Annotated in this window: 64 protein-coding genes and 1 other RNA gene (2 of these 65 running past the window's edge); 48 read left to right on the forward strand and 17 right to left on the reverse strand. The window is 63.6% G+C overall.

What is annotated here, in order from left to right; translation table 11 throughout:
- From pheA to gyrA, 4 genes are all read right to left on the reverse strand, one after another.
- Positions 1–555, reverse strand: partial view of a prephenate dehydratase gene (gene pheA, locus F7Q96_RS03570; RefSeq protein ID WP_053821307.1) — the 5' portion only. Its footprint begins 597 nt before the window's first position; the window shows 555 of its 1152 coding nt (coding positions 1–555); its start codon is at positions 553–555; its stop codon lies beyond the left edge, outside the window.
- An 82-nt stretch (positions 556–637) separates the two neighbouring features.
- A complete protein-coding gene (gene serC / locus F7Q96_RS03575; protein WP_053823020.1) occupies positions 638–1792 on the reverse strand; it encodes a 3-phosphoserine/phosphohydroxythreonine transaminase in 1155 nt (384 codons plus the stop codon).
- A 114-nt stretch (positions 1793–1906) separates the two neighbouring features.
- A complete protein-coding gene (locus tag F7Q96_RS03580; protein WP_053821306.1) occupies positions 1907–2470 on the reverse strand; it encodes a DUF2059 domain-containing protein in 564 nt (187 codons plus the stop codon).
- A gap of 81 nt (positions 2471–2551) precedes the next feature.
- Complete coding sequence (gyrA, locus tag F7Q96_RS03585) at positions 2552–5275, reverse strand: DNA gyrase subunit A (protein WP_053821305.1); 2724 nt, start codon at positions 5273–5275, stop codon at positions 2552–2554.
- Positions 5276–5711: 436 nt separating this feature from the next.
- Here gyrA and ompA point away from each other — a divergent pair, with 436 nt between their 5' ends.
- The 6 genes from ompA to F7Q96_RS03615 all read left to right on the forward strand — a co-directional run bounded on the left by ompA (position 5712) and on the right by F7Q96_RS03615 (position 9636).
- Complete coding sequence (ompA, locus tag F7Q96_RS03590) at positions 5712–6374, forward strand: outer membrane protein OmpA (RefSeq protein ID WP_023265125.1); 663 nt, start codon at positions 5712–5714, stop codon at positions 6372–6374.
- A gap of 203 nt (positions 6375–6577) precedes the next feature.
- Positions 6578–7327 carry a bifunctional 2-polyprenyl-6-hydroxyphenol methylase/3-demethylubiquinol 3-O-methyltransferase UbiG gene (ubiG, locus tag F7Q96_RS03595; protein WP_053821304.1) on the forward strand — a complete coding sequence of 250 codons (750 nt, stop codon included), beginning with the start codon at positions 6578–6580 and terminating at the stop codon, positions 7325–7327.
- A gap of 2 nt (positions 7328–7329) precedes the next feature.
- Positions 7330–8004, forward strand: a complete 675-nt coding sequence (gene gph, locus F7Q96_RS03600) for a phosphoglycolate phosphatase (RefSeq protein WP_053821303.1) — start codon at positions 7330–7332, stop codon at positions 8002–8004.
- Positions 8005–8058: 54 nt separating this feature from the next.
- Positions 8059–8417: a transfer-messenger RNA gene (ssrA, locus tag F7Q96_RS03605) on the forward strand.
- A 440-nt stretch (positions 8418–8857) separates the two neighbouring features.
- Positions 8858–9136: a type II toxin-antitoxin system TacA family antitoxin gene (locus F7Q96_RS03610; RefSeq protein ID WP_029577227.1), complete on the forward strand. Its 279-nt coding sequence runs from the start codon at positions 8858–8860 to the stop codon at positions 9134–9136.
- A complete protein-coding gene (locus F7Q96_RS03615; RefSeq protein ID WP_053821302.1) occupies positions 9133–9636 on the forward strand; it encodes a GNAT family N-acetyltransferase in 504 nt (167 codons plus the stop codon). Before F7Q96_RS03610 ends, F7Q96_RS03615 begins: the two co-directional genes overlap by 4 nt.
- A 15-nt stretch (positions 9637–9651) precedes the next feature.
- Here F7Q96_RS03615 and F7Q96_RS03620 read toward each other — a convergent pair whose 3' ends face one another.
- The 7 genes from F7Q96_RS03620 to F7Q96_RS03650 form a co-directional block, all read right to left on the reverse strand.
- Positions 9652–10083, reverse strand: a complete 432-nt coding sequence (locus tag F7Q96_RS03620) for a hypothetical protein (protein WP_053821301.1) — start codon at positions 10081–10083, stop codon at positions 9652–9654.
- The gene (locus F7Q96_RS03625) at positions 10080–11435 is read right to left on the reverse strand and encodes a recombinase family protein (RefSeq protein ID WP_151022071.1); all 1356 of its coding nucleotides are present in this window, start codon (positions 11433–11435) and stop codon (positions 10080–10082) included. Before F7Q96_RS03625 ends, F7Q96_RS03620 begins: the two co-directional genes overlap by 4 nt.
- Positions 11432–11938 (reverse strand): DUF2924 domain-containing protein, encoded by a 507-nt coding sequence (locus tag F7Q96_RS03630; protein WP_151022073.1) that lies wholly within the window; start codon positions 11936–11938, stop codon positions 11432–11434. Before F7Q96_RS03630 ends, F7Q96_RS03625 begins: the two co-directional genes overlap by 4 nt.
- A complete protein-coding gene (locus tag F7Q96_RS03635) occupies positions 11935–12153 on the reverse strand; it encodes a hypothetical protein (RefSeq protein ID WP_151022075.1) in 219 nt (72 codons plus the stop codon). Before F7Q96_RS03635 ends, F7Q96_RS03630 begins: the two co-directional genes overlap by 4 nt.
- A gap of 125 nt (positions 12154–12278) precedes the next feature.
- The gene (locus tag F7Q96_RS03640; RefSeq protein WP_151022076.1) at positions 12279–13493 is read right to left on the reverse strand and encodes a hypothetical protein; all 1215 of its coding nucleotides are present in this window, start codon (positions 13491–13493) and stop codon (positions 12279–12281) included.
- A 17-nt stretch (positions 13494–13510) separates the two neighbouring features.
- The gene (locus tag F7Q96_RS03645) at positions 13511–14401 is read right to left on the reverse strand and encodes an ImmA/IrrE family metallo-endopeptidase (RefSeq protein WP_249041645.1); all 891 of its coding nucleotides are present in this window, start codon (positions 14399–14401) and stop codon (positions 13511–13513) included.
- A 17-nt stretch (positions 14402–14418) separates the two neighbouring features.
- Positions 14419–14739 carry a helix-turn-helix domain-containing protein gene (locus tag F7Q96_RS03650; protein WP_151022080.1) on the reverse strand — a complete coding sequence of 107 codons (321 nt, stop codon included), beginning with the start codon at positions 14737–14739 and terminating at the stop codon, positions 14419–14421.
- Between the two features lie 204 nt (positions 14740–14943).
- On the opposite strand from F7Q96_RS03650, the gene F7Q96_RS03655 reads away from it, so the two are divergent.
- The 16 genes from F7Q96_RS03655 to F7Q96_RS03730 all read left to right on the forward strand — a co-directional run bounded on the left by F7Q96_RS03655 (position 14944) and on the right by F7Q96_RS03730 (position 29298).
- Positions 14944–16173 (forward strand): DUF1104 domain-containing protein, encoded by a 1230-nt coding sequence (locus tag F7Q96_RS03655; RefSeq protein ID WP_151022082.1) that lies wholly within the window; start codon positions 14944–14946, stop codon positions 16171–16173.
- Complete coding sequence (locus tag F7Q96_RS03660; RefSeq protein WP_151022084.1) at positions 16136–17140, forward strand: hypothetical protein; 1005 nt, start codon at positions 16136–16138, stop codon at positions 17138–17140. Before F7Q96_RS03655 ends, F7Q96_RS03660 begins: the two co-directional genes overlap by 38 nt.
- 182 nt (positions 17141–17322) lie before the next feature.
- Positions 17323–17535: a helix-turn-helix transcriptional regulator gene (locus F7Q96_RS03665; protein ID WP_151022085.1), complete on the forward strand. Its 213-nt coding sequence runs from the start codon at positions 17323–17325 to the stop codon at positions 17533–17535.
- Positions 17532–18002, forward strand: a complete 471-nt coding sequence (locus F7Q96_RS03670) for a hypothetical protein (RefSeq protein ID WP_151022087.1) — start codon at positions 17532–17534, stop codon at positions 18000–18002. Before F7Q96_RS03665 ends, F7Q96_RS03670 begins: the two co-directional genes overlap by 4 nt.
- A 5-nt stretch (positions 18003–18007) precedes the next feature.
- Positions 18008–18322 carry a hypothetical protein gene (locus tag F7Q96_RS03675; protein ID WP_151022089.1) on the forward strand — a complete coding sequence of 105 codons (315 nt, stop codon included), beginning with the start codon at positions 18008–18010 and terminating at the stop codon, positions 18320–18322.
- On the forward strand, positions 18319–19206 hold the full coding sequence (locus tag F7Q96_RS03680) for an ATP-binding protein (RefSeq protein ID WP_151022091.1): 888 nt from the start codon (positions 18319–18321) through the stop codon (positions 19204–19206). The genes F7Q96_RS03675 and F7Q96_RS03680 overlap by 4 nt, the downstream gene beginning before the upstream one ends.
- A 2-nt stretch (positions 19207–19208) precedes the next feature.
- The gene (locus tag F7Q96_RS03685) at positions 19209–19811 is read left to right on the forward strand and encodes a hypothetical protein (protein WP_151022093.1); all 603 of its coding nucleotides are present in this window, start codon (positions 19209–19211) and stop codon (positions 19809–19811) included.
- A gap of 13 nt (positions 19812–19824) precedes the next feature.
- Positions 19825–21501: a DEAD/DEAH box helicase gene (locus F7Q96_RS03690; RefSeq protein WP_151022095.1), complete on the forward strand. Its 1677-nt coding sequence runs from the start codon at positions 19825–19827 to the stop codon at positions 21499–21501.
- Positions 21498–21920, forward strand: a complete 423-nt coding sequence (locus F7Q96_RS03695; protein WP_151022097.1) for a DUF6511 domain-containing protein — start codon at positions 21498–21500, stop codon at positions 21918–21920. Before F7Q96_RS03690 ends, F7Q96_RS03695 begins: the two co-directional genes overlap by 4 nt.
- Complete coding sequence (locus tag F7Q96_RS03700; protein WP_151022100.1) at positions 21920–22675, forward strand: PD-(D/E)XK nuclease family protein; 756 nt, start codon at positions 21920–21922, stop codon at positions 22673–22675. The genes F7Q96_RS03695 and F7Q96_RS03700 overlap by 1 nt, the downstream gene beginning before the upstream one ends.
- A complete protein-coding gene (locus F7Q96_RS03705) occupies positions 22672–24861 on the forward strand; it encodes an AAA family ATPase (protein WP_211923498.1) in 2190 nt (729 codons plus the stop codon). The genes F7Q96_RS03700 and F7Q96_RS03705 overlap by 4 nt, the downstream gene beginning before the upstream one ends.
- Positions 24862–25175: 314 nt before the next feature.
- Positions 25176–25637 carry a crossover junction endodeoxyribonuclease RuvC gene (locus F7Q96_RS03710; protein WP_151022102.1) on the forward strand — a complete coding sequence of 154 codons (462 nt, stop codon included), beginning with the start codon at positions 25176–25178 and terminating at the stop codon, positions 25635–25637.
- 1 nt (position 25638) lies between these two features.
- Entirely contained in the window at positions 25639–25851 is a 213-nt protein-coding gene (locus F7Q96_RS03715; protein WP_151022104.1) for a hypothetical protein, read from the forward strand.
- The gene (locus tag F7Q96_RS03720) at positions 25844–26248 is read left to right on the forward strand and encodes a DUF6362 family protein (RefSeq protein ID WP_151022106.1); all 405 of its coding nucleotides are present in this window, start codon (positions 25844–25846) and stop codon (positions 26246–26248) included. Before F7Q96_RS03715 ends, F7Q96_RS03720 begins: the two co-directional genes overlap by 8 nt.
- A gap of 378 nt (positions 26249–26626) precedes the next feature.
- Positions 26627–28060, forward strand: coding sequence for a site-specific DNA-methyltransferase (locus tag F7Q96_RS03725; RefSeq protein WP_151022109.1), 1434 nt, complete (start codon positions 26627–26629; stop codon positions 28058–28060).
- Complete coding sequence (locus tag F7Q96_RS03730; RefSeq protein ID WP_151022111.1) at positions 28057–29298, forward strand: site-specific DNA-methyltransferase; 1242 nt, start codon at positions 28057–28059, stop codon at positions 29296–29298. Before F7Q96_RS03725 ends, F7Q96_RS03730 begins: the two co-directional genes overlap by 4 nt.
- Here F7Q96_RS03730 and F7Q96_RS03735 read toward each other — a convergent pair.
- From F7Q96_RS03735 to F7Q96_RS03755, 5 genes are all read right to left on the reverse strand, one after another.
- Positions 29243–29482 (reverse strand): hypothetical protein, encoded by a 240-nt coding sequence (locus tag F7Q96_RS03735; RefSeq protein WP_151022113.1) that lies wholly within the window; start codon positions 29480–29482, stop codon positions 29243–29245. The genes F7Q96_RS03730 and F7Q96_RS03735 overlap by 56 nt on opposite strands.
- Positions 29482–29844, reverse strand: coding sequence for a hypothetical protein (locus F7Q96_RS03740; RefSeq protein WP_151022115.1), 363 nt, complete (start codon positions 29842–29844; stop codon positions 29482–29484). Before F7Q96_RS03740 ends, F7Q96_RS03735 begins: the two co-directional genes overlap by 1 nt.
- A gap of 96 nt (positions 29845–29940) precedes the next feature.
- Positions 29941–30300, reverse strand: coding sequence for a hypothetical protein (locus F7Q96_RS03745; protein WP_151022117.1), 360 nt, complete (start codon positions 30298–30300; stop codon positions 29941–29943).
- 129 nt (positions 30301–30429) lie between these two features.
- Positions 30430–30993 (reverse strand): DUF3489 domain-containing protein, encoded by a 564-nt coding sequence (locus tag F7Q96_RS03750; protein WP_151022119.1) that lies wholly within the window; start codon positions 30991–30993, stop codon positions 30430–30432.
- A 94-nt stretch (positions 30994–31087) separates the two neighbouring features.
- A complete protein-coding gene (locus F7Q96_RS03755; RefSeq protein WP_151022121.1) occupies positions 31088–31285 on the reverse strand; it encodes a DUF6900 domain-containing protein in 198 nt (65 codons plus the stop codon).
- A 117-nt stretch (positions 31286–31402) separates the two neighbouring features.
- Between F7Q96_RS03755 and F7Q96_RS03760 the strand changes: the two genes are divergently transcribed.
- The 26 genes from F7Q96_RS03760 to F7Q96_RS03880 all read left to right on the forward strand — a co-directional run bounded on the left by F7Q96_RS03760 (position 31403) and on the right by F7Q96_RS03880 (position 53415).
- A complete protein-coding gene (locus F7Q96_RS03760; protein WP_151022123.1) occupies positions 31403–31951 on the forward strand; it encodes an elements of external origin in 549 nt (182 codons plus the stop codon).
- Complete coding sequence (locus F7Q96_RS03765; protein WP_151022125.1) at positions 31951–33912, forward strand: phage terminase large subunit family protein; 1962 nt, start codon at positions 31951–31953, stop codon at positions 33910–33912. The genes F7Q96_RS03760 and F7Q96_RS03765 overlap by 1 nt, the downstream gene beginning before the upstream one ends.
- 22 nt (positions 33913–33934) lie before the next feature.
- Positions 33935–34141 carry a phage head-tail joining protein gene (locus F7Q96_RS03770; protein ID WP_062739402.1) on the forward strand — a complete coding sequence of 69 codons (207 nt, stop codon included), beginning with the start codon at positions 33935–33937 and terminating at the stop codon, positions 34139–34141.
- The gene (locus tag F7Q96_RS03775; RefSeq protein ID WP_062739403.1) at positions 34141–35634 is read left to right on the forward strand and encodes a phage portal protein; all 1494 of its coding nucleotides are present in this window, start codon (positions 34141–34143) and stop codon (positions 35632–35634) included. Before F7Q96_RS03770 ends, F7Q96_RS03775 begins: the two co-directional genes overlap by 1 nt.
- 1 nt (position 35635) lies before the next feature.
- Positions 35636–36955, forward strand: coding sequence for a S49 family peptidase (locus F7Q96_RS03780; RefSeq protein ID WP_151022127.1), 1320 nt, complete (start codon positions 35636–35638; stop codon positions 36953–36955).
- A 3-nt stretch (positions 36956–36958) separates the two neighbouring features.
- The gene (locus F7Q96_RS03785) at positions 36959–37336 is read left to right on the forward strand and encodes a head decoration protein (protein ID WP_151022129.1); all 378 of its coding nucleotides are present in this window, start codon (positions 36959–36961) and stop codon (positions 37334–37336) included.
- Positions 37337–37350: 14 nt separating this feature from the next.
- The gene (locus tag F7Q96_RS03790) at positions 37351–38352 is read left to right on the forward strand and encodes a major capsid protein (protein WP_047835757.1); all 1002 of its coding nucleotides are present in this window, start codon (positions 37351–37353) and stop codon (positions 38350–38352) included.
- Positions 38352–38636: a head-tail joining protein gene (locus tag F7Q96_RS03795; RefSeq protein ID WP_151022131.1), complete on the forward strand. Its 285-nt coding sequence runs from the start codon at positions 38352–38354 to the stop codon at positions 38634–38636. The genes F7Q96_RS03790 and F7Q96_RS03795 overlap by 1 nt, the downstream gene beginning before the upstream one ends.
- A gap of 10 nt (positions 38637–38646) precedes the next feature.
- Complete coding sequence (locus tag F7Q96_RS03800) at positions 38647–39072, forward strand: hypothetical protein (protein ID WP_151022133.1); 426 nt, start codon at positions 38647–38649, stop codon at positions 39070–39072.
- A 5-nt stretch (positions 39073–39077) separates the two neighbouring features.
- Entirely contained in the window at positions 39078–39254 is a 177-nt protein-coding gene (locus tag F7Q96_RS26775; RefSeq protein ID WP_170265833.1) for a DUF7210 family protein, read from the forward strand.
- 2 nt (positions 39255–39256) lie between these two features.
- Positions 39257–40009 carry a phage tail tube protein gene (locus F7Q96_RS03805; protein WP_151022135.1) on the forward strand — a complete coding sequence of 251 codons (753 nt, stop codon included), beginning with the start codon at positions 39257–39259 and terminating at the stop codon, positions 40007–40009.
- A gap of 9 nt (positions 40010–40018) precedes the next feature.
- Positions 40019–40420 (forward strand): DUF6631 family protein, encoded by a 402-nt coding sequence (locus F7Q96_RS03810; protein ID WP_151022137.1) that lies wholly within the window; start codon positions 40019–40021, stop codon positions 40418–40420.
- A 50-nt stretch (positions 40421–40470) separates the two neighbouring features.
- The gene (locus F7Q96_RS03815; protein WP_197483786.1) at positions 40471–40632 is read left to right on the forward strand and encodes a hypothetical protein; all 162 of its coding nucleotides are present in this window, start codon (positions 40471–40473) and stop codon (positions 40630–40632) included.
- The gene (locus tag F7Q96_RS03820) at positions 40610–41257 is read left to right on the forward strand and encodes a DUF6441 family protein (RefSeq protein WP_151022139.1); all 648 of its coding nucleotides are present in this window, start codon (positions 40610–40612) and stop codon (positions 41255–41257) included. Before F7Q96_RS03815 ends, F7Q96_RS03820 begins: the two co-directional genes overlap by 23 nt.
- Before the next feature lie 3 nt (positions 41258–41260).
- Positions 41261–44455, forward strand: a complete 3195-nt coding sequence (locus tag F7Q96_RS03825; protein WP_151022141.1) for a tape measure protein — start codon at positions 41261–41263, stop codon at positions 44453–44455.
- 2 nt (positions 44456–44457) lie between these two features.
- Positions 44458–45429, forward strand: coding sequence for an MBT domain-containing protein (locus F7Q96_RS03830; protein ID WP_151022143.1), 972 nt, complete (start codon positions 44458–44460; stop codon positions 45427–45429).
- 21 nt (positions 45430–45450) lie between these two features.
- The gene (locus F7Q96_RS03835) at positions 45451–46593 is read left to right on the forward strand and encodes a hypothetical protein (RefSeq protein WP_151022145.1); all 1143 of its coding nucleotides are present in this window, start codon (positions 45451–45453) and stop codon (positions 46591–46593) included.
- Positions 46594–48276 carry a hypothetical protein gene (locus tag F7Q96_RS03840; protein ID WP_151022147.1) on the forward strand — a complete coding sequence of 561 codons (1683 nt, stop codon included), beginning with the start codon at positions 46594–46596 and terminating at the stop codon, positions 48274–48276.
- Positions 48273–49076, forward strand: coding sequence for a phage BR0599 family protein (locus F7Q96_RS03845; RefSeq protein WP_151022149.1), 804 nt, complete (start codon positions 48273–48275; stop codon positions 49074–49076). The genes F7Q96_RS03840 and F7Q96_RS03845 overlap by 4 nt, the downstream gene beginning before the upstream one ends.
- 9 nt (positions 49077–49085) lie before the next feature.
- A complete protein-coding gene (locus F7Q96_RS03850) occupies positions 49086–49316 on the forward strand; it encodes a hypothetical protein (protein WP_009521773.1) in 231 nt (76 codons plus the stop codon).
- Positions 49313–49537 carry a hypothetical protein gene (locus tag F7Q96_RS03855; RefSeq protein WP_053821296.1) on the forward strand — a complete coding sequence of 75 codons (225 nt, stop codon included), beginning with the start codon at positions 49313–49315 and terminating at the stop codon, positions 49535–49537. Before F7Q96_RS03850 ends, F7Q96_RS03855 begins: the two co-directional genes overlap by 4 nt.
- Complete coding sequence (locus tag F7Q96_RS03860) at positions 49534–51756, forward strand: phage tail protein (RefSeq protein ID WP_053821295.1); 2223 nt, start codon at positions 49534–49536, stop codon at positions 51754–51756. The genes F7Q96_RS03855 and F7Q96_RS03860 overlap by 4 nt, the downstream gene beginning before the upstream one ends.
- A 1-nt stretch (position 51757) precedes the next feature.
- The gene (locus F7Q96_RS03865) at positions 51758–52111 is read left to right on the forward strand and encodes a DUF2793 domain-containing protein (protein WP_053821294.1); all 354 of its coding nucleotides are present in this window, start codon (positions 51758–51760) and stop codon (positions 52109–52111) included.
- 67 nt (positions 52112–52178) lie between these two features.
- Entirely contained in the window at positions 52179–52478 is a 300-nt protein-coding gene (locus F7Q96_RS03870) for a DUF6127 family protein (RefSeq protein WP_053821293.1), read from the forward strand.
- A complete protein-coding gene (locus F7Q96_RS03875; RefSeq protein ID WP_053821292.1) occupies positions 52475–52951 on the forward strand; it encodes a hypothetical protein in 477 nt (158 codons plus the stop codon). Before F7Q96_RS03870 ends, F7Q96_RS03875 begins: the two co-directional genes overlap by 4 nt.
- A complete protein-coding gene (locus F7Q96_RS03880) occupies positions 52948–53415 on the forward strand; it encodes a lysozyme (protein ID WP_170265834.1) in 468 nt (155 codons plus the stop codon). The genes F7Q96_RS03875 and F7Q96_RS03880 overlap by 4 nt, the downstream gene beginning before the upstream one ends.
- Before the next feature lie 81 nt (positions 53416–53496).
- On the opposite strand, the gene F7Q96_RS03885 is transcribed toward F7Q96_RS03880, so the two are convergent.
- Positions 53497–54591, reverse strand: the 3' portion of a protein-coding gene (locus F7Q96_RS03885; RefSeq protein WP_053821291.1) for a S1C family serine protease. It continues 60 nt past the right edge of the window; 1095 of the gene's 1155 nt are visible here — the last part of the coding sequence; its start codon lies beyond the right edge, outside the window; the stop codon is at positions 53497–53499.

A 54591-nucleotide genomic window follows, 5' to 3' on the forward strand; every position in this document is an offset into this window, starting at 1 on the left:
CGAGGTCTGCAGGAACAGATCGAGCGTGCGCGACACCGCGCCCTCGGTCGAATTCTCGACCGGCACCACGCCATACTCGACGGTGCCGGCCTCGACCGCGCGAAACACCTCGTCAATGCTCGGGCACGGCACGCCGGCGACCTCATGGCCGAAGTGGGCGTACAGCGCCTGCTCGGAGAAGGTGCCGGCCGGGCCGAGGAAGGCGACTTCCAGCGGCTTCTCCAGGCCACGGCAGGCCGACATCACCTCGCGCCAGATCGCCGCGACGCTGTCGCCACGCAGCGGTCCCGGGTTGTTGCCCTGGACCTTGCGAATGACCTGCAGTTCGCGCTCGGGCCGGAACACCGGCGCGCCGAATTTCTTCTTGACCTCGCCGACGTCCAGCGCCAGCTGCGCGCGGCGGTTCAGCATGGCCAGCAGCTCGCGGTCGACGGCATCGATCTGCTCGCGCAGCGGTGCCAGCTCCACGGACAGCGCGCGCTCCTGCTCCTCGGTCGGCATGGTCGGCTGCTGGCCCTGGGCTGGGGCCGCAGCGTCTTTATCTTGTGTCGTCATGATGAAAATCCCGATTCGCCATCGAACGGCAGACCGCGCCCACGCAGGGCGATCGCGCCGCCGATGGTGCAATGGCCGCCGCTCAGGCGGCGCTGCGCTCGAACTCGCGCATGTAGTCGATCAGCGCGGTGACGCCCTCCAGCGGCATCGCGTTATACAGGCTGGCGCGCATGCCGCCCACCGACTTGTGGCCCTTGAGCTGGACCAGGCCGTTGGCGCGCGCGCCGGCCAGGAAGGCCTCGTTGCGCGACTCGTCGGCCAGGAAGAACGGCACGTTCATGCGCGAGCGGCAGCTCGGATCGATCTCGTTGCGATAGAAGGCGCTCTGGTCCAGGAAGTCGTAGAGCGCGCGCGCCTTGGCGATATTGCGCTGCTCGATGCCCTCCACGCCGCCCTGCCGCTTCAGCCATTTGAACACCAGCCCGGCGATATAGATCGCATAGGTCGGCGGCGTGTTGTACATCGAATTGTTGTCATTGACGATGCGCCAGTTGAACGCCGACGGGCACAGCGGATGCGCGTGGCCAAGCAGGTCTTCGCGCACGATCACGATGGTGACGCCGGCCGGGCCGATGTTCTTCTGCGCGCCGCCATAGACGACCTGCACGCGCGACCAGTCGATCGGCCGCGACAGGATATGGCTCGACGCATCGGCGACCACCACGCGGCCGCGGTTCTGGCCGATATCCGGCACCTGCTGGAATTCGACGCCGACGACCGTCTCGTTGGTGCACAGATGCACATAGGCGGCATCGTCGGACAGTTGCCAGGTCGCCGGATCCGGGATGCGCGCGAAGCGCTGCTCGACGCTGCTGGCGGCGACATGGCTGGCGCCGTAGCGGCGCGTTTCCTGCTCCGTCTTGACCGACCAGGTGCCCGTCACGACGAAGTCGGCCTTGGGCCGTTCCGGGTTCAGGCGCCCGATCAGGTTCAGCGGAACGATGGCGTTCTCGCCGATCGCGCCGCCCTGCAGGAACAGGATGCGGAATTCCTTCGGCACCTTCAGCAGGTCGCGCAGATCGGCCAGCGCCTCGTTGTGGATCCCCTCGAACTCCTTGCTGCGGTGGCTCATCTCCATCACCGAGATACCGGTGCCGTGCCAGGAGAGCATTTCCTCGGCTGCCTGTTGCAGCACCTCGGCCGGCAGCGTCGCGGGACCCGGGGAGAAGTTGTAGACACGTTCGGCCATGGCGCGCTGCATCATGGCGGCAAGGGCGGGATTCTGGGGATCGTTCATGAACGGAAAGAAAAATGGCTGCTTGGGATAGCCCAAGCAGCCATTATTACCTAAAGACGCATTTCGTTGGCGTCCCGGCGTCGCCGAGGTGGCGCACCGGACGCCGCGCCCGGCTTACTTCGATGCCGCGGTGACTTCCTTCTCGGCGGCGTCGCGCATCGACTTGCCCACTTGCGGGCCGTACTTCTGCATCATCGAGCCCCAGATCTCCTGGGTCGCCTTGCCCTGGTTGGCCATGAACTTCTGGCCGGTCGGCGACTTCAGGAAGGTCGTCAGGTCGCGGATTTCCTGCGCGGTGTAGTACTTGCCGAAGGCGTCGTAGTGGGCCTTGATCGCGTCGTTCTTGAACGCATCGGTGCCGAACTGCTTGCCGGCGCCGTCGACCATGCGCTGCACCGCGCCGTTCTTCTTCAGCTTCTCGACCGCGGCCTGCTTCTGCGCGTCGCTCAGCGTCTTGTTCTCGACCAGCACCTGTTCGAGCACCAGCGGCGCTTCCTGCTTGGCGCCGGCCTGCCAGTTCTCGGCCTGGCCCTTGACGGCCTGGTCGGCCTGCATCACGGACAGCAGTTCCTTGATCGCCGCGGTCTTGTCCGCGTCCTGCGCGCGCGCATGCTGCGCGACCATCAAGGCCGGAACAAAAGCAGCCAGCACAGCAATACGTCGAGTGGTGTTGAGCATTATGACTCCCTGATGAATTCGTCCGGTTTAGTCCGGTAGCGACTGGCCTAGTTCCAGCGGCCGCGCCATTGTTGCATCTGATTACGATTGAGCGCCATTGTCACCATTTGCGACATCATCGGCGCCATTGCCGGCACCATTGTCGTCGCCGTTGGTAGCGGCATCGGTGGCGGCATCGTGATCGCCATTCTCGCCGCCCTCGCTGCTCTCGCCGTTTTCGCCATTATCGGCATCGCTTTCGACAATGCGCTGCAGGCCCGAGAGCTTGGTGCCCTCGTCGACGTTGATCAGCGTGACGCCCTGGGTCGCGCGGCCCATCTCGCGGATTTCGGCCACGCGGGTGCGGATCAGCACGCCGCCGGTGGTGATCAGCATGATTTCGTGCTCGGGCGCGACCAGCGCGGCGGCGACCACGCGGCCGTTACGCTCGCTGGTCTGGATCGCGATCATGCCCTTGGTGCCGCGGCCGTGTCGAGTGTATTCGGTGATCGGCGTGCGCTTGCCATAGCCGTTCTCCGTGGCGGTCAGCACGCTGCCGACCGAGCCGGCATCCTCGGCGTTCTCGGCCGGCGCGACCAGCATCGCGATCACGGTCTGGCCCTCGTCGAGGTTCATGCCGCGCACGCCGCGGGCCTGCCGGCCCATCGGACGCACGTCGTTCTCGTCGAAGCGCACCGCCTTGCCGGCGTCCGAGAACAGCATCACGTCGTGCTGGCCATCGGTAATCGCCGCGCCGATCAGATAGTCGCCCTCGTCGAGGTCGACCGCGATGATGCCGGCCTTGCGCGGGTTCGAGAACTCGGTCAGCGCGGTCTTCTTGACGGTGCCGCGAGCGGTCGCCATGAAGATGAAGTGCTCGGCGTCGAACTGGCGCACCGGCAGGATCACCGTGATCTTCTCGCCTTCCTGCAGCGGGAACATATTGACGATCGGCCGGCCGCGCGAGGTCCGCGAGCCCTGCGGCACCTCATAGACCTTCAGCCAGTACAGCCGGCCGCGGTTCGAGAAGCACAGGATGTAGTCGTGGGTATTGGCGACGAACAGCGTATCGATCCAGTCGTCTTCCTTGGTCGCCATCGCCTGCTTGCCGCGGCCGCCGCGCTTCTGCGCGCGGTACTCCGAGATCGGCTGGCTCTTCATATAGCCGCTGTGCGACAGCGTGACCACCATGTCCTGCGGCGTGATCAGGTCCTCGGTGTCGAGTTCGGTCGCGTTCAACTCGATCTGCGAACGGCGGTCGTCGCCGAATTCGGCGCGGATCGCGCTCAGTTCGTCGGTGATGATCGTGGTAATGCGCTCCGGGCGGGCCAGGATGTCGAGCAGGTCGGTGATCGCGGCCATCACGTCGCGATATTCCTGCACGATCTTGTCCTGCTCCAGGCCGGTCAGGCGCTGCAGGCGCATCTGCAGGATTTCCTGGGCCTGCGAATCGGACAGGCGGTACAGGCCGTCGTCCTGCATGCCGAACACCGGCGGCAGGCCGTCCGGCCGGTAGGCCGCCCGGCCGCCCGGGGTATCGGTCTCGGCGCGCGCCAGCATCTCGCGCACCAGCTGCGAATCCCAGGACTTGGCCATCAGTTCCTGCTTGGCGATCGGCGGGGTCGGCGCGGCCTTGATGATCGCGATGAACTCGTCGATGTTGGCCAGCGCCACCGCCAGGCCTTCCAGCACGTGGCCGCGCTCGCGGGCCTTGCGCAGCTCGAACACGGTGCGGCGGGTCACCACCTCGCGCCGGTGCGACAGGAAGCACTCCAGCATCTGGCGCAGGTTCAGCAGGCGGGGCTGGCCGTCGACCAGCGCCACCATGTTCATGCCGAAGGTGTCCTGCAGCTGGGTGTTCTTATATAGGTTGTTGAGGACGACCTCGGGCACCTCGTTGCGCTTCAGTTCGATGACCACGCGCATGCCGGACTTGTCGGACTCGTCCCGGATGTCGGAGATGCCTTCGATCTTCTTCTCGGTGACCAGCTCGGCGATGCGCTCCAGCAGCGTGCGCTTGTTCACCTGGTACGGCAGCTCGTCGATGATGATCGCCTGCCGCTGGCCGCGGTCGATGTCCTCGAAGTGGGTACGTGCTCGCATCACCACACGGCCACGGCCGGTGCGGTAGCCTTCGCGAACACCCTGGATGCCGTAGATGATGCCGGCGGTCGGAAAATCGGGCGCCGGAATCAGCTCGATCAGCTCGTCGACCGTCGCCTGCGGGTTACGCAGCAGATGCAGGCAGCCGTCGACCACTTCATTCAGATTGTGCGGCGGGATATTGGTGGCCATGCCGACCGCAATACCCGACGAGCCGTTGATCAGCAGATTCGGAATACGGGCCGGCAGGATTTGCGGCTCGTTTTCGGAGCCGTCGTAGTTCGGTACGAAATCGACGGTTTCCTTGTCGATGTCCAGCAGCATTTCATGCGCTATCTTGGACAGGCGGATTTCCGTATAACGCATGGCCGCGGCATTGTCGCCGTCGACCGAACCGAAATTGCCCTGGCCGTCGACCAGCATATAACGCAGCGAAAAATCCTGCGCCATGCGGACGATGGTGTCGTAGACCGCGGTGTCGCCGTGCGGGTGATATTTACCAATCACATCGCCGACGATACGCGCCGACTTCTTGTAGGGGCGGTTCCAGTCGTTGTTCAGCTCGTGCATCGCATACAGCACTCGCCGGTGGACGGGCTTCAGGCCATCCCGTACATCGGGAAGCGCGCGCCCGACAATCACGCTCATCGCGTAATCCAGGTACGAGCGACGCATTTCCTCTTCGAGGGAGACCGGAAGGGTTTCTTTGGCGAATTGATCCATTGCGGCGTGGCTTATGCGGTTGAAACGCCCGCAAGCGGCGGTCGGCACGGAATGAATCGGTGCTGCCGGCGCGGCGGGTAACATGGCATTCTAACATGCGGCGCACCGGCTCCCGGCAGCCCGCCAGCCACCCTCGACGCAGCCTCCCCGGCTCAGGGGCGATGCCCTGGAACCCAAGCCGGACAAGGGTTTGCGGGCATCGCAAGGGCCATGTTGCACAAACACCACAGGCCCCGAAGCCATGGATTGAATCGCATATATTTACTTCTTAGGAAACGAGCCTTGTGGCACAATTCCCCAGCGAAGAGCCAGACATTGTTCGAAGTGGAGCATTCGTCACCTCGAGCGAGAAGGTTATACTCCGAAGAATGTATGACTTGTTTTCGTCCATTTGCTCGCAGTAACCCTGCGGTGATCTCATCCTGAGAGGAGAAATATGAAAAAATTTGCCAAGCTCGCGCTCGTTGCAGCTACCGCAGTAATGGCCGCATCCGCTCAAGCCCAGACCGCGTCGGTCCCCTACGAAAAGAAGGCGGTCAACGACAACTGGGGTAACGGTACGAGCGAGTACGTGTGGAAGAATGGCACGAACGAGCTCTGCTGGCGCGATAGCTCCTGGACCCCGGCCACGGCCAATGCTCAGTGCGACGGCGCGCTGGCTCCGGCTGCTGCCCCGGCTCCGGCTCCGGCTCCGGTCGCTCCCCCGGTGGTCTCGAGCGAGAAGGTCACCTTCGCCGCTGACACGCTGTTCGACTTCGACAAGGCTGTGCTGAAGCCGGAAGGCCGCGCCAAGCTGGACGACCTGGTGTCGAAGCTGTCGGGCATCACTCTGGAAGTGATCATCGCCGTCGGCCACACCGACTCGTTCGGTACCGATCGCTACAACGATCGCCTGTCGATCCGCCGCGCCGAAGCCGTCAAGGCCTATCTGGTGAGCAAGGGCGTGGAAGCCAACCGCGTCTACACCGAAGGCAAGGGCGAGCGTCAGCTGAAGGTCGATCCGAAGTCGTGCAAGGGCAACCGCACCGCTCAGATCGCCTGCCAGCAGCCGAACCGCCGCGTGGAAGTCGAAGTGGTCGGTACCCGCAGCGCTCGCTGATCGGTCCCGCTCCACGGCGAAAAAGCCCAGCGCAAGCTGGGCTTTTTTTCGTCCCGCGTTTTCGTTCGACTTCCTGGTACTGCCCTCCTGCCCCACTCTCTTGTCCATCGGACAACCCGCCGCCCGGCTCGCCTCGCGGGACGCATTTTGTTAGAGTTGCCCCAATTCCTAATGTCCCGCGCTGCCAGGCGCGCGCCAGATTCATGACGCCGACTTCCCCCGTGATTCACCCGACCGTCGACACCCGCCAGATTGCGCGCAACGCCGATCTGAAGGAAATCGACAAGTTCAGCGAAATGGCCCACCGCTGGTGGGACCCGAACAGCGAATTCAAGCCGCTGCACGAGATCAATCCTCTGCGGCTGGGCTGGATCGACAGCATCGCCGACCTGCGCGGCAAGAACGTGGTGGACATCGGCTGCGGCGGCGGCATCCTGTCCGAGAGCATGGCCCGCGCCGGCGCCACCGTGCGCGGCATTGACCTGTCGACCAAGGCACTGAAGGTCGCCGACCTGCACAGCCTGGAATCGGGCGTCGCCGTAACCTACGAGGAAATCGCGGCCGAAGCGCTGGCCGCGCGCATGCCGGCCAGCTTCGACGTGGTCACCTGCATGGAGATGCTGGAGCACGTGCCGGACCCGGCCTCGATCGTGCGCGCCTGCGCCACGCTGGTCCGGCCCGGCGGACACGTGTTCTTCTCGACAATCAACCGCAATCTGAAGGCGTATCTGCTGGCCGTGCTCGGCGCCGAATACGTGCTCAACATGCTGCCGCGCGGCACGCACGACTACGACAAGTTCATCAAACCCGCCGAACTGGCCCGCTTCGCCCGGCAAGCGGGCCTCGACCTGATCGAGCTGCGCGGCATGGTCTACCGTCCGCTGTCCCAGGTCTACGAGCTGAGCCGCGATACCGACGTCAACTACATGATGGCCCTGCGCCGGACCGCCTGAGCATGCCCACCTTCGACGCTGTTTTCTTCGATCTGGACGGCACGCTCGCCGACACCGCGCCCGACCTGGCCGCCGCCGCCAACCGCCTAGTGGTCGAGCATGGCCGCGAACCGGTGGACTACGCGCTGCTCCGCCCGGTCGCCTCGCATGGCGCACGCGGGCTGATCGGTGCCGCCTTCGGCAAGACGCCGGACGACCCCGATTTCCCGGCGCTGCGCGATGCCTTCCTGAACTACTACGAAGCCGATATCGCGGTGCGCACACGCCTGTTCGACGGCATGGAAGAGGTTCTGGGTGCGCTCGAATCCGCCGGCATCCGCTGGGGCATCGTCACCAACAAGATTGCCCGTTTCACCACCCCGCTGCTCAATGCGATCGGCCTGGCGCCGCGCGCCGCCGCGGTGGTCAGCGGCGACACCACGCCCTATCCGAAGCCCCACCCGGCCCCGCTGCTGCACGCCGCGCAGCTCAGCGGCGTCGACCCGCTGCGCTGCGCCTATGTCGGCGACGACCTGCGCGATATCCAGGCCGGCAAGGCGGCCGGCATGGCGACCATCACGGCAGCCTACGGCTACTGCGGCGAGGGCGAGCCGCCCGAGCGCTGGGGCGGCGACCATCTGGTACGCCATCCCAGCGAGTTGATTCCGCTGCTCACCGCGGGCGTTGCCGCTCTCTAGGGAACCGACACGCACGCCCGGCGTCGAAAGCGAGTACAATCCGTTTTCCTTACTGGGGCCGACCTGGTTTCGACGTGGGTTGCAAAGCAGTAGAGGGCATACCGAGGACCCGTCACCTCGTAAATCAATGGGAACGCAATAACTGCTAACGACGAACGTTACGCACTGGCAGCCTAAGGGCCGCCGTCCTCGCACTGGCTCGCTGACGGGCTAGGGTCGCAAGACCACGCGAGGTCATTGACGTCAGATAAGCCCTGCGGGTGTCACGACCTCAGGGACGAAAACCAAGTGACTCGCCGTCGTAGAGCGTGTTCGTCCGCGATGCGGCGGTTAAATCAAATGACAGAACTAAGTATGTAGAACTCTCTGTGGAGGATCTGCGGACGCGGGTTCGATTCCCGCCGGCTCCACCAATAATGAAACCCCAACCGTTCTCGGTTGGGGTTTTTTCTTGCCCGATCGCGCCGGTTCCCGCGTGTTGTTGGGGGCTCCTGCGGAAGCCTGCGGACTTCGCCGGTCAGCCTCCCAGCCCGTTCCGGGCCACATTCCACTCTCTCTTAGCCATTCCTCGCTCCGACCTCGCTCCCTGAAAGTTGCCCGAAGTCCGCAAGGGCCACAAGTCAGCGCCATACAGATCAAAGGGTTACGCGCGGACGAATCAAGCGGTTGGATTGCAGCATCGGGTGGCGAAGGACACGCTGCGGGTGCGTTTCGTCGGTAGTTATCGAGAACTACCGACATGTCGCAACGCGAAAGTACGTGCTTGGATGGTGGCTAAGATAAGGAACCTCTTGTCAGGACAATGTCCGGACGAGTACAATAAAGGAATCCAATATCAGTCCGGAGGGGCACCATGAGCACCCTGAATCTTTCCAAGACCGAACGCATTGACGTTCGTGCCAGCACGCCGGTCAAGCAGCTGCTTCAAGAAGCCGCACGCGCCTGCCACAAGAACGTCAGCGAGTTCCTGCTCGACGCGGGCGTGACGGCGGCCGCGCAGACGCTGGCGGATCGTCGCCAGTTCGTGCTGGACGACACACAGTGGCAGGCCTTCCAGGAGGCGCTGGACCGCCCGGTGCAAAGCAAGCCGCGTCTGAAGAAGTTGCTGCGTGAACCTGGGGTGCTGGATTGAGCAATGACTACTCGCCCGTTCGCAAGCTGGCTGCAACGGATCAGGTCGATGCGTTCGACTGCGGCCAGGCCGCGCTGAACCAGTTCCTGCAGCGCTACGCGCTCGTCAACCAGAAGGCCAACAGCGCGCAGACCTATGTCTGCTGCCAGGGTGACGTGGTGGTCGGCTTCTACAGCCTAGCCGTTGGTAGCGTCGATCCGGAAGCCACGCCGTCGAGAGTGATGAAGGGGCTGGCGCGCCACCCGGTGCCGGTCATGATCCTGGCCCGGCTCGCCGTGGACAAGGAGCATCAGCGTAAAGGTCTGGGCCAGGCCTTGCTCAAGGATGCACTGCTGCGCACCGCACAGGCCGCCGACATTGCGGGTATCCGCTGCCTGTTGGTCCATGCCAAGGACGACGCAGCACGGCAGTGGTACGAATCGTGGGAATTCGACCCCAGCCCGACTGATCCGTACCATCTGTTCCTGATGCTCAAGGATCTCAAAGGCATGTTGAGCTGAGGTGGTGTCTCCACCTCAGAGTCCGACTCTCTCCCGCTGCTCATCCCACAGCGCTGGCGGATCAACCGCCAGATCAAACAGCGTGACGTGGTTCGGCAATTCGTCGTCCAGGATGGCCGCCACGATGTCGGGTGCCAGCGTGGTCAGGTTGACCATCCGGCTGACGTAGCTGTTGTCGATCCCCTCCCGCGTGGCGATTTCCTTCAAGGACTTCGCTTCCCCCGATTCCAGCATCGCCAGCCAGCGGTGACCCCTGGCCAGCGCCAATTGAATGGAGGTCGGTGCCACGTCCCATGGTCTGACCGGTGCAGTCTCACCGTTCGGGAGAGTGACCAGCTTGCGGCCGCTGCGCCGCTTGATCTGGATCGGCACAGACAGAGTTAGCCGGCCATCACTCGCCTCAACGATGTCCGGCTCGCCAGTTTTCTGGATGCGGATGTCGCTCATGCCAACGCCTCCGCTTGTTGCTCGACCGGCTCGGGACGCAGTTCAAGCACCAGCCGCTCGATGCCGTTGGCGCGCAATCGCACCTCGAGGTCATTGGGCGACACGATCACCTTCTCGACCAGCAATTTCACGATCCGGGTCTGCTCCGCCGGGAACAGTTGATCCCAAATCGCGTCGAGTCGGGTCATGGCCACGGTGATCTTGGCCTCGTCCAGCGTTGGGTCGAGCTTGATCGCTTGCGGCAGCATGTCGCCGAGCAGATTCGGGGCACGCAGGATGGCACGCAGTTGGTCGAGCACCGCCGATTCGAGTTCTGCGGCAGGCAGTCGCGGCAGACCCGAGGCGCCCGCGTGTTCCTTGGCGTCGCGCTGGGGCACGTAGTAACGGTAGCGTCGGCCATTCTTCTTGGTGGTGTGCCACGGCGACAGCGCACGGCCGTCGTTGCCGAACACGATGCCCTTGAGTAGATAGGGAACCTTGGCCCGCGTCGTGTTGCCCCGCACCCGGCCGTTGGTATCGAGGATCGCGTGGACGCTGTCCCACAGTTCGCGGCTGATGATGGGCGGATGCTCGGCCTGGTACCACTGGTCCTTGTGCCGCAACTCGCCAAGGTAGGTTCGGTTGCTCAGGAGCTTGTAGATGTGACCCTTGTCGATCGGCCTGCCATCGCGGGTCTTACCGTCTTGCGTGGTCCACGCCTTCGACGTCACGCCATCCAGTTTTAGCTCTTTAACCAGTGCGGTGCTGGACCCGAGTTCGACGAAGCGCTGGAAGATGTGCCGGATCAGCTTGGCCTCACGCTCGTTGGGCACCAACCGCCGGTTCTCGACGTCGTAGCCCAGCGGCGGCACGCCGCCCATCCACATGCCCTTGCGCTTGCTGGCGGCGATCTTGTCGCGGATGCGCTCGCCAGTGACCTCGCGCTCGAACTGCGCGAAGGAGAGCAGGATGTTCAGCATCAACCGGCCCATCGAGGTCGTAGTGTTGAACTGCTGGGTGACCGACACGAACGACACGCCGTAGCGCTCGAACACCTCGACCATCTTGGAGAAGTCCGCCAGGCTACGCGTCAGGCGGTCGATCTTGTAGATGACGACCACGTCAATCTTGCCAGCTTCGATGTCCGCCATCATGCGCTGGAGCGCCGGGCGCTCCATGTTGCCGCCAGAAAAGGCGGGATCATCGTAATCGTCGGCGACCGGAATCCAACCCTCCGCGCGCTGGCTGGCGATGTAGGCGTGACCGGCATCGCGCTGAGCATCGATGGAGTTGTATTCCTGGTCCAGCCCTTCATCGGTGGATTTGCGCGTGTAGACCGCGCAGCGCATGCGGCGCTTCAAGACTTCGCTCATCGACCACCTCTCTTCTTGGTGGCGGGCTTGGCCTTGGCGTTGGACGGTGGCTTGAGGCCAAAGAACAGCGGACCCGACCAGCGCATGCCTGTGATTTCGCGGGCGATCATCGAGAGGCTCGGGTACATGCGGCCCTGGAAGTCATATTGGCCGTCGGCGGTCGCGATCACGCGGTACTCGACGCCTTTGTATTCACGGACCAGCACCGTGCCTGCGGCCGGACGGTAGTCGCGGTCGCGCTTTTTCACCTTGCCAGTTTCGACCAAAGATTGGATGCGACGCTGATTGCGATCCAGCAGATTGGCGTTGACCTTGCGGAACTCAAGCTCCTGCAGTCGGTAGGCAATCCGGCGTTCGAGGAACTGGCGGTTGTGGGTGGGTGTGTCGCCACCGACCAGCTTCTGCCAGAGTGCCCGGATCTCTGCCATCGGCATCTCGGGCAGCCTGGCGATCTGCGCCGCCACCGACGGCGGCGTGGAAAATAATGGTGTTTGTGTACTCATTTGGACTCCGTAGTTGTCTTGTTGACGGGGTCTGCATGAACGCGCTGGTTGCCAGAGAAGCCAAGCTCAAACTCGCTCGCTTCTGTCCTGGCTGCGGACTGTTCTGTGCCGGTGATACGCAGGCGTGCCAGGCCGTTGGCCAGCAACGACGCGATCTCGTGGCGACGCTGTTCCGGCGTCATCCGCTCCGGTGGTAGATGGTTGATTTGATGCATTGGTGGCGGTCCTCTCGGTCAAACTCACATGCAGTGAAATTGTCCGGATGGACTGCCGCCGACACCATGAGGGAGTTTCGGAGCCGTGCGAACCGATGCGGGTTGCTGCGAAAAGCAGGTCCCTTTTAGCTCGCCAGATGACGGGCGAGGATGGTCTTCATCAACGAATTGCCTGGCTGGGTGCTGGCGATCATGTCCCGGATCTGCTCGTTGACCTGCTGGGTTGGCAACCCAGCGTTCTCCGCCGCCTGCGTGACTGCCGAATAAGCATCGAGCACATCAGCGCCGGTGATCTCATAGCCGTGTCCAAGAGAGATCCAACGCAACGCGGCGAGGCCTGCGGCGAGCGCGAATGCTGGCTGCTTCTCGGCGTAGTCACGGGCAGCGCGCGTCAGCGTGCGTGGATCGGTCGGGCTGCGCGTGCCCAGCTCGATCGCCGCATTGAACAAACCCGCATCCTTGGCAGCGGCGAACCACTTGCCCTCGGCGCCAGGCGTGCTGGCTACCAGGTCGCGTAGGATCTCTTCCGGCTGCTTATGGGGATACTTCTTGGCAATGGCGCGAAACGTCGCCAGGTTCGTTGTGCCCTGATTCGCCTCGATGGCGTAGCGGCGGTAGGCCTCGTCGAGCAAGCCCGAGGACAACAGGATTTCTTCGCAGGCCTGGGCAATCTGCCAGCCAGGATCATTGAGACCGCGCGACTCCTCGGCATAGCGGATCGCCTCCGCCTTCCTGCCCATCGCTGCCAATGCCTTCACGCCCCAGCGCCGATCGTGCCACCACTTGAACCGCGCCTTGTCGAGTAACGCCAACAGTTCCTGGTGGCGGCCCGCCGCGTACATCGATGCTAGGCAAGCGCTGGTGCCTTTGAAAAATCCATGTCCGGAAGCCTTCGGGCTCCACACGCTCTCGACGACCGGCAAAAACTCATCGGCCCAGTGCGACGCCAGTTCCGGCGTCACGCATAACTCTCCCCAGTAATCGCCGAGCACTTCGATGTAGGGTATCTCGTCTTCCTGCAGCGCTTGCCACAAGCGTCCGAGCCAGCGTAGTCGCAGCTTCGGCTCGACATCGGCCTTGGCAATGATCGGCACCAGTGCGTCGATGGCCTTGTTGACCGCCGAGCCCAGGGCACCCGAGGAACTATCAACCTGCTCGAGCGCCGGGGACAACTTTTCGAGGAGTTGCACCGCACCCTCGGCCGCGAGCAGCGGCTCCTTGCGCGCGACCTGCTTGATTTCCGCGAGGGCTTCCTTGATACGCTGAATTGGCGTATCGGATCGCCAGCCGAAGGCGTGACGACGGAAGCGGGAACTGAACTGCCATTTGTGCGCGCTCACGACCAATTCCTCATGATCTATCGCACAGGGTACTGGCCGTTGCGGATGAATCGATCAAAGGTATCCTCCTCTGCCTCTTCATCATCATGCCGAGGCCGTTGCCATTCGGCGTCGGGCATCAACAGCAGCGTCAGAGTGTAGTCGTACTGCCCCGCCACCCGGGTCATTTCAGTGACGGGCATGCTGGTGGGTTCGCGTGGAAACCAGTCCTGTGCTCGGCCCGTCTGTTGATCGCCTGCATCCCAGCCGTTGTAGCTGTGAGCCAACGCTTGTCGAGGCAACTCGATGGTGTTCTTGCGGGTGGCGAAGTAAGCGCCGGACCGTAGTGCCGCCTCGTTCGACTTGGCCCACAGCATGTGATCATCACGACTGGCCACCAACACGGCGCGCTTCGGGGCGATTTCGGTCCAGCGCAAGGCTGCAGCCGTCAGCGAAACGCCGTAGCGATCCGCGCAGTGACTCAGCAGATCGAAGCTGATCGACTGCCCATCCACCTGGCGCCGGAAGTCGTCCAGCGGCATCAGCAGGGTCGAAGCAAACAAGTCCGCTTCTGACTCGATGTCGCGCTCGTTGTTGTCGCCCGTTTCGATGTCGCCGTCGCCGCACTCGAATAGGTCCCGCTGGTGGCGGTGCAGGATGTAGTGGCCGAACTCATGCGCGATCGTGAAGCGCTTGCGGCCCTCCGAAGGGGTGGCACTGTTGTATAGGAGCAGCCACTTCGAGCGCGCCTTATTGGCTTTCAGCAGACCATCGAAACCGTCGAGATCTTCGCCCTGGACCTTGTCGATCGGCGAGTCTGAAAAGCACTGGCGGGAATACTCCAGCGCCAGCTCGTCAACCTTGACCGGAAAACGATCCGCACCGAGCACCGTGTTGAGCATGGACGAGATGCGATTGGCCTCGGCCATGGGCTTCTTCGCCTCCGTCATTCATCTTCCCAGGCATCGAGGATCTTGCGGATCTTCTTTTTGTCCGGCTCCGACATGGTTTTGTACTTGCGGAAGAAGGCCTCGTCGAGCACTTCCTCGTCCGGGGTGGTTGCCGACTCGGTCAGCAGGAACTCCGTGGTGACCTCAAGGACGGCGGCGATCTTGCCGATCTTCTCGGCCGATGGCTTTGGGTCGTCTTTGTTTTCCAGTTCCCAGATGTAGCTCTTGCTGGAGTCGGTCAGTTCGGCCAACTGTTCCAGGCTGAGCTTCTTTTGCTTCCGCAGTGCGCGGATCTTGTCCCCCAGGGGCGATGGCACCGGTATTTCCTCATTTGTTGGCTTCAATCCTAAAATAATACCACTGTACCGAACGAATTCGTACCTGCTTGACAAACCTATAACCGCTCCGCGACAATCTAAATCGTTCGGTACACCGAACTTCATCGGTCTGCACACCCCAACAAGAAGAAGGGGCCGTCGAGGCTGATACCAAGCCGATCCAAACCTTTGAGGGGTATGTAGATGAACGATGCAGAAAACCTGAGCAAGCTCCTGGGCCACCTGCCACCGGCGGTGTTCCGTGAATTTATGGTGGATGAATTCGGCCTGGCCATGCCGGACGCGGACGCCAAGAAGCCCAAGAAAGAACAGCGTGAGCAGATGGAGGCTGTGCTCGCGGCTCTTGGGGTGGGCGAGCGGCAGCGGATCGAAGAAGTGGCCGAACGGATCGTGCTGCTGTCGGACGGCGCCGGCCAGGACGTCATCGACGGCTTTAAGGACGACATCTTCGATGACGCGGCCCGGGAAACCTTCGCAGCGATTCCGAACCAGTACGAGCGGGCGCTGTGGCTGCACGTCCATGAACCCGTGATCTTCGAGGAAGCCCTCAACGCCCGACAGGCCGACGTGTTCCGGCAAAGCGCCTCCTGCTACTCCGGTTTCATGGCACCTGCCAATCTGGCGGTACTCGACGACGCGACGGCCAAGGCGGCATTCCACCAAACCGTCGCCCAGCAACTCGGGTGCTCCGATGACGCGGTCGCGATCCAGATCTTCAAGCGTCTGCGGCCCGACACGCAGACCGGCGAGGATGTGGATCTGTACCAGATCAGCATCCATCACAACCGCCCACCGGAAATCATCGACTGCGTGCAGGCGAGCGAATTGGTGCCCCAGAAAGTGATCCGGGCGGTGTCTTCGCACATCACATACGAGCCGGCCAATGGGCACCTGGAGGTGCTGTCGAAAGATACGGCTGGCCGGGAAGCATTGGCGCGCATCGTGGCCGACTCCCTGCTGCAATCGCCCATCACCGGCGAGAAGATCCCGCTCAAACAATACGACTACCAGAGCTTGGCGGCGCCGCGAAATTTCGATTTGTCCGGCGAGCCGGTAGCGTTCGTCAAGGTCGTCGAGCTCGGTTACGCCGCCGGAAATGGGCGGTCGCTCCTGGTGAAGATCTGGACCAAGGACGTCGATGACATCTATGCGGCCGCCCGGTCGTTGATCGGCCCCGCCTTCGACTTCCGCGATCACCACCTCAACTACGCCAAGCTGTCCATCAAGCTGAAAAAGGTCGGCAAGGACCGCGCACGGACGATTACCGTGATCCTGCGTGACGACAACAAGTGCAACATCAAGACCAAGCGGGAAAAGGACCGGGCGCTGTGCGACCGACTGCTGGCCAAATGGCATCTTGTGAAGGAGATCGGCCATGTCGTCGAAGCCCCTGCCGACACAGTCGCTGCTTGAACTGATCGACCTGTTCGAGCAGTCTGGGCAGCCGATTGCCGACGGCGACGGACTGCGGCTTCGTGGGGTGCCCGGGTGGAGTGTCCTTGGACGGACATCTTTGACGCCGAAGCTGCTGGAGCAGTGGACCGACTGCGTCGGCTACGCCGGGAGTTACCCTGCATCGCTCGACGACGAACTTGTCAATGCTGACCTGACCGAAGATGAGCAGGCTGATCGGTATCGCTACCGCTGTCCTCAGACTTTTCGGTGGAAGTTTGTCCCCGCCGCCGAAGTCGCCGTCTACAGCGTTCGACCAGCAGCAATCCTGAGCACCATCGCCGATCTCCTGGGTATCGCGCAGGCTCTGCGAAAAGGGATCGATGCGCCGCTGCTGGACGATGCCCTCTGGCATTTGGGGAAGGCACGAATCGGCCCCGCGCTGACAGACGTCTGGCTCGTTCGCGGCTTGGCGCACTCCGTCGAAGAGGTATTTCGCCACTTCAGCCAGACAAGTCTTCCTGACCAGGGTCTGATCTTGTCGTCTGGCGGTGTATTGCCGCAGTTTGTGCGCCCACCTCGCAGTTACCGATTCGCATCGCTACGAGCTGCAATCGTCGACTACGTCGCCACGCCGTGCATCGACATGGATCTCCTGCATCGCATCCTGGCCGCTTCGCCCGATGGCGCGATCCGCCCCGTGTTGCCGGTGCACTTCGACGAGTACACCAACACGCTGACCATCCGCACCAAGACCAAGCCCTGGACGATCAAAGGAGAGCGTCAGGCTGCGGCAGTCCGCTACATGTTCGAACAGGCCATCAACGACAGGTGGATTCTGTCAGCCGCTGAAATTCTCGACGCAGCCTATGCAGATAAGAAGACGGCGCGCAGCCAGCGCATGCAGAACCTGTTTAGCGGCAACACGGAGTGGGAGGACTACATCGACAACCCTGAGAAGGGAAAGTATGGCTTCCGCCGAGATTGACCGGCCACCAGTTGGCAGCAGCACGCACAACCGCCTTCGGGCGGTTTTTTGCTTTCTGGCCCCCGCTTTTCCCCGCAGAAGCTGCGCCCGTACATCAGCCCGTACATGGCGGCGGCAGACGCCCGCACAGGCCGACTTCGAAACTGACCTCATGAATTCGCAACAACCAGAAGGAGTGCATCGTGAGTGTCAAACATCTGAATCAAGGCCAACTGGCCGAACGCTGGGGAGTCAGCGAAGCCACGCTTGAGCGCTGGCGTTCCGAGGGAATCGGTCCGGTATTTCTGAAGCTGCAAGGTCGCGTCGCCTATCGCATCGAGGACATCGAAGCCTACGAGGCAGAGAGCCTGCGCAAGAGCACCTCTGAACGCGTCAATGCTGGAGGTGCGGCATGAACCGTATCTCTCCCGATCAGGCATTGGCCACCCCAGCCGGTGAACTGGCTGAGCTTGCCAGCGAATCGCTGTTCCAGCTCAAAAACGACGCGACTGATCTTCTTTCCATGGCCAAGGCGATCGTCGAGCACGTCGATCGCGCACTGGACCTCAAGTACGCCGGCCGCGCTCACCAGCTGCGCCTGGCAGCCGGCAAAGACACCGGCGTCGTCCATTTCGACGACGGCCATGTCCGCATCACCGCCGATCTGCCCAAGAAAGTCGACTGGGACCAGAAGCGGCTCGCCGAGATCACCCGGCGCATCGCCGCCAACGGTGACGACCCGTCCGAGTACGTGGAGATCAGCTATCGGATCTCGGAAACCAAGTTCAACGCGTGGCCCGAGTCGCTCAAGAGCGCCTTCGCTCCGGCACGCACCCTCAAGACCGGCAAGCCGGGCTTTCGTCTCGCTCTGCTTCAGGAGTAATCGCCATGAAAACCAAACCTACGCTGCTCGAACTGCTGCGCAAGCAGCCGGAAATGTATCTCCGTGATCTGCCGGAAAACATCCGCATCCCGGCACTGGACGGCAATCGCCCCGACGAAGTCGTGCGTCGCATCGAAGACGCCACCATTGATGACTTGGCATTCGCGATCCAGGGCATGGAGTCGGAATCCCGTCTGATCCATCGCCGTCTGAGCGGTCTGCGCGACCTGTACGAAATGGCCCGCAAGCGCGGCGCACTCGGCGTGACCACCGTCGCTGACGCGTTCGCCAGCATCAGCGCCGAGGAGGCCGGCAAATGAGCCTCCCCATCATTACTGCAGACCAGCGCCTGGCCGAGCGCCGTGGCGTGAAGGGTGTGCTCGTCGGCAAGAGCGGCATCGGCAAGACGTCACAGCTCTGGACGCTGAAACCCACGGCCACGCTGTTCTTCGATCTCGAGGCTGGGGACTTGGCCGTCGAGGGCTGGGCGGGCGACACGATCCGTCCACGCACCTGGCAGGAGTGTCGTGACTTCGCGGTGTACATAGGCGGACCGAACCCAGCGCTGCGCGACGACCAGCCGTTCAGCCAGGCCCACTTCGATGCTGTGTGTGCGCGCTTCGGCGATCCAGCCGTGCTGGACAAGTACGACACCGTGTTCGTCGACTCCATCACCGTGGCCGGACGCCTGTGCCTGCAATGGTGCAAAGGCCAGCCGCAGGCCTACTCCGAGAAGACCGGCAAACCCGACAGTCGGGGTGCGTATGGGCTGATGGGCCAGGAAATGATCGCCTGGCTGACCCACCTGCAGCACACGCGCGGCAAGAACGTCTGGTTCGTCGGCATCCTCGACGAGCGCCTCGACGATTTCAATCGCCGGGTGTTCTCGCTGCAGATCGACGGCTCCAAGACCGGCCTGGAACTGCCCGGCATCGTCGATGAGGTAGTCACCCTGGCCGAGCTGAAGGCCGATGACGGCGCCAGCTACCGCGCATTCGTCTGCCACACGCTGAACGCATGGGGATACCCCGCCAAGGACCGCTCCGGGCGGCTCGATCCGATCGAAGAACCGCATCTCGGTCGGTTGATGGAAAAGATCGCCGGCCCTGCCAGGCCCGCCGCCGAGCGACTCGACTTCGCGCGCCCCGTGCCATCTGCCGCGCCTGTCCCTAACACCGAATCCACTTCCACTCAGGAGTCCTAATCATGACCTATTTCGATTTCAATTCCGCTTCCGAACAGACCTCTTTCGACCTGATCCCGAAGGGCACGCTGGTGCGTGTCCGCATGACCATCAAGCCGGGTGGCTTCGATGATCCGTCGCAAGGCTGGACCGGCGGCTACGCCACTCGCAACGACAACACCGGCTCGGTGTACCTGAACTGCGAGTTCGTTGTGATGGAGGGCGAGTTCGCCCGTCGCAAGATGTGGTCTCTGATCGGCCTGCACAGCCCGAAGGGCCCTGAGTGGGCGAACATGGGCCGCACCTTCGTCAAGGCGATCCTGAACTCCGCGCGCGGCGTTCATCCTGGCGACAACAGTCCTGCCGCGCAGAACGCGCGCCGCATCAGCGGGTTTGCCGACCTCGACGGCATCGAGTTTCTCGGCAAGGTCGACTGGGACAAAGACCAGAACGGCCAGGACAAGAGCGTTATCAAGGCCGCGATCACGCCCGACCACAAGGACTACGCCGCCCTCATGGGCGGGGCCGCAAAGCCTGCGGTGTCAGGGGCCGCCAACGGGTCGAACGCGTATGCCCAGGCTACGGGACGTGCCTCCGTGCCGGGTCGCCCGAGCTGGGCACAGTAAGGGGGACGCCGCCATGATGCTTCGCCCCCGCCAAGCCCTGTTGGTCGAGCGCTCCCTGGCGGCTCTCGCCCAACACGGCAACACGCTGTCTGTTGGCCCCACCGGGTCGGGCAAGACCATCATGCTGTCGGCGGTGGCCGGCAGCCTGTTGGCCGAGCCAGATGCCAAAGCCTGCATCCTCGCCCACCGCGACGAACTGACTGGCCAGAACCTGACCAAATTCGCTCGGGTGAATCCGGGCATCAGCACCTCCGTGTTTGATGCCAAGGACAAATCCTGGTCAGGGCGCGCCACGTTCGCGATGGTGCAAACGCTGTCGCGTGACAACCATCTCGCCGCGATACCAGCGCTCGATCTGCTGGTGATCGATGAGGCACACCATGCGGCATCGGCGTCTTACCGTCGTGTGATCGATCGGGTGCTGGACAAGAGCCCGAACGCTCAGATCTTCGGCGTCACCGCGACACCTGCCCGCAGCGATGGCAAGGGACTGCGGGAGGTTTTCAGCAACGTCGCGGACCAAATCACGCTGGGCGAGTTGATTGCCTCCGGCCACCTCGTGCCACCCCGCACCTTTGTCATCGATGTCGGCGCCCAGGAACAACTGACGCGAGTTCGTCGCACGGCCACCGACTTCGACATGACGGAAGTCGAGGCCATTCTGAACAAGACGCCCATCACCGATGCCGTGATCCGTCATTGGCGCGAGAAGGCCGGCGACCGCAAGACGATCGTGTTCTGCTCGACCGTTGCCCATGCCGAGTGCGTGCGCCAGGCATTTCACGACGCCGGGGTGCCTACCGTGATCGTGCACGGCGAGCTGTCCGATGCGGAGCGCAAGGCGCGCCTTGCAGAGTACGAGTCCGGCGCCGCACAGGTGGTCGTCAATGTGGCCGTGCTCACGGAGGGCTACGACTTCACGCCTACGTCGTGTGTTGTTCTGCTGCGACCCAGCTCGCACAAGTCGACGCTGACCCAGATGATCGGGCGCGGCCTGCGCACCATCGATCCTACCGAGCATCCCGGCGTCATCAAGACCGACTGCGTGGTCCTGGACTTCGGCACCGCGACCTTGATGCACGGTTCATTGGAACAGGACGTCAACCTCGACGGACACCAGCATCACGGCGAAGCGCCCACCAAGGACTGCCCGTCTTGTGAAGCCACCGTCCCGCTCGGTTGCCGCGAATGCCCGCTGTGCGGCTTCGTCTGGGAGAACGAGACCACCGAGGAAGGAGATGCGCTGGCCGATTTCGTGATGACCGAGATCGATCTGCTCAAGCGCTCCAACTTCCGCTGGTGCGACCTGTTCGGCTGCGACGACGCGCTGATGGCGACCGGCTTCAACGCATGGGGTGGCGTGTTCTTCCTGAATGGACGCTGGCACGCCGTGGGCGGTGGCAAGGATCTGCAGCCACGCTTGCTGGCCGTCGGCGACCGCACCGTCTGCATGGCCAAGGCCGATGACTGGCTGAACGACCGCGAGTCGGCGGATTCCGCGCACAAGACCCGGCGCTGGCTGAACGAGCCGCCTACGCCCAAGCAACTGCAGTATCTGCCGCAGGCGCTGCGCGCCGACTTTGGCATGACACGTTATCAAGCCTCGGCGCTGCTGTCCTTCCAGTTCAACAAGTCGTCGATTCAGCGCCTCGTGGTGGCTGCCAACGATGCCCACCGGGAGGCCGCGTGAAATGTGCAGTCTGCTTCCGCAAAGCCAAGGGCTTCGGCTACTTCAATCCACGCCTGCCGCGCAGCGATCCACGCCGTTACTCGGACCGATGGGTGTTCTGCTCCATGCGCTGCCAGAACGCATTTTCACGACTCATGGTAAAGACCGGAGGTCACATGATCGACCCGAGTGACATGGAGCTGGCTGCTATGGCGTCCTGCCTGGCGCCGCTTGGAGAGTACGTCGGCGCCATCGGCATGCAGCGCCCGCTGGCGGACTACAGCAAAGACGAAGTGCTGATGCTGATCGACGTCGTGGTGACCGCCTACCAGGAACACATGCTCGTCGAGCACGCGCGGATGGCGGAGAAGGACCGCGCTTTTCTTGAGGAGCGACTCGCCCGCCAAGGCAAATCGGTTTCGACGGGGGTGCCGTTCTGATGCTGGACTTCAATCACCGCCCCAAGATCCACGAGCAGATCGGCGCGCTCATCGATACCGCGCTGAGCGCCGAACGTGACACCCAACCCCGGCGCAACTATCTCGGCGCGTCGCGGTTGGGCGTTGCCTGCGAGAGGGCGCTGCAATACGAGTATCTGCAGACACCGGTCGATCCTGGCCGGGACATGCCAGGTCGCGTTCTGCGCGTCTTCGAGGTGGGCCATGTCCTCGAAGAATTGGCCATCCGCTGGCTGCGCATGGCCGGATTCGATCTGTACACGCAAAAGGCCAGTGGCGGTCAGTTCGGCTTTTCCGTCGCAGGCGGCCGCATCCAAGGCCACGTCGATGGTGTGCTGAACGGCGGTCCCGCAGCGCTAGGAATGAGCTATCCGGCCCTGTGGGAGTGCAAGACCATGAACGACAAATCCTGGCGGGACACGGTCAAGCACGGCGTCAGCAAATCCAAACCGGTTTATGCCGCGCAGATGGCCATCTATCAGGCCTACATGGAGGCCAGCGTTCCGGGCATCTCTGCGAACCCGGCGTTGTTCACCGCCATCAACAAGGACTCCGAAGAGATCTGGTTCGAGCTGGTGCCGTTCGACGGCGGCCTGGCGCAGCGTATGTCCGATCGCGCGGTTCGGGTCATCACGGCAACGGACAGCCAGGAACTCCTGCCGCGCCATGCGACCACGCCAACGCATGTCGAGTGCAAGTTCTGCCCCTGGCAGGACCGCTGTTGGAGTTCGACATGATGGCCGACAACATCATCTGGCTCGACTTCAATGACGCGCCCGAGCAGCGCGACGAACTGACCTCTGACACCGATGCCTTGCGCGCTGGCTTGCTGGATCGACTTGAGGCCGTCCTCCACTACCTGTTTCCGCAGGGGCGCATCCGGGGTGGCAAGTTCTACGTCGGTGATGTCGATGGCAACCCGGGTAAGAGTCTGGTGGTTGAGCTGGACGGACCACGGCGAGGCCTGTGGAAAGACTTCTCCACCGACGAGGGCGGCGACATCATCGATCTGTGGGCGCGGTCGCAAGGTCGCTCCGCCCGGGCAGACTTCCCTCGCATCGCTGGTGAGATCCGGCAGTGGCTCGGTCTTGCACAACCGAACATCACGCCAATGCGCCGCGATGTTCGCAGCGTGCCGATGGATGAACTCGGCGCTTACACCGCCAAGTGGGACTATCTGTCACCCGAAGGCGAACTGATCGCCTGCGTCTACCGCTACGACCCACCGACGGGCAAGGAATATCGCCCCTGGGATGTCCGCGCCCGCATGTGGCGCGCCCCCGACCCCAGGCCGCTTTACAACCAACCGGCCATCGCGAAAGCGCGAGAGGTCGTCCTGGTCGAAGGCGAGAAGTGTGCGGCTGCGTTGATCGCCTCCGGCATTGCCGCCACCACCGCAATGAACGGCGCCAAGGCACCAGTCGACAAAACCGACTGGCGTCCATTAGCCGGGAAATCCGTGGTCATCTGGCCGGACCGGGATGCACCCGGTTGGGACTACGCCGAGAGCGCGGCTCGCGCTTGCGTGGTGGCGGGCAGCACATCCGTGGCCATCCTGGTGCCGCCCGCCGACAAGCCGGCCAAGTGGGATGCCGCAGACGCTGTCGAAGAAGGCTTCGACTGCGCGGCATTCATCGCCCAGGGTGACCGACGGATCGTAAAGGCTGCGGCTCCTTCTCTGCCTACCTTCACGCTCGGCGAACTGCTCGACGATAACTCACCGCTGCCACCCGATCTGATCTCTCCGCGCGTGCTGACGCCGGCTGGCATGTTGGTGTTCGGCGGTGCGCCCAAGGTCGGCAAGAGCGACTTCCTGCTGTCTTGGTTGGCGCACATGGCGGCTGGCGCTGTATTCCTCGGCATGCAGCCACCCCGTCCGCTGCGCGTGTTTTACCTGCAGGCCGAGGTCCAGTACCACTACCTGCGCGAGCGCGTGAAGGACGTGCGCCTGCCGTCCCATCGGCTCTTGGATGCCCGCGCCAACTTCGTGGCCACACCGCAGTTGCGGCTGGTGCTCGATGACGCAGGACTGGCACAGGTGATCCCGGCGATCGCGCAGGCTTTCGGCGGCGAGCCTCCCGACATCATCGCCATCGATCCGATCCGCAATGTGTTCGACGGCGGCGACGCCGGCGGCGAGAACGATAACGGCGCCATGCTGTTCTTCCTGTCCCAGCGGGTGGAGCGCATTCGCCAGGCGGTCAATCCCGACGCTGGGATCATTCTTGCGCACCACACCCGGAAACTGGGCAAGAAGCAGTTCGAGGAGGACCCGTTTCAGGCACTGGCCGGCGCGGGAAGTCTGCGCGGCTACTACTCGACCGGGATGTTGTTGTTCAGGCCCGACGAGACCAGAACGACCCGCCAGCTGATCTTCGAGCTGCGCAATGGCGCGGGTATCCCGCAACGGCACGTCGACAAGATCAACGGCGAGTGGCGCGAGGTCGATGCCAACGAGCGGCTGGTGATGAAGGACTACGGCGAGCGCTTGGATGCCGAGCGCCGCCGCAAGCGCGACGCCATCCTTCAGATCTTGTTCGAGGAGGCCAGCAACGGGCGATGCTACACCGCCAATCAGTTCGCGGAGTCCTTCGAGGGCAAGGCAGGCCTGGGCGGCGAGCGCACCATCCGCGAACGCGTCTCCGCGCTCTCGACGCAGGGCTACATCAAATACTTCCGCAACGCTGCGGACTACGGTCTGCCGTCCAGCGGCCGCACCAAGTTCGGCTATCTCTGCGTCGAAGGCATGGTGCTGCGCATGCCTGCGGGCGATGTCGACACGGCCACCGGCGAGTTGCCGATGCGCGAGTACACGGTACTCCCGACCCATTACAAGTGCCCGCATTCCGGCGCCTCGATGCCTGTCGAGAACCCCGACGTGTGGGTCTACCACGACGAATTGAACGACCCGGAGGCCTCATGAACATTGCCCAATCGGCAGTTGGCAGCAGCGTTGCCAACTGCACTCACGTCCTTGCCAACTACACGCAGTTGGCAAACCCCTGCCAACTGGAATCCCTGGCAAATCAAGGCGCTGCCGGAATTACCCCGCAGTTGGCAGTTGGCAACGCTGCCAACTTGCCAACTGGCGCAAACCCGCGTGGTTGCTGGACTTTCTCGCGTTCTCCAGTTGGCGAAAACTCCCCTTCCTACTACGTAGGAGAGGGACCCGAAGGTCCCTCCACCCTACGTAGGGGGCTTGCCGGCCACCCCGGATCAGATCATCGGCGGCCATCCATGCCCTCGATCCTGGCACTGGATCTCGGCACCCAGACAGGCTGGGCGCTGCGCGACCGAGATGGCGCAGTGACCAGCGGATCGGAATCCTTCAAGCCGCAACGCTTCGAGGGTGGCGGCATGCGCTACCTGCGATTCAAACGCTGGCTCACCGAGATCAAGCAGTCCTGCGACGGCATCGACGCCGTGTACTTCGAGGAGGTGCGCCGCCACGCCGGGGTCGATGCAGCCCACGCCTACGGCGGCTTCATGGCCCACCTCACCGCATGGTGCGAGCACCACCAGATCCCGTACCAAGGCGTCTCGGTGGGTACGATCAAGAAGCACGCCACCGGCAAGGGCAACGCGAACAAGGATCAGATGATCAGCGCCGCCCGGTTGCGTGGCCACGCACCGGCTGACGATAACGAAGCCGATGCCATTGCGCTGTTGCACTGGGCCATCGAGACGCTGGAGGTGTGAGATGAAGGTTCCGACTCCCGCCTACCGCTGTGCCCTGGCTCGACTGCAACCCGATCCGCGCCCCGATCCGGAGCAGATCAAGCGTGAGGGCTGGCGCGACCAGCAGATCCTGGTGATCTCGCCCGACGACGCACGGCTCGACTGGGTCGAACGCGAACTGCTGCGCCGGATCGGCGATCGGCTGTACGGGGCGAAGGAGCGTCGACATGGCTGAATGGACGATCGAAACCGTGGCCGACCGGTTCATCGAGGCCGCAAGAACCGCCCACCGCCTTCCTCCGGTTCGCGTGCAGGGCTACTTCAACTGCTGGCCGGCGATCAAACGCATGCCATGGGAAAACCTCGGCGCAGAGCCACCGGTCTACCGCTTTCCTCCCGATCCTGTGGCCATCGACCGGATGCTGGAGACCATGCGGTGGGTCCAGTGGCTGGAAGAAGAACAGCGACACCTGGTCTGGATGCGGGCGCAGCGGTACCCGTGGAAAGAAGTCTGCTGCCGCTTCGCCTGTGATCGAACCACTGCCTGGCGTCGTTGGCAGGCGGCACTGGCGATCGTGGTCGAGCAGCTGCAAGCCGCGAGGAGACATGGAGCGACAGCCAATTCGCGCTGACGTTGCGTGTAGTTGCGAGCCGTTGCAAAGCCACTCGGAGTCCTGCGGAACGCTGCGGGTTTTGACGCCTTTTCGGCGTGCAACATCCGGAGGTTTTTTCGCTAGTATTACAGCTAATCTCGCGAGCGAAGTACGTCTGAAGGCCACAGCACAGTCTGTGGCCTTCGTCGTTTCCAGCCCGCGATGGCCACGCCCATTGCCACGGGTCCTTTCTGGCCACCAAGCCATGCGGGGGGCGCGAGCGCGGCGCTTTTTTAGCGTCAGGGTGCGAACCAAGGTTCGCACAGTTCGCAGTTCGCACCCCGCCAGTTCGCACCAACCCCAAAAACCCGCCCACGGCTTGTCGTCGGCGGGTTCTCTATTTTCAGGACACCATCTTTGAATACGCTCAACGTCGAGTACCGCAAGGTCGAGGCGCTGATTCCCTACGCCCGCAATCCGCGCACACATTCCGATGCGCAGATCACCAAGATCGCCGCTAGCATCGTCGAATATGGCTGGACGAACCCGGCCCTGGTTGATGGCGACAACGGCATCATCGCGGGCCACGGTCGTTTGGCTGCCGCACGCAAGCTGGGGCTGGATCAGGTGCCGGTGATCGAACTGGCCCATCTCACCACCGCGCAAAAGCGCGCCTTGGTCATCGCCGACAACCGGCTGGCGCTTGACGCTGGCTGGGATGAGGAGATGTTGGCGCTCGAACTGTCGGAGCTTTCCGAAGCGGGTTTCGAACTGGCGCTGACCGGCTTCGAGAACATCGAGATCGATGCGCTGCTGGCAGATGCCACGCCCACCGAAGCAGAACCTGCGGCGCAGGATGGCGTAGACGCCGATGAACCCGATACGACCGATAACGTACCTGACACGCCAGTGGTGGCGGTGTCGCGCGAGGGAGATGTCTGGGCCATCGGCTCGCACCGGTTGATCTGTGGCGACGCCACCGACCCAGCCGTGGTCGCCACGCTGATGCAGGGTGACACCGCGCAGCTTTGCTTCACCTCGCCGCCGTATGGCAACCAGCGCGACTACACCTCCGGCGGCATTGCCGATTGGGATGTCCTGATGCGAGGTGTGTTCGCACATCTGCCGATGGCTGGCGACGGACAGGTGCTGGTCAATCTTGGGCTGATCCACCGCGACAACGAAGTCATCCCCTATTGGGACGGCTGGCTGTCCTGGATGCGTCAGCTAGGGTGGCGGCGCTTTGCGTGGTACGTCTGGGATCAGGGGCCAGGCATGCCCGGCGACTGGCAGGGCCGATTGGCTCCCAGCTTCGAGTTTGTTTTCCACTTCAATCGCAGCACCCGCAAACCCAACAAGATTGTTCCTTGCAAGCACGCGGGCCTGGAATCGCACCTGCGCGCTGACGGGTCGTCCACAGCGATGCGTGGTAAGGATGGCGAGGTCGGCGGCTGGACGCACAAGGGTCAGCCGACGCAGGACACCCGTATCCCCGATTCGGTGATTCGCGTGATGCGCCACAAGGGCAAGATTGGGCAGGACATTGATCACCCGGCCGTGTTCCCGGTCGCATTGCCTGAGTTTGCCATTGAGGCTTACACCGATTCGGGTGACGTCGTGTTCGAGCCCTTCGGCGGCAGTGGTACGACGATGCTGGCCGCGCAACGCACTGGTCGTATCTGCCGCAGTGTGGAAATTGCGCCGGAGTACGTGGACGTGGCCATCAAGCGTTTTCAGCAAAACCACCCCGGCGTGCCGGTCACGCTCATTGCAGGCTGTGGAATCAAATCGGGCCAGTCCTTCGACGACGTGGCCACAGAACGGCTGGCGACCACGGAGGTAGAACAATGAGCGCGTCCTGGTTGGCAGACAAGATTGAGCAGTGGCCTACAGCCAAACTGCTGCCCTATGCACGCAATGCGCGGACACATTCGGATGATCAGGTGGCGCAGATCGCCGCATCGATTGCCGAGTTTGGCTTCACCAATCCGATCCTTGCAGGCAGTGACGGCATCATCGTCGCTGGGCATGGACGCTTGGCCGCTGCGCAGAAACTTGGGCTTGAGATCGTGCCCGTGGTCGTACTGGATCACCTGAGCCCGACCCAGCGCCGCGCCTTGGTCATCGCAGACAACCGCATCGCGGAGAACGCGGGCTGGGACGATGCGATGCTCCGGATCGAACTGGAAGCCTTGCAACTCGAAGGTTTCGATCTGGACATCACCGGCTTCGACGCCGACGCGCTGGCCGAACTGATCGCGGGCGACGAGCCGGACAATGAGGGACAGACCGATGAGGATGCGGTACCGGAGGTTGGCGAAATTCCAATATCGCGCCCGGGCGATGTCTGGATCATGGGCCAGCACCGACTGCTGTGCGGCGACTCGACCGTGGCCGAGAGCTACGACCGACTGATGCAGGGCGACGTGGCAGACATGGTCTTCACCGACCCGCCGTACAACGTGAACTACGCCAACAGTGCCAAGGACAAGATGCGCGGCAAGGATCGCGCGATCCTGAACGACAACCTGGGTGACGGTTTCTACGACTTCCTGCTGGCAGCATTGACGCCCACAGTGGCGAACTGCCGGGGCGGCATCTATGTGGCGATGTCATCCAGCGAGCTGGATGTGCTGCAGGCCGCCTTTCGCGCCGCCGGTGGAAAGTGGTCGACGTTCATCATCTGGGCCAAGAACACCTTCACGTTGGGCCGCGCCGACTACCAGCGCCAGTACGAACCGATCCTGTACGGATGGCCCGAGGGTGCGCAACGTCACTGGTGTGGTGACCGCGATCAGGGGGATGTCTGGAACATCAAGAAGCCGCAGAAGAACGATCTGCATCCGACGATGAAGCCGGTGGAGCTGGTCGAGCGGGCGATCCGCAATTCGAGCCGCCCGGGTAACGTCGTCCTCGATCCGTTCGGTGGTTCTGGCACAACGCTGATTGCGGCCGAAAAATCAGGTCGCGTCGCGCGACTGATCGAACTCGATCCGAAGTACGTGGATGTGATCGTGCGCCGGTGGGAGGACTTCACCGGCCAGACGGCCATCCGCGAGGCAGCAGACCAGGAAGTGTGCGCCAGTTGAATGACTGGCCAGGCTGCTTGGCCTCTTCTTCCTCGGCGATGCGCCGCAGGATTTGCATGGTAGTGGGATCGCGCGGCAGTGCCATGCGCATGACGCGCACGGCCTGCTCGATGGAGACGTCTGGACGCCGGTTGGCAATTAGCCAACGCAGCGCCTGCTCCCGTTCGGTGGCGGGCGTTTTCATCAGGCAGCCATCTCTTCGCATATTTCGCAGTGGATCACAAAGCCTGTCAGGTAAGGCAGGCCGCGCGGGATGCCGTACTGCTTGCTGGTCTGGCGGCCAATCGTCCAGCCCATCCAACGTCGGGTGGCGGCGTTGATCGCATCCTGCAACGCTTGGCCTTGGTACAAACCGTTCTGGACGTCGTCGGCAAAGTGGCGTCCGTGGCGGCTGTCGAGGAAGGTCCGCACCGATTCGAGGGGCTGGTACGTGGCGTCCGAAATGGTGTTCATGGCCAGGGGCCATGCGGAGCTGGCGTGTTCGTTCATCGTGTCCCAAAAACCCCAGGCTTCGTTTTGGGTGGCGGGTATCTGGTTGGTGGTCATGTGTCTTCTCCGGGTTGATCGTTGCGACACCTGTAGTAACGCGCTGTTCGATTGAGAAGCCAAGCTGTTCCTGGCCTCTCTCTCGATCAATTTCGCTTACCCGAGACGGGCTACGTAGCGGGCGTAATCACCGCCCTCGGGATTGACGTAGAGGTAAGGGCATCCGGGAGCAGTGACCTCGACGCAGAGGTAGCCGTCGCCAGTGCCGCCACCCTTGCCACGCAGCCAGTCGCGTGACACCAGCAGGCTGCGCCCAAAGGCGTCGAATTCGGCAGGGGTGAGCTCCTTGGTCTCGGTGACGTAGACCTTGTGCTGGTCGCTCCCGCCCAGTTCGCCGAGGTCGGCAGGTTTGCGTGCAAACGGTAGGCGGATGCTCAACTCTTCGACCTGGAGGCTTTGGCCTGCGAACTGCAGAGTGCGTGGGGTGCGTTCGATGGTGATGGTCATGGTGCTCATGGCGGTTTTCCTGGTTTAGCGTCGTCAATCACGACATCTGTATGAACGCGCTGGTGGGGAGAGAAGCCAAGCTATTCATGGCTCCTCTCGCCATCTTTTTGGCTTCGCCGAAACTCGCCGTGCTCGTTTTCAGGCGATGCGGTAGATCCGCTCGCCACCCTGCGGCTTGTCTGAGACGATGTTCAGGCCGAGCTTTTTCTTGAAGGCTCCGGCGAAGGTGCCGCGCACCGTGTGCGCCTGCCAACCGGTGGCGGTGCAGATCTGGCCGATGGTTGCGCCCTCGGGGCGTTGCAGCATCCAGATCACTTCGGCCTGCTTGCTGTTCTCGCGGGTGCGCGGCTTGACCCACGTGGCTTCTGCGGCGGTTACGGCGGCTTCCAGTTCGGGATCGCTCGCGGCCGCAGGCGCGCCTTCAGCGTTGGCGATGATCCGGTCGAGATTGGCTTCGAACTGACCGATGCCCTTCCTGTTCACGTCGGGACGCGGAATGCCCAGGGCGTCGTAGCCCTCCGCAGCGACAAACCAGTCGGTGCCGTCGGTTGTGATTAGTGCGCGGTTGAAAAGTCCGTTGAGCACCTTCTTGCGTGCGCCGCCTTTGATGTTGTCGGGGAACCAGTCGATCTTGCCGCTGGTGTGTTCAACCGCGTGGGCCAGGATCGCGTGCTGGGCAGGGGTCAGTTGAGTGGTGGTCATGTTTTGCTCCTTCGATGTGGTGGACGGTGATGTGATGAACGCGCTGTTCTCAAGTGAAGCCAAGCGCTTTTTGCTTGGCTTCTTCGCTTCGCAATCAGGTGTTGGCCTTGCCTGACGGGTTGGCATTGCGCCCTTGCTCGAGACCCGCGTTGAAGGCGGCTTCAAGCGCATCGCGTAGGCACCAGACCGCTACATCGTGGAAATCGAGGCTGTCCGAGCGGCGGGTTTCCAGGGTTTCGATGCCCAGCTTGTTTTGCGCGATCTGGGTCAGGAGTTGTTCGAGCTTGCTCATGTCCGTGTCCTTTCATGGTGTTGATGACGAACGTATGAACGCGCTGTTCCAGATAGAAGCCAAGCTCAATTCGCATGAATGACGAACAAATGATTGAAGGTGCCCCGAAGGGGAAATATGGGTATTTCGATTCGTGCCTACGCACGCCACCGAGGGGTGTCCGATGCAGCGGTGCGCAAGGCCATCGCTGGCGGGCGGATCACGCCGGAGGCAGACGGAACGATTGATGCCGAGCGCGTCGACCGCGAGTGGGCGCGCAATTCCGATGCACCCCGCAATGGCACGGCCACCCGCGCGGTCAAGGTCGCCGTCCAGGAATCCAGCGGGGCCGAAAGAGACGGGCAAGCAGCCTCATTGGCAACATCCGCAGCAGGTGGCACGTCCTTGTTGCAAGCGCGGACGGTCAACGAAGTGGTCAAGGCGCAAACCAACAAGGTGCGCCTGGCCCGCCTCAAGGGCGAACTGGTGGATCGGCCACAGGCCATCGCCCACGTTTTCAAGCTGGCGCGATCCGAACGCGATGCCTGGCTCAACTGGCCCGCACGCATCTCGGCACAAATGGCAGCCAAGCTCGGCGTCGATCCCCACACGATGCACATCGCCTTGGAGGCGGCGGTGCGTGAGCACCTGCAGGAACTGGGCGAGATGCGCCCGAGGGTGGATTGATGGACATGGACTATGAAGGCGCTGCCGAGATTGAACGCGCGTGGCGCGAAGGACTGACGCCCGACCCGCTGCTCACCGTGTCCGAATGGTCAGATCGCCACCGGATGCTCTCCAGCAAGGCCTCTGCGGAACCGGGTCGCTGGCGCACCAGCCGCACGCCTTACTTGAAAGCGATCATGGATTGCCTGTCGCCCACATCGCCGCTCGAGCGTGTGGTGTTCATGAAAGCGGCACAGCTTGGCGCGACCGAGATGGGATCGAACTGGATCGGCTATGTGATCCATCACGCACCCGGTCCAATGATGGCGGTGTGGCCAACAGTGGAGATGGCCAAGCGCAACTCCAAGCAGCGGATCGATCCGCTGATCGAGGAGTCGTCCGCACTGGCTGAACTGATTGCACCGGCGCGCAGCCGGGATTCCGGCAACACCATCCTGGCCAAGGAGTTCCGGGGTGGCGTGCTGGTGATGACTGGAGCCAACAGCGCGGTCGGGCTGCGCTCGATGCCGGTGCGCTACCTGTTCCTCGACGAGGTCGACGGTTATCCGTTGGACGTCGAGGGCGAAGGCGATGCGATCTCGCTGGCAGAGGCACGTACACGCACGTTCGCGCGGCGCAAGATCTTCATCGTCTCGACTCCGACGATTTCAGGGGCATCGGCTATCGAGCGCGAGTACGAGGCCAGTGACCAACGTCGCTACTTCGTGCCGTGTCCGCATTGCTCCCACCGTCAGTGGCTGCGTTTCGAGCAGCTCCGCTGGGACAAAGGGCAACCGGAGACCGCTGCCTACATCTGCGAGTCGTGTGACACCGCGATTGCCGAGCACCACAAAACGTGGATGCTGGAGCACGGCGAGTGGCGCGCGATGATCACCGATGGCACGGGCAAGACGGCAGGCTTCCACCTGTCGTCGCTATACAGCCCGGTGGGCTGGCGTTCGTGGCGTGAGATCGCCGCTGCGTGGGAAGCCGCCGTCAGTAAAGAGTCGGGATCGGCCGCTGCCATCAAGACCTTCAAGAACACCGAGCTGGGTGAAACCTGGGTCGAGGAGGGCGAAGCCCCGGACTGGCAACGACTGGTCGAGCGCAGAGAAGACTACCGCGTCGGCACGGTGCCGCAAGGCGGTCTGCTCTTGGTCGGCGCGGCCGACGTGCAGAAAGATCGTATCGAGGCGTCGGTCTGGGCCTTCGGGCGTGGCAAGGAGTCGTGGCTGGTCGAGCACCGAGTCCTGATGGGCGATACCGCACGGGACACAGTGTGGAAGGCGCTGGCCGCGATGCTGGCCGAGAACTGGACGCACGCCTCGGGGGTGGCGATGCCACTGGCGCGCTTCGCGCTGGACACCGGCTTTGCCACGCAGGAGGCTTACGCCTTCGTGCGAGCCTGCCACGATCCGCGCGTGATGGCGGTCAAGGGCGTACCGCGCGGTGCCGCACTGATCGGCACGCCGACCGCCATCGATGTCTCGCAGGGTGGCAAGAAGCTGCGCCGGGGCATCAAGGTGTACACGGTGGCGGTCAGCATCGCCAAGCTCGAGTTCTACAACAACCTGCGCAAGAGCGCAGATGTTGGCGAGGACGGATTGACCACGGTGTTCCCGGCTGGGTTCGTCCATCTGCCCAAGATCGACGCCGAGTTCATTCAGCAGCTGTGCGCCGAGCAACTGATCACCCGCCGCGACCGCAACGGCTTCCCGGTGCGCGAGTGGCAAAAGATGCGTGAGCGCAATGAGGCGCTCGACTGCTACGTCTACGCCCGCGCGGCTGCATCGGCGGCGGGTCTGGATCGCTTCGAGGAACGTCACTGGCGGGAACTGGAGCGACAACTGGGGTTGGCCAGTCCGCCAGCCCTTGAAACACCTACTGAATCGATCAACGAGGCCACCCAACGCGGTGGCCTCGCTGTTTCTGCGCCCCGCAGCACCGGGCGACGAGTGATTAGGAGCCGCTGGCTCAGCTGACAGATGTGCCGATGAGGACACGATGACTTACACCACTACTGAGCTCGACGCGTTGAAGCGTGCGCTGGCCACTGGCGAGCGCCGTGTGAGCTTCGGCGACAAAACGATTGAGTACCGCTCAGTCGAAGAGTTGCAGGCCGCCATTCGAACTGTCGAGACAGAGATCGCCCGAAATTCAGGGAAAAGCCTCGTCCGTCAGTTGCGCGTCACGACCCGGAAGGCCACCTGATGAGCTGGTTCTCCAAACTTCGGCGCGGCATGTTTGGCGGCCCGTCGCCGACTTACGACGGTATCGGCGGTGGTCGGCGAGCGATTGCCTGGCAGGTCGGAAATCCTGGTGCCGTTGCCGCGCTGGCCTTCACCCAGAACGAGCTCCGCGCCAAAAGCCGCGACCTGGTGCGACGCAACGCTTGGGCGGCCGCCGGCGTGGAGGCCTTCGTCGCCAACGCGATCGGCACGGGCATCAAGCCGCAGTCGATGCTCGCGGACAACGCACTGCGGGAAGCCATTCACGCCCTCTGGTGGGACTGGTGCAGCGATGCCGACGCAGCCGGCTTGACCGACTTCTACGGCCTGCAAGCACTCGCCTGCCGGGCAATGCTGGAAGGCGGTGAGGCACTGGTGCGGCTGCGCTATCGCCGACCCGAAGACGGTCTGGCGGTTGGCCTCCAGCTCCAGCTGCTGGAACCAGAACACTTGCCCATGACGATGAACCTGGAGCTACCTTCCGGCAACGTGGTACGGGCCGGCATCGAGTTCGATCGGCTCGGCCGCCGCGTCGCCTACCACCTGTATCGCTCGCATCCCGGTGATGGCGCCTTGGCGCCAATGTCCGGCACGGGTGGCATGGACACCGTGCGCGTGCCTGCCACCGAGATCATCCACCTGTTCCGTCCGCTGCGCCCTGGCCAGATCCGGGGCGAGCCGTGGTTGGCGCGAGCGCTGGTCAAGCTCAATGAGTTGGACCAATACGACGACGCCGAATTGGTGCGCAAGAAGACGGCGGCGATGTTTGCGGGCTTCATCACGCGCCTGGCGCCCGAGGACAACCTCATCGGCGAAGGGCTGGCGGACGCCAACGGCGTATCCCTGGCAGGACTGGAACCCGGGACCTTGCAGCTGCTGGAGCCTGGGGAGGACGTGAAGTTCAGCCAACCGGCTGACGTCGGAGCCAGTTATGCCGAGTTCCTGCGCATGCAGTTCCGGGCCGTCGCCGCCGCGATGGGCATCACTTACGAGATGCTCACCGGCGATCTGACGCAGGTGAACTACTCGTCGATCCGCGCCGGATTGCTGGAGTTTCGCCGCCGCTGCGAAGCGATCCAGCATGGCGTGATCGTCCACCAGCTCTGCCGCCCGATCTGGCGCGCATGGATGGAACAGGCTGCGCTCGAAGGCGCACTCGATCTCCCGGGCTTCGTCGGACGCAAACGGGAATACCTGGCCGCCAAATGGATTCCGCAGGGCTGGCAGTGGGTTGATCCGAAGAAGGAGTTCGACGCGATGCTCACCGCAATCCGTGCCGGGTTGCTTTCGCGCTCCGAAGCCATTTCCGCCTTCGGCTACGACGCCGAAGACATCGACCGCGAGATCGCGGCCGACAACCAGCGGGCCGATGAGCTGGGGCTGGTCTTCGACTCCGACCCGCGCCACGACAAGTCGCCCGTCAACGCCTCGGCGACCGCCACTCCGGCTCCGCCGCAAGAACCCCAGGACAACTGATATGCAGCTCGTACACCTGGCGTCCCGTCTCTACGGGACGCCGCTTCTCATTGCGCGTTCGAAACTGGACGTGATCCTGTCCGTCCTCGGCCCGCGCATCGGATTGCCCGAGATCGATGCTGCCGTCCCGCTTCCCACTTCGAAAGCCGGCACTGCGGTCGGGCAGCCCGGCATCGCGATCATTCCCGTGCACGGCACCCTGGTACGACGGGCGATGGGACTGGAGGCGGCGTCTGGCCTGACCTCCTATGGGGAAATCGCGGCACGCATCGACGCCGCGCTGGCGGACCCACAGGTCAGCGGCATCCTGCTCGACCTAGATTCGCCCGGCGGCGAAGCCGGTGGCGTGTTCGAGCTGGCCGAGCGGATTCGCGCTGCGAACGACATCAAGCCGGTGTGGGCGCATGCCAACGACTCGGCGTATTCGGCGGCTTACGCGATTGCAGCCGCCGCATCGCGCCTGACCCTGTCGCAAACCGCAGGTGTGGGCTCCATCGGTGTCATTGCGCTGCACGTCGACCAGTCCGTCAAGGATGCCAAGGACGGCGTCGACTTCACTGCGATCTACGCCGGCCACCACAAGAACGACTTTTCTCCCCACGCGCCGCTGTCGCCACAGGCGGCTTCCACCCTGCAGGCGGAAGTGGATCGGCTCTACGGAATCTTCGTCAGCCAGGTCGCGCAAATGCGAGCTCTGGACAGCGATGCCGTGCGGGCGACCGAAGCCAGCCTGCTCTTCGGCGAGGCTGCTGTGACGGCAGGCCTGGCTGACGCGGTGATGAGTTTCGATCAGGTCCTGATCGAGTTCTCCAACGCACTGGATGCGCAACGCCGGCTGGCGACACCCAGTACGGGCGCCGCGAAGCGCGGCCCGCTCGCCCGTGCCTCGCTTGCTTCACGGAACGCACCCCCGCAGATTTACAGCCAACAACAGTCTCATTTGGAGAAAACCATGACCGATCACGAACAGCAGCCCCGTCTGGACGAATCCGAGCCGGAGGTCACGCCAGACCCGGCAGACACCCCAGCGCATGAACCCACCACCCCGCCCGTGTCTGCATCGCTCGTCGGTGCGCACGCCAACGGCCGGATCGAGGCACAAGCCATTGCCGAGATCTGCCTGATCGCAGGCACGCCACAGCGCACGGCGGAATTCCTCGCATCCGGGATGAACGAGGCCCAAGTCCGCCGCGCACTGCTCGAAGCTCGCGCTGAACAGCCGGAGATTGCCTCACGCATCACCGCCGATGCGGGAACCACCGTGCAGCCGGAGAGCAGCCCGGTCGTTGCCGCCGTCAAGAAACTCGCCACGAAGGAGTAAGCCATGTCTGCCATTCAGGAAACCAACAACCTCGGTGATCCCCTCAAGTACGAGGCGCCGAATCTCTATTCACGCGACCTGGCCACGGTTGCTGCCGGTCAAAACCTGCAGCTCGGCGCCATCGTCGGCCGCGACAGTACGACCGGCAAGCTGAAAGCGCTCGACCCGGCCGCCACCGATGGCACTGAGAACGCGGTCGGCGTGCTCGCCGCTGACGTGGACGCGACCCTGATCGACCGGGAAGACGCGCTGCTGATCTCCCGCCACGCCATCGTCGCCAGCCATGCCCTGGTGTGGCCGGTCGCCATCACCCCTACCGAGAAGGCCACTGCGATCGCTCAGATCGAAGCGCGTGGCGTCCTCGTCCGAACCGCCGCCTGAATTAGGAGACAACCATGCAGAACCCTTTTACCAATCCCGCGTTCTCGATGGCGGCGCTCACGGCGGCCATCAACATTCTTCCCAACCGTTATGGCCGCATCGAGGATCTCGGTTTGATGCCGGCCAAGCCGGTGCGCCAGCGACAGGTCATCGTCGAGGAGATGAACGGCGTACTGAACCTGCTGCCGACCTTACCGCCGGGCGCCCCGGGCACGGTCGGTGTGCGCGGCAAACGCACCTTGCGTTCGTTCGTGATCCCCCACATCCCGCATGACGATGTCGTCCTCCCGGAAGAGGTTCAGGGCATCCGCGCCTTTGGTTCGGAGACTGAAACGGAAGCCGTCGCGGGCGTCATCGCGCGCCACCTGGAGACCATGCGCAACAAGCATGCGATCACGCTAGAGCACCTGCGTATGGGTGCGCTCAAGGGCGTCATCCTGGATGCCGATGGTTCCGTGCTGTACGACCTGTTCGACGAGTTTGACATCACGCCGCAGACCATCGCCTTCGATCTCGGCAACGCCGGCACGAATGTGAAGGCGAAATGCCTCGCAACCCTGGCCGCGATCGAGGACAACCTCAAGGGTGAGTTCATGAGCGGTGTGCACTGCCTGTGCTCGCCCGAGTTCTTCGCTGCACTGACCGGCCATGCCAAGGTCGAGAAAGCGTTCGAGAACTGGCAGCAGGGTGCCATCCTGATCAACGACGTGCGCCGTGGCTTCACCTACGCCGGCATCACCTTCGAGGAGTATCGCGGGCAGGCCACCGACCCCTCCGGCACCACCCGACGCTTCATTGCGGCTGGCGAGGCCCATGCCTTCCCGCTGGGCACGGTGGATACCTTCGGTACCTACTTCGCGCCAGCTGACTTCAACGAGACGGTCAACACCATCGGGCAGACGCTGTATGCGAAGCAGGAGCCGCGCAAGTTCGATCGCGGCACTGACCTGCATACCCAGTCCAACCCGCTGCCCATGTGCCACCGCCCTGGTGTGCTCGTGAAGCTGACGGTGTGATGGTGCGCATCGAAGACTTCTACGACGCCGCTGGGCGGTCTGGCTTGCTGGTGGATGCGGAAATCGATGGCCACGCCATAGCCGTCGACTTCCGCGCCCCGGACGAATCCGTACTCGACGGGCTGGCCCTGTCCGCCGACTACACGATCCGCTTCCCGGCCTCGACACAGCCGAGCCTGGCAGCAGGGCAGACCGTGACGATCGGAGCCCACAGCTACCGCGTCCGTGATATCCGCAGCATCGGCGACGGCAGCGAGCGGCGAGCCGACCTCACGCGACTCTGAGGGACTCGGCATGAATTCGATCCGCGAGCAGATCCTGCGGGCGGTTGCCGCACGCCTGAGCAGCGCCGTCGCGCCCGTGCCGGTGCTGCGCCACCCAACAACACCGGTTACGCGCGATACCGGACCCGCGCTCTTGATGTTCACCGAAGGCGACGCCATCACCGCGCACGCCAACAACCGCGTCGACCGAACACTGACGATTCGCTGCGTCGCGGTGGCGCGTGGCGAGGAGGCCTTCGACGTCGCGGACCGGCTGATCGTGGCCGCACATGCTGCATTGATGACCGATGCCAACGTCACCGGCCTCGCGCTCGCGATCCGGGAGATCGATGGCGAGTGGGATGCCGAGGACGCCGATGCCGGCGCCGTCGCGTTGCCTGCCCGCTACGAGATCCGTTACCGCACCAATGCCCAAGACCTCACCCAGACAGGATGACCTTAATGACGCTTGAACTGATGAAACCCCACACCCACGCCGGAGTGCGCTATGCCCCCGGCGCGTACCTGGATGTCGACGAGGCCACCGCACGATGGCTGATCGACCACGCCGTCGCCCAGGAGGTCGCAGTGGCCGACGCCACCCCGAAGCTCGCCACTCCCGTTCGTAAAGGAGACTGACCATGCCGTATTTCTCTGGACAAGGCCGTGTCTACATCGGCGCCCGCGACACCGCCGGCAACCCGCAAGGGCTGAACTTTGTCGGCAACGTGCCGGAGCTCAAGGTGTCGCTGTCGGTCGAAACTCTGGAGCACCAAGAATCGACCAGCGGCCAGCGCCTGACCGACCTGCAGTTGATCAAGACCAAGAAAGGCGAATTCGCCTGCACGCTGGAAGAACTGATCGCCGTGAACTTGGGGTTGGCGTTGTACGGCACGACCATCGAACAGGTTAGCGGCACGGTGACGGCCGAGGCACTGCCCAACCCGGTCACGGCGGGGAGCCTGTACCTGCTCGCCAAGCAGAACGTCTCCTCTGTGGTGGTCAAGGACGCCTCCGGCACGCCCAAGACGCTGCCCGTCGCCCAGTACAGCCTCAATGCCAAGCACGGATCGCTGGTCATCAACGACAAGACGACGGGCGGCCCCTACGTGGAGCCGTTCAAGGTCGACTACGCCTATGGCGCGGCCCAATCGACGGCGCTGTTCACCCAGCCGCTGCCCGAACGGTGGGTGCGTTTCGAGGGCTTGAACACCGCCGACAGCAACCGCGAAGTGGTGATCGACCTGTACCGCGTGGCGATCAATCCGGCCAAGGAGCTCTCGATCATCACCGAGGAGTTGCTCAAGTTCGAGCTTTCCGGACAGGTGTTGGCCGACACGCTCAAGCCGACTGCCGGCGACCTCGGCCAGTTCGGCCGCATCGTGCTGTTGTAAGGAGCCGTCATGACCCATTCCGATCTGGATGTGCTCGTGACGCAGGCTCGGCTAATGGAAATGGCCGGGCAGCGCCTTACCATCAGCCCGCTGGTGGTCGGCGAACTGCCGGCGATGCTCAAGGCCGTGCGGCCTTTTGCCGAGCAGCTAACTGGCGAACCGGACTGGCTCGCCTTGCTCTGTGACCACGGCGACGCTTTGCTGGCTGCGCTGGCGCTCGCCAGCCGTCAGCCGCGCGAATGGGTGAACGCCCTGGCGCTGGACGATGCGATCACGTTGGCCGCTGCCGTGTTCGAGGTGAATGCCGATTTTTTCGTGCGCCGGGTCGCGCCGAAGGTCGGCGATCTGGCGCAGAGCCTGAACGGACAAAAGAAAGGTCTGTCGGCTGGATCGACGCCGTCGCCCGCCTGATCCGCAGCGGTCACCGCTACCCGGACATCCTGGGATACACGCTGGGCCAGGTGAACGCCTTCCTGTCGGCCGACGACCGTCTCGAATACGAGCGTCTCTCCATCCAGTTGGCGGTTATGACTGCCGCCGCGCAAGGCAGCCGCGACGGCATCCGTCAGTTGCAGGCCGAACTCCATCAGGGAATGCGCGATGAAGATCGATCTGGTCGCTGAGGGCCTGCTAGACCGGCGGCGTTTCAACGCTTGGCAGACCAATACCCACAAGGCGATCCACGCGGCAGTTGCCCGCGCGATGCGTGACAGCGGCAAGGATATGGCCGAACAGGTCCGCGGCGAGATGCGCGCCAGCTTCCGAACGGCCAGCCCCAAATTCCTGCGCTCCATGCACGCCAAGGTGTTCGACCGCAAAACCAATGCGTTCCCGGCCCTCTACCTCGGCTCGAAGGTGCCGTGGCTGGGCATCCACGAGCAAGGCGGAACGATCCGGGGGCGGATGCTGATCCCGCTGTTGCCTCAACACCGGCGCATCGGGCACAAGGCCTTCGCCCGGGTGATCGATGCGCTGATGCGATCCGGGAACGCCTGGTTCATCGAGAAGAACGGCCAGCAGATCCTGATGGCCGAGAACCTTGCCGAGAACGCCCGGCCGCTCACGCGCTTTCGCCGCGCCGAGCGCGAACGCAGCGGCGCAAAGCGCCTGCGGCGCGGCCAGGAGATTCCCATCGCCGTGCTGGTGCGGCGCGTGAGCTTGAGAAAACGCTTCGACCTCAACCGTGCGGTGCGGGTCGAGCTTCCCCGCCTGACGGCGGCCATCCGCAAGGCAATGTCGAAGGTTTGAACGATGGCGAACAACCGTGCCCAGATCCTCATCACCGCAGTCGATGAGACCAGGCGAGCCTTCCAGTCGATTAATGGCAGTCTGTCGCAATTGCGCGACCAAGCCAGTCAGGTCGGCGCCGTCCTGTCCCGCATCGGTGGGGCCATTGGGGTCGGGCTGGGCGTGCGCGAACTGGTGGAGGTGGCCGACCAGTACAAGAACCTGCAGGCTCGGCTCAAGCTCGCAGTCACCTCCCAAGAGGAATTCAACCGCGCCGACGCGGCTCTATTTGAGATCGCCCAGAAGAATCGCGCGCCGCTGGCAGAGACCGTCACGCTTTACGCGCGGCTCGCGCCGTCGGTGCAGGCGTTGGGTCGTTCGCAGGCGGACGTGCTGGCGGCTACCGATGCCATCGGCCAGGCGGTGTCGCTTTCCGGCGCGTCCAGCGAGGCGGCGGCCGGTGCGCTGCTGCAGTTGGGGCAGGCCTTCGCCTCTGGGCAACTGCGCGGCGAGGAATTCAATTCGGTCATCGAGCAGACACCGCGTCTGGCGCAGGCCATTGCCGACGGCATGGGCGTGCCGCTGGGCGCGCTGCGGGCCCTGGCGCAAGAAGGCAAGATCACCTCGGAAGCGGTGCTCGATGCTTTGCTAAAGGAGAGGGCGCGTCTGGCCGAGGAATACGCGAGCCTGCCCGATACGGTCTCGGGCGCGCTCACCCGTCTCAAGAATGCCTTTCAGCGTGCATTCGGCGAGCGCGACGCGAGCTCCGGCCTGACCGCAGGTCTGGCGCAGGCGATCCAACTCGTCGCCCAGCATCTGGAACTGCTGATCGATCTGGCTGGCGTCGTGCTGGTCGCCGCCTTCGGTCGGATGGCGGGTGCCTTTGCAACCAGCATTGCCGCCGCCCGCGCGGAGGCGGCGGCGCGGCTAGCCAACCTGCGCACGCTGGAAGCCGAGGCGCTGGCACGGGTCCGCCTCGCCGATGCCGCCCTGGCCCAGGCGCGGGCGCAAGGCCTCGCCACCAGCGCACTGGTCGCCGATGCGGCCAAGGCTCGGCTGCAAGCCAGTGCCGCCAGCGGTGCCGTGACACAGGCCGTCGCGTCCACATCCCTACTGGGGCGTGCGGCGGGGCTGTTGCGCGGGGCTCTGGCGCTTCTGGGTGGCCCCATCGGCGTGATCGTGACCACGGTGACGCTTTTGGCCGGGGCCCTCTATTCGGCGCGCAACGCCGTGGTCGAGTTCGGCGGCAAGACCGCTTCGATCAAACAGATCATCAGCGCCACCTGGGACCTGGTGGTCGAGAAGGTCGGCGACGTCGTCAGCGCCCTGGGGCGGCTGGTCGGCGCCAACAATCTGAGCTGGGCGCGCGTGCGCGAGGTAATGCTCAATGCGATCCGAGCCATCGGATCTGCCATCCGCACGATGGTCAATGGTGTCATCGGCGCCTTCAACGCGGTCGGCAGCATTGTCGGCATCACGGCCGCCTTCATGGTCGAGCGCTTTCGCAATGCCTTCTCCGACATCGGGGAGCTGGCGAAGGCTTTGGGTCAAGATGTGGCAGCGGCCTTCAGCGGCGACTTTTCGATGCAGTCGCTGCGTGCCGTCCTCGGCCGCCGACTTGGCGAGATGAGCGACTTCGGCAAGGAACTGGCGGGGACCGTGCGCGACGCCGTGACGCGCGACTACGTCGGGGAAGCCGCTCAGGCCATCGCCGGTCGCATCCGACCTGAGCAAACCCAGCCCGGCGTATTCGGTCGCCCGCAACCACCGGCCAAGCCGGCTCCCGACAAGGGTGTCGAGGCCGCCAAGCTGGCCCTGGTACAGGCGCAGGCCGAGGCGGAATTCAAGATCCTCAAGGACGCACTGGATCGCCAGGCGCGGGAATTGGATGCGGCGCTCGAAGACCGGCTGATCTCGCTGAAGGACTACTACGCGGCCAAGACCCGGATCGAGCAGCAGGAGATCGATGCGGAAATCCGCCGCGCACAGGTGTCACTCATCGAGCAGCAACGTCTACAAAAAACCGGCAAGGACGAACCCACTCGCATCAAAGCGAAGTCCGAGGTCGCCAAGCTCGAAGCGGAGCTCACGGTCCTCAACAACAAGCGCGCCGACGTCGAGGTCGCCAATGCCCGCAAAGCGGTCCAGGCCGAGCGCGATTTGCGCGAGGAACTCGCCAAGGTTCGCGACGAATTGCTCGATCTCACCGGTACCGCAACCAGCCAGGATCGCCGCACGGCCATCGAGCGCCAGTACCAGAGCCTGATCGCGCGGCTGCGCACCGAGGGTGACACCGAGGGCGCGGCCACCGTCGGGAGGCTGGTCGACGTCAAAGCGGCGGCGGCCGATCTGGCCGACTACGAGCGACAGTTCAACGACACGCTCGCGCGGATGCGTGCCTCCGAGGAGTCGATCAACCTGCAGCGCCAGTCGGGCCTGCTCACCGAATCGCAAGCTCGCCAGCAGATCCTCGCGCTGCACCGGCAGACCGGCCAATCGCTCGATGCTCTGCTGCCGCAGTTGGAGGCTACCGCCACAGCCATTGGCCCGGACGCCGTCGCCCGGGTGCAAGCGTGGAAGAACGAGATCGCGCAGGTGAAGTTGGTCGTCGACGACGTGGCGCTGGCCATCGACGGCGCGGTGCAGGATGGTTTCGCGCAACTGTTCCAGGACATCGGCAGCGGCGCCAAGTCGGCCAAGGACGCATTCGCGGATTTCGGGCGATCCGTGCTGCAGACGATCAACCGCATCGCCTCGCAGAAACTGGCCGAAGCCTTGTTCGGCAGCCTGATGGGCGGTGGCACGGCAGGCAGTGCCGGAGGCTTGGGCGCGTTGATCTCGTCGTTCTTCGGGTTTGCGTCGGGGGGCTACGTGACCGGACCCGGCACATCGACCAGCGATTCCATTCCGGCGCGACTCTCGCACGGCGAGTACGTGGTCAATGCCCGCGCGGTGGGACGGCTCGGCGTGAGCTTCCTGGATGCCATCAACGGTTTGTCTGCCGGGCCTCGCATCCAAGGCGGGCGACTGGCCTTTGCCGCTGGCGGCCTAGTACCGGAGGCCCCGGCGCAGTCAGCCACGAACCAAAACATCCGCATCGTCAATGTGATCGACCCGGCGATGGCGGCCGATTACCTCAACAGCAGCGCCGGCGAGCGCACGGTGATGAACCTCATCCAGCGCAACGCCACGTCGGTGCGCAACATCCTGGGAAGATAGGTATGGCCTGGACTTCTGGCACGGCACTCAATGCCGCCGATCTCTTCAACAAGCTGATCACCTTTTTAACCGCCGATGCGACCCTGGTCGCTGGCGGTGAGGCCTGGACGCTGCTGCGTCGCGACAGTTTTACATTGGATGCGAAACGCGAGCTGGTGGAACTGCGCGGTCCAGGCTCCTCAGCGGGCGATGCGATCTATGTGCAGGTTTGTCTGTTCGCCGACGCGGCTGCACCCGCGTATTCCATCCGGGTTCTCGGCTCGCAATCGTGGCAAAGCTCCGTCTCGATCAGCACCCCGGAAGGCCAACCAGGCAGTTTGCTCTCGGGGGCGGGTTCGCTCGGCATCTTGCCGAGAATGCCGGTTTTCAACAGCGCGATCAGTTACTGGTTCGTTGCCAACGGCCGCCGCTTCATCGTAGTGGCGAAGTCCTCGGCCTACTGGGGGGCGCTCTACGCGGGGTTTTTCCTGCCCTACGGCACGCCGTCGCAGTACCCGTATCCGCTCTTCATCGGCGCCAACACCTCGCGCGGCGACAACTATCAAAGTTCGGATCTCGATATCGCGGGCAGCGCGTTCTGGCGCAACGATGGTGAGTACGGCAGCTACAGCGCAGCTATCCTGCAGCCGAGCGGCGGCTGGGTCGGCACCAACCGCTTCGATACGAGCTACACCGGTCGCGCCTGGCCCTGGGCAATGTCGCAGGAGACCAGGAGGAACAGCGTAGGGCGCTACGACATGGGCAACCTCACGCAGTTGCCGAACGGCGCCAGTCCGCTGCTGCCGGCCATCCTCTATGACTGCGGAACCTCCCGTCCCTTCAACGTCTGGGGCGAGCTGCAAGGCGTGTTCGCCGTGCCCGGCTTCGGGGTGGCCGCTGGCGACACCGTGACGGTGGCCGGCAAAGTCCATTTGGTCGTCCAGGCGGCGACTTCCACCAATGCGGCGCGCTTTGCCGCCATTCAACTGAACTGAGAACTTGCTCGAGGCGATTCAATGGCTTACATCACCGGCGCGTCGGCGGACATCAACACGCTGCTGACGGCGATCAAGAATTTTGCGGTCGCCAATGGCTGGACGGCCAACGCTACCGACACCTTTACGCTGACGTTTCCGACCTATGGATCGACCGGTGGCGCGGCCCACGCCGGCACGACGTCGATGATTTCCTCGGTCAGCAGCTCCGATGCGTACCGGAATCAGTCGGAAACCAGCTTGACGGCGAACCGGGCCGTGTTGTCTAAGAACGGCGTGTCCTACCAGCTGTTCGCGGTCAATAAAAAGCTCTACAAGAACGGCGTCAACGGCACCTATGCCTGCTTGGAGGCCTGGGTGTGCGACGGTTTCTCCGCAGGCGTGGCGGCCAACCTGCAGACCAACAATCGCAAATTCGTGATGGTCGGGCCGATGGCGACCTCGCTCTACGCCTACCACCTGTTCTCGAGCGGAGACTTCATCCATGTGGTGATTGAGGAGATGCCAGGGCGTTTTCGACACCTGTCGTTCGGTTTCATCAACAAGTACGGCGCTTTTGCCGGAGGGCAGTACCTGACCGCAGGCTGCCCCATCGAGTCGTTCACGACGACGCCCAATGCGTTCAACACTTCAAATCACATGATTCCTTTCGGTGCGAACGGCTTGGGACCGTCGAGGGCATCGCTTGCATCGAACGGTTATCCGGGTAGTTATGTCAGAGCCGACATCGATGGTTGGACGGTCGGTTGGCGGCTGATCTCGACCGGCTCGTACACGACGGAACAGTTGGACGCCTACGGGTGCTCAAGCTACGCCAATGCGACCAACAACCGCGCGGGCTACATCGGGTCCGGAACCCAGAACTCCCTCAACACCCTGGCGCACGATCTGGCTTACCACTGCTCGCCGCAAAGCTACAACGGTCTGGCGCCGATGCTGCCCTGCTACGTTGGCGTCAATCGCACGCCCTACGTCGGCACTTGGACGCTGCTCGGCGAATTCCCCGATGTGCGCTTCCTGAACATCTCGAACTTCAACCCAGGCGACGAGCTGACCCTTGGCACCGACGTGTGGAAGATCTTCCCACTGTGGAACAAGGCCTACACGCTCGGGGCGGAACCGGTCAGCTACGACTACGGCCTGGCCTACCGCAAGGTGATGTAAATGCCCGACTTCGCCGGAGCCTTCACGTCAAACATCCTGGGCGGCGCAGTGGCCACCGGGATGAACAGCCTGTGGGACGATGGTCGACCTGCGTACTACGCACCGACCACGGTCATCGCGGCCATTGCTGGTGCGGTCGGTGTCATCGCCAGCGGCCAGCCGTCGCCCGAGGCACTGATCGCGCGGACTGGCGCACACTGCGCCTCGTTCTCCCAGGATTACTACTACCGGATCTACCTGCAGCCGTCCAGGATCGAGTTCGGCAATCTCGTTATTCCCACAACCCGTACCGTCGAAGTCTGGAATGCGTTCCTGGACCCGGTGACGATTTTCCAGCTGGACGGCGACACCGAGGGCTTGTCCCTGGGGTTCTTCCCGCCAACAAGGATGCGGGGGCTGGAGGACATCTTCTACGAGGTCACGGCCACTCTCGATGGCCCAAGCTTCGTCGATACGCTGCTGACGCTGCATTTCTCGGCTGGCGGCACACGGGATCTGGCGATCAGCTATGGCCGCGTGCTGGTCATGGGCCTGCTGCACGATTGGCAAGGCGGCTTCACCGAGCGGCTGGAATGGCTGACTGACGTGCTGACGATGCGTGACGGTGGGGAGCAGCGGGTGCGGCTGCGGACCGATCCCCGGCGCTCGTTCGAGTTCGACGTGCTGGAGTACGGCAACGGCGGGCAGCTTGATCTCTTGATGAACGTCTGGCAGTCGCGCGTCTATGCCGTGCCGGTGTGGACCGACAAGGCTTGGCTTGCGGCCGCCATCCATCCCGGCGACACGGTGCTGGCCGTGAGTACCACGGACCTGGACTATCACGCCGGTGGGCTGGCCATCGTCGGCTCAAGCGCTGGCGCCAGCGAGGCACTGGAAGTCCTGTCCCTGACCGCCGGGACGATCACGCTCAAGCGCCCGGCCTTGGGGAACTGGCCCGCAGGCTCCTGGATCGCCCCGGCCCGGCTAGGAAGGTTACCCGCCCAGCAGACCGTGACCCGGCCAACGGCGGCGATCTCCCAGGCCAAATTGCGCTTCGAGCTGGAGGACCTGGCTTCGCCAGTGGCGGCGACGAGTTCACCGATTCAGTACCGAGGCTACGACACGCTGCTGCTGCATCCAAACCGGGTCGAGGACGTCAGCATCGACTATCAGCGACTCGCCGATGTGTTCGACGTTGAGACCGGTACGCCTGCGGTGATCGACAGCCCGAACCGGCCCTTTATCGTGCGCCGCCACCAGTACCTGCTGCCAGACCGCACCCGGCTCACTGCGATGCGAGGCTGGCTCGCGGCCCGTGCAGGTCGTCAGGTGCCTTTCTGGGTGCCGACGTGGGAGCGTGGCCTCGAAGTCGCTCAGCCCTTCACCTTGGATGCAACGGAAATTCCGGTCCAGGCCAGAGGCTTCGCCACCTACTACCAGGCCATGCCCGGCCGGCGGGACGTGGCCTTTCTGCACAACAACGGCACCTGGTTCTTGCGACGGATCACCGCTTTCGAGTTCGTGGACGGGGTCGTCGAGCGGATGCGGATCGACGCCGCGCTGGGTGTGGCCTGCGCGCCGTCCGATTTCCGGATCGTCTGTTTCCTGGAACTGGCCCGACTGGAGAGCGATGCCGTGGAATTTTTCTTCGAAACGGATCGTGTGGTTCGGGTGACTTTGCCTATTCGGAGCATCAACGGATGACCTATCAGAACCAAGAAAACAGCCTCCATGCCGGCCAGCCGGTCGAGTTGTATCGCTTCGCGCTGGGGACCACCGTCTGGCGCTACACGTCAGCGCGGGATGCTGTGACCTACAACGGCGAGAAATACATCTCGGCGCCGATCCGGCGCTCGGAGATCGAGCAGACGCAGGAATTCGGTCGTGCGATGCTGAACCTGGAAGCAGCACTCGACATTGGCGTCGTACAGTCCTTCATCGTGACCCCGCCCGATGGCGTGCTGTCACTCACCATCTTTCGTCAGCACCTGTCCGACCCGGGTACGGAATTCATCACCTGGTGGAAAGGGCGCGTCGTGTCGGTGGTGTTCAGCGGCATCACTGTGCAGATGCGCTGCGAGCCGATTTTTACGACGCTCAAGCGTTCGGGACGCCGGGCGAACTACCAGATCAACTGTCGCCACCCGCTGTACCACGGCGGCTGCAAGGTCAACGCGGCCGACTACAAGACGGCCGGCATCGTCGAGAGCGTGGCGGGGTTGGAGGTGACCGCCTCGGTCTTCCTGCCCAAGCCGATTGCCTGGTTCGTCGGCGGCCGGCTGATGGCCGCCGGGGCGCAACGGATGATCGTCGCCAGCTCCGGCGGTGCGGTGACCCTCTCAGCGCCGATTCCGGGACTGAAGGCGGGCGACGCCTTCGAGGCCTATCCGGGCTGCGACCACACGCTCGCGACCTGCGCCGCCAAGTTCGGCAACCAGCTGAACTACGGCGGCTTTCCTTACATCCCGGTAAAGAACCCTTTCACCGGGGACGCCATCGTTTGAGGATGTTCCATGTGGCAATACCTGATCGTGTGGGTGATCACGACGGTTCTGTCGTCGCTGCTCGCCCCGAAACCCAAGACCACGACGCCGCAACCCGGCGATGTCGATGCGCCGGTCGCCGCGACCGACAGCCCGATCCCGGTGCTATTCGGTACGCGCACGATCAAGCAGCCGAACTGCGTGTGGTTCGGCGATGTGCGGACAACGCCGATCAAGACCAAGGGGGGTGGAAAGAAATGAGCGAACAGCGCAGCAACCTTCAGATCGCCACCCACCTTGATGCCAAGGCGCTGGGCTATTGCAATGCTGGCCTGCGCCGCTGGTTTCCGCGCGACGGCGTGACTTTCGATGATTTTCGCCAGCAGGGCGTGAGCACCGACTGGCTGCGTGCCACCGGAGACGCGATGGCGATCCGCTTGGCCGAGTACGTCGAGCAGGCAGAAACAGAGGCCAAGGCATGAGCGGTGGCGGCAAAGGCAGCAAGAGCGTCACAGTCGGCTACCGCTACTATGCCGGGATGCATCTGGCGTTGTGCCATGGCCCGATCGATTCGCTGAACAGTATCGTGGTCGGCCAGCGCACGGCGTGGTCGGGGGCGCTGACGTCCAGCGGACGGATCACCATCAACCAACCCGAGCTATTTGGCGGCGACGACCGCGAGGGTGGCATCGTCGGTGCCGTCGACCTGGTGATGGGAAATGCTTCAGACGGTCCGAACGATTACCTCGTCTCCAGGCTCGGCGCCAACGTACCGGCCTTTCGGGGCGTGGTGTCGCTGGTGCTGCGTCAACCGCAGTTGTCGGCGATGAACCCCTACATCAAACCGTGGAGCGCTGAGGTGACGCGGATCATCCGGCGCTCCGACGGATCGCCGCAGTGGTACTCGGACAAGGCCGCTATCGACGGTGACATGAATCCGGCGCACATCATCTATGAGTGCCTGACCGACCGCACTTGGGGCCGGGGCTACAGTCCGGCCGAGATCGACGATGCGTCGTTCCGTGCCGCCGCCGACACGCTCTACGCCGAGAGCTTCGGTCTCTCGATCCTGTGGGATCAGCAGCAGGATATCGAGGCCTTCATCGAGCGCATCCTGCAGCACATCGACGGTTCGATCTACGTGAGCCCGCGCACGGGGCTGTTCACGCTGAAGCTGACCCGAGACGACTACGACCCGGCGACGCTGCTGGAACTGAACCAGACCAACGTTATCCGGCTGGAGTCCTTCGAGCGCACCTTGCCCGAGGAATTGGTCAATCAGGTCACGCTCTCGTACCACGACCGGGCAACCGACAAGAGCGTGTCGATCTCGGTACAAGACATTGCCGGCATCGAGCGCAGCCTGGGCGAAATCAAGGATGCCAAGGTCAGCTACGAGGGCGTGGCCAACGGCGCCTTAGCCGCACGCCTCGCGATGCGGGATCTGCGTCAGCTTTCGTCCACTCTGGCGAAGGTCACGCTGGTGGCCAACCGCACGGCCGCCAGCCTCAACATCGGCGACGTGTTCAGATTCTCCTGGCCCGAGCTGCGGATCGAGCAATTGATCCTTAGGGTCGCGCAGATCAGCTACGGGACGCTGGCCGACGGCCGGGTGCGGATCACCTGTGTCGAGGATGTGTTCGGCCTGCCTGATGCCGTTTATCTCGTACCCGCCGAGAGCGGCTGGGTCGATCCCCGGCAAGCGCCGATCGCGGCGAATTTCGTGTCGGTGAGCGAACTGCCGTACTGGACCCTCGTGCGCGAGCTCACCGGCGAGTCGGCCGCCGCACAGGCCGAGATTGATCCGGACGGCGGATTCCTGTCTGTCTCCGTCGTGCGGCCCTCGAATGCAGCCATCAACTACACGGTACTGACCCGGCAGGGCTCGGCGGCTTTCGAGAAGATCGGTGTCGGCGACTTCGTCCCGTCGTGCGTGCTGGCGAACGACATCGGGCAAACCGAAACCGTGCTGAATGTCCTCTACAGCGTCGATCTGGATTTAGTGGCGCTGGACACCTACGCGCAGCTCGGCGGAGAACTGGTTGCGGTCAGGGCAATCGATGTCGCGGCCGGCACCGTGTCGGTGGATCGCGGCGTGCTGGATACGGTACCCGCGAAACACGCGGCCGGCACCCGGCTGTACTTCGTCGAAGGTGGGCAGTTTTACACCACGGCCCAGTATCTGAGCGGCGAGACGGTGCAAGCCAAGGTGCTGCCCGCGACCGGGATGGGGCGCTTGGCGGAAGCCTCGGCCGCCGCGATCAGCTACACCTTTGCCAAGCGGCAGATCAGGCCTTATCCACCCGGCAGGTTCAGGGTCAACAACCTTGACTACACCGTGAGTCACATCACGGGGGAACTGACGGTCAGCTGGGCACACCGCAGCCGGGTACTGCAGACCTCCTATCTGGTGACGCAGGGAGAAACCAATATCGGGCCGGAGCCAGGCACGACGTACACCGTGCGGATCTATGGCGAGGCCGGCACGCTCAAGCACGTAGAAACGGGAGTGACCGGCACGAGCTGGACCTATCCGATGGCCACCGAAGTCGCCGAAAGCGGCCTGAACCGACCGAACGAAAAACTGACCGTCAAGGTCGAGGCGGTGCGCGACGGGTACACCAGCTGGCAGGCCCAGCAGATCGACATCCCCGAGTGCCGTGGCTACGGCATGTTCTACGGGGCCACCTACGGAGAATGAAATGGCAGCACTGATCGGCCCGAACCTGGGCATGAACTACGGCTGGAGCGCCCGCGAGTCGGGATGGAACACCGGAATGGATGCCAACCTGAAACTGCTCGATGCGGTGCTGCAGTTGTCGGTGAAGTCGCGCACCTTGGCAAGCCCGCCGACCGCTCCAGCGAACGGCGAGCGCTACATCGTGGCATCCAGTCCCACAGGCGCGTGGGCCGGAAAGGCCGGGCAGATTGCAGTGCGCCTTGAGGGTGCGTGGTTCTTCTACGTCCCGAAGATCGGCTGGACCTGCTTCATCGAGGACGAGGACGTGCTCGCCGTCTACAAGCCCACCGGCTGGAGCGCCGGCCTGCCCATCTGAACCGCATCCCCACCCCACTATCTCGAACCCGCCCACGTGGCGGGTTTTTCGTTTCTGGAGACCACCTATGACCGAAGACGCCAAACCCGCCCTCGTCGAGAACATGGTCCTGCTGCGCAAAGAGGATTTCGGCGAACTACTTGCCCACGCTGCAGAGCGCGGCGCGGAACGAGTCCTGTCCCACCTCGGCCTGGAAAACGGCCACGCCGCTCGAGACATTCGCGAGCTACGCGACCTGCTGGAAGCCTGGCGCGACGCCCGTCGCACCGCCTGGCAGACCTTCGTGAAGGTGCTGACCACTGGCCTGCTGGCCGCGCTGTTGGTCGGCGCCGCGATCAAGTTCAAGCTCATGGGAGGCTCGCAATGATCGAGACCCTGCTCGGAGGATTGCTCGGCGGGGCCTTCCGTCTTGCACCTGAAATCCTCAAATGGCTTGACCGCAAGGGAGAGCGTGGCCACGAACTGGCGATGCAGGACAAGGCGCTGGAGTTCGAGAAGCTGCGCGGCGCGCAGCGAATGTCGGAAATCGGCGCGGGTGCCGACGCGGCATGGAACGTCGGAGCCATCGAAACCTTGCGCGAAGCCGTTCGCACTCAGGGCGAGAAAACCGGTGTGCGCTGGGCCGATGCGCTGAGCTCCAGCGTCCGCCCGGTCATCACCTACTGGTTCATGGCGCTGTACTGTGCGACCAAAACAGCAACAGTCGCCGCCGCTGTGACAGGTGGCACAGGCTGGGGCGTTGCCATCCTGTATGCCTGGACGGAGGCAGACCAAGCCCTCTGGGCCGGGGTGCTGAACTTCTGGTTCCTCGGGCGCGTATTTGACCGGGTGCGGCCGTGATCGAGGTGCCGAAGGCGGCCATCGAACTGGCCAAGCGCTTTGAGGGATTCGAGCGTAAGGTGAAGCGCGGAATCGAGATCACTGCCGTTCCCTATATCTGCCCAGCAGGGTTCTGGACGATTGGGTACGGCCATCTCTGCGATCCCAAGCATTCGCCGATCACGGAGGCAGAAGCTGAGGTCTATCTGGCGCGCGACCTGCAATCGGCACTCGCCGCGACGCTGCGCTACTGCCCGGTGCTGGCCACAGAGCCAGAGAGCAGGCTCGCTGCCATCGTGGACTTCACGTTCAACCTCGGGGCGGGGCGGCTGCAGACCTCGACGCTGCGACGGCGGATCAACCAACGAGACTGGGGTGCAGCCGCAACAGAGCTGCGTCGATGGGTCTATGGTGGCGGCAAAGTGCTGCCGGGACTCTTCGCGCGACGAGAGGCTGAAATTTCCTTACTGGACACCAAAGTGTAGGGCATCGAGTTTCTGCGGCGCGAATACTTCATGCATCCCATCGCTATTCTTTGCCGATCCCCAGAAGTCCTCAACTCCAGATCAGGCGCCAGGTTGCAACTCCACTCGCACTTCCCGTGGTTTACCGGCCCGCTCAACTGACAAGACCACAACATCTCCTACCTTTCGGTCGTCAAGCCGTGCGAGCAGTTTGGCGACATCGTCGACGGGAGCGCCGTCTATGCCTGTGATACGGTCTCCCGGCACGATGCCTTCGGGGCCAACGGTGATACCGCTCAGCCCCGCCTTTTGCGCCGCTGAGCCAGGGGCGACACGGAGCACAAACACGCCTTGGGTACTGGTCAGTGCCTGCAATCGGCGGTTGAGCTGCTCGTCTACCTCGATCCCAAGCGCCGGACGGATGTATTTGCCGGTCTTGATGAGTTGTGGCACCACACGCATGACCGTGTCCACCGGCACGGCGAAGCCGATCCCAGCCGATGCACCGGAAGGGCTGTAGATCGCTGTGTTGATGCCGATCAGGCGGCCGGCCGAATCGAGCAACGGCCCACCCGAGTTGCCGGGGTTGATGGCGGCATCGGTTTGAATCAGGTGTTCGATGGTCACTCCGCCAGATTCCCCGGGCAGCGATCGATCGAGCGCGGACACGATGCCGTTGGTGAGTGTCCAATCCAGGCCGAAGGGGTTGCCGATGGCGAACACCTTTTGTCCCACCTTGAGGTCTGCGCTGGTGCCGACCGGAACGGCGGGCGGGCGCTGGAAACCGACGCCGATTTTGAGCACCGCGATATCGTGGGCCGGACTCACGCCGACCAGCGCGGCTTGGTAATCGCGGCCGTCGGCCAGTTTGACAGTGGCCTCCGACGCCCCCTGAATCACATGAAAGTTGGTAACGACATGACCGGCGTCATCCCAGATGAAACCCGAACCCGTCCCGCGCGGCACGGAAAAGACGTTGCGCGTCCAGACATCTCGTACCAGTTGGGACGTCGTGATGTAGACCACCGATGCCCGGGATTTCTCGAACAGTTCGATGGTGGCCTGTTCATCAGCGGCCAGGTCGCCACGCGGCGTTACGGTGCGCTCGGCAGCTTCGCGCGGGCTGAACCAGGCTTCGATGGCGGGCAGAAACTGCCACAAGAGCATGAGTGCGGCAACACACGCGGTGATGAAGAG

Source organism: Cupriavidus gilardii (assembly GCF_008801915.1).
Classification (GTDB): domain Bacteria; phylum Pseudomonadota; class Gammaproteobacteria; order Burkholderiales; family Burkholderiaceae; genus Cupriavidus; species Cupriavidus gilardii.

Excerpts from the sequence above, each read along its gene's own strand:
- F7Q96_RS03775 (WP_062739403.1), top strand. The coding sequence starts at position 34,141 with ATGAGCTGGTTCTCCAAACTTCGGCGCGGCATGTTTGGCGGCCCGTCG.
- F7Q96_RS03820 (WP_151022139.1), top strand. The coding sequence starts at position 40,610 with ATGAAGATCGATCTGGTCGCTGAGGGCCTGCTAGACCGGCGGCGTTTC.
- F7Q96_RS03795 (WP_151022131.1), top strand. The coding sequence starts at position 38,352 with ATGGTGCGCATCGAAGACTTCTACGACGCCGCTGGGCGGTCTGGCTTG.
- F7Q96_RS03760 (WP_151022123.1), top strand. The coding sequence starts at position 31,403 with ATGGGTATTTCGATTCGTGCCTACGCACGCCACCGAGGGGTGTCCGAT.
- F7Q96_RS03870 (WP_053821293.1), top strand. The coding sequence starts at position 52,179 with ATGACCGAAGACGCCAAACCCGCCCTCGTCGAGAACATGGTCCTGCTG.
- F7Q96_RS03610 (WP_029577227.1), top strand. The coding sequence starts at position 8,858 with ATGAGCACCCTGAATCTTTCCAAGACCGAACGCATTGACGTTCGTGCC.
- F7Q96_RS03840 (WP_151022147.1), top strand. The coding sequence starts at position 46,594 with ATGCCCGACTTCGCCGGAGCCTTCACGTCAAACATCCTGGGCGGCGCA.
- F7Q96_RS03800 (WP_151022133.1), top strand. The coding sequence starts at position 38,647 with ATGAATTCGATCCGCGAGCAGATCCTGCGGGCGGTTGCCGCACGCCTG.
- F7Q96_RS03580 (WP_053821306.1), bottom strand. The coding sequence starts at position 2,470 with ATGCTCAACACCACTCGACGTATTGCTGTGCTGGCTGCTTTTGTTCCG.
- F7Q96_RS03690 (WP_151022095.1), top strand. The coding sequence starts at position 19,825 with ATGATGCTTCGCCCCCGCCAAGCCCTGTTGGTCGAGCGCTCCCTGGCG.
- F7Q96_RS03810 (WP_151022137.1), top strand. The coding sequence starts at position 40,019 with ATGACCCATTCCGATCTGGATGTGCTCGTGACGCAGGCTCGGCTAATG.
- F7Q96_RS03660 (WP_151022084.1), top strand. The coding sequence starts at position 16,136 with ATGTCGTCGAAGCCCCTGCCGACACAGTCGCTGCTTGAACTGATCGAC.
- F7Q96_RS03785 (WP_151022129.1), top strand. The coding sequence starts at position 36,959 with ATGTCTGCCATTCAGGAAACCAACAACCTCGGTGATCCCCTCAAGTAC.
- F7Q96_RS03625 (WP_151022071.1), bottom strand. The coding sequence starts at position 11,435 with ATGAGCGAAGTCTTGAAGCGCCGCATGCGCTGCGCGGTCTACACGCGC.
- F7Q96_RS03855 (WP_053821296.1), top strand. The coding sequence starts at position 49,313 with ATGAGCGAACAGCGCAGCAACCTTCAGATCGCCACCCACCTTGATGCC.
- F7Q96_RS03735 (WP_151022113.1), bottom strand. The coding sequence starts at position 29,482 with ATGAAAACGCCCGCCACCGAACGGGAGCAGGCGCTGCGTTGGCTAATT.
- F7Q96_RS03710 (WP_151022102.1), top strand. The coding sequence starts at position 25,176 with ATGCCCTCGATCCTGGCACTGGATCTCGGCACCCAGACAGGCTGGGCG.
- F7Q96_RS03865 (WP_053821294.1), top strand. The coding sequence starts at position 51,758 with ATGGCAGCACTGATCGGCCCGAACCTGGGCATGAACTACGGCTGGAGC.
- F7Q96_RS03825 (WP_151022141.1), top strand. The coding sequence starts at position 41,261 with ATGGCGAACAACCGTGCCCAGATCCTCATCACCGCAGTCGATGAGACC.
- serC (WP_053823020.1), bottom strand. The coding sequence starts at position 1,792 with ATGAACGATCCCCAGAATCCCGCCCTTGCCGCCATGATGCAGCGCGCC.
- F7Q96_RS03680 (WP_151022091.1), top strand. The coding sequence starts at position 18,319 with ATGAGCCTCCCCATCATTACTGCAGACCAGCGCCTGGCCGAGCGCCGT.
- F7Q96_RS03835 (WP_151022145.1), top strand. The coding sequence starts at position 45,451 with ATGGCTTACATCACCGGCGCGTCGGCGGACATCAACACGCTGCTGACG.
- ubiG (WP_053821304.1), top strand. The coding sequence starts at position 6,578 with ATGACGCCGACTTCCCCCGTGATTCACCCGACCGTCGACACCCGCCAG.
- F7Q96_RS03770 (WP_062739402.1), top strand. The coding sequence starts at position 33,935 with ATGACTTACACCACTACTGAGCTCGACGCGTTGAAGCGTGCGCTGGCC.
- F7Q96_RS03875 (WP_053821292.1), top strand. The coding sequence starts at position 52,475 with ATGATCGAGACCCTGCTCGGAGGATTGCTCGGCGGGGCCTTCCGTCTT.
- F7Q96_RS03765 (WP_151022125.1), top strand. The coding sequence starts at position 31,951 with ATGGACATGGACTATGAAGGCGCTGCCGAGATTGAACGCGCGTGGCGC.
- gph (WP_053821303.1), top strand. The coding sequence starts at position 7,330 with ATGCCCACCTTCGACGCTGTTTTCTTCGATCTGGACGGCACGCTCGCC.
- gyrA (WP_053821305.1), bottom strand. The coding sequence starts at position 5,275 with ATGGATCAATTCGCCAAAGAAACCCTTCCGGTCTCCCTCGAAGAGGAA.
- F7Q96_RS03750 (WP_151022119.1), bottom strand. The coding sequence starts at position 30,993 with ATGACCACCACTCAACTGACCCCTGCCCAGCACGCGATCCTGGCCCAC.
- F7Q96_RS03645 (WP_249041645.1), bottom strand. The coding sequence starts at position 14,401 with ATGGCCGAGGCCAATCGCATCTCGTCCATGCTCAACACGGTGCTCGGT.
- F7Q96_RS03830 (WP_151022143.1), top strand. The coding sequence starts at position 44,458 with ATGGCCTGGACTTCTGGCACGGCACTCAATGCCGCCGATCTCTTCAAC.
- F7Q96_RS03860 (WP_053821295.1), top strand. The coding sequence starts at position 49,534 with ATGAGCGGTGGCGGCAAAGGCAGCAAGAGCGTCACAGTCGGCTACCGC.
- F7Q96_RS03675 (WP_151022089.1), top strand. The coding sequence starts at position 18,008 with ATGAAAACCAAACCTACGCTGCTCGAACTGCTGCGCAAGCAGCCGGAA.
- F7Q96_RS03700 (WP_151022100.1), top strand. The coding sequence starts at position 21,920 with ATGCTGGACTTCAATCACCGCCCCAAGATCCACGAGCAGATCGGCGCG.
- F7Q96_RS03715 (WP_151022104.1), top strand. The coding sequence starts at position 25,639 with ATGAAGGTTCCGACTCCCGCCTACCGCTGTGCCCTGGCTCGACTGCAA.
- F7Q96_RS03755 (WP_151022121.1), bottom strand. The coding sequence starts at position 31,285 with ATGAGCAAGCTCGAACAACTCCTGACCCAGATCGCGCAAAACAAGCTG.
- F7Q96_RS03740 (WP_151022115.1), bottom strand. The coding sequence starts at position 29,844 with ATGACCACCAACCAGATACCCGCCACCCAAAACGAAGCCTGGGGTTTT.
- F7Q96_RS26775 (WP_170265833.1), top strand. The coding sequence starts at position 39,078 with ATGACGCTTGAACTGATGAAACCCCACACCCACGCCGGAGTGCGCTAT.
- F7Q96_RS03805 (WP_151022135.1), top strand. The coding sequence starts at position 39,257 with ATGCCGTATTTCTCTGGACAAGGCCGTGTCTACATCGGCGCCCGCGAC.
- F7Q96_RS03730 (WP_151022111.1), top strand. The coding sequence starts at position 28,057 with ATGAGCGCGTCCTGGTTGGCAGACAAGATTGAGCAGTGGCCTACAGCC.
- F7Q96_RS03850 (WP_009521773.1), top strand. The coding sequence starts at position 49,086 with ATGTGGCAATACCTGATCGTGTGGGTGATCACGACGGTTCTGTCGTCG.
- F7Q96_RS03655 (WP_151022082.1), top strand. The coding sequence starts at position 14,944 with ATGAACGATGCAGAAAACCTGAGCAAGCTCCTGGGCCACCTGCCACCG.
- F7Q96_RS03745 (WP_151022117.1), bottom strand. The coding sequence starts at position 30,300 with ATGAGCACCATGACCATCACCATCGAACGCACCCCACGCACTCTGCAG.
- F7Q96_RS03780 (WP_151022127.1), top strand. The coding sequence starts at position 35,636 with ATGCAGCTCGTACACCTGGCGTCCCGTCTCTACGGGACGCCGCTTCTC.
- F7Q96_RS03845 (WP_151022149.1), top strand. The coding sequence starts at position 48,273 with ATGACCTATCAGAACCAAGAAAACAGCCTCCATGCCGGCCAGCCGGTC.
- F7Q96_RS03790 (WP_047835757.1), top strand. The coding sequence starts at position 37,351 with ATGCAGAACCCTTTTACCAATCCCGCGTTCTCGATGGCGGCGCTCACG.
- F7Q96_RS03685 (WP_151022093.1), top strand. The coding sequence starts at position 19,209 with ATGACCTATTTCGATTTCAATTCCGCTTCCGAACAGACCTCTTTCGAC.
- F7Q96_RS03620 (WP_053821301.1), bottom strand. The coding sequence starts at position 10,083 with ATGAGCGACATCCGCATCCAGAAAACTGGCGAGCCGGACATCGTTGAG.
- F7Q96_RS03720 (WP_151022106.1), top strand. The coding sequence starts at position 25,844 with ATGGCTGAATGGACGATCGAAACCGTGGCCGACCGGTTCATCGAGGCC.
- ompA (WP_023265125.1), top strand. The coding sequence starts at position 5,712 with ATGAAAAAATTTGCCAAGCTCGCGCTCGTTGCAGCTACCGCAGTAATG.
- F7Q96_RS03705 (WP_211923498.1), top strand. The coding sequence starts at position 22,672 with ATGATGGCCGACAACATCATCTGGCTCGACTTCAATGACGCGCCCGAG.
- F7Q96_RS03630 (WP_151022073.1), bottom strand. The coding sequence starts at position 11,938 with ATGAGTACACAAACACCATTATTTTCCACGCCGCCGTCGGTGGCGGCG.
- F7Q96_RS03635 (WP_151022075.1), bottom strand. The coding sequence starts at position 12,153 with ATGCATCAAATCAACCATCTACCACCGGAGCGGATGACGCCGGAACAG.
- F7Q96_RS03670 (WP_151022087.1), top strand. The coding sequence starts at position 17,532 with ATGAACCGTATCTCTCCCGATCAGGCATTGGCCACCCCAGCCGGTGAA.